54 protein-coding genes (1 of these 54 only partly in view) are annotated in these 57,671 nt (G+C 59.7%); 34 read left to right on the top strand and 20 right to left on the bottom strand.

Going from position 1 to position 57,671, the window contains the following annotated elements:
* From CAF90_RS11335 to CAF90_RS11320, 4 genes are all read right to left on the bottom strand, one after another.
* A protein-coding gene (locus tag CAF90_RS11335; RefSeq protein WP_085606340.1) for a hypothetical protein crosses the window boundary here: on the bottom strand, positions 1–613 show its 5' portion. Its footprint begins 59 nt before the window's first position; only the first 613 of its 672 coding nucleotides appear in the window; the start codon lies at positions 611–613; its stop codon lies off the left edge, out of view.
* Between the two features lie 272 nt (positions 614–885).
* A complete protein-coding gene (locus tag CAF90_RS11330) occupies positions 886–1,443 on the bottom strand; it encodes an L-threonylcarbamoyladenylate synthase (RefSeq protein WP_007954101.1) in 558 nt (185 codons plus the stop codon).
* A gap of 54 nt (positions 1,444–1,497) precedes the next feature.
* The gene (gene dprA, locus CAF90_RS11325) at positions 1,498–2,598 is read right to left on the bottom strand and encodes a DNA-processing protein DprA (protein ID WP_085606338.1); all 1,101 of its coding nucleotides are present in this window, start codon (positions 2,596–2,598) and stop codon (positions 1,498–1,500) included.
* A gap of 79 nt (positions 2,599–2,677) precedes the next feature.
* Entirely contained in the window at positions 2,678–3,703 is a 1,026-nt protein-coding gene (locus CAF90_RS11320; protein WP_007954103.1) for a LysM peptidoglycan-binding domain-containing protein, read from the bottom strand.
* A 169-nt stretch (positions 3,704–3,872) separates the two neighbouring features.
* Here CAF90_RS11320 and def point away from each other — a divergent pair, with 169 nt between their 5' ends.
* The 5 genes from def to CAF90_RS11295 are packed head-to-tail and all read left to right on the top strand — an operon-like array spanning position 3,873 to position 8,436.
* Complete coding sequence (def, locus tag CAF90_RS11315) at positions 3,873–4,379, top strand: peptide deformylase (protein WP_007954104.1); 507 nt, start codon at positions 3,873–3,875, stop codon at positions 4,377–4,379.
* A gap of 56 nt (positions 4,380–4,435) precedes the next feature.
* On the top strand, positions 4,436–5,395 hold the full coding sequence (gene fmt / locus CAF90_RS11310; protein WP_007954106.1) for a methionyl-tRNA formyltransferase: 960 nt from the start codon (positions 4,436–4,438) through the stop codon (positions 5,393–5,395).
* Positions 5,392–6,702, top strand: a complete 1,311-nt coding sequence (rsmB, locus tag CAF90_RS11305) for a 16S rRNA (cytosine(967)-C(5))-methyltransferase RsmB (RefSeq protein ID WP_085606336.1) — start codon at positions 5,392–5,394, stop codon at positions 6,700–6,702. Before fmt ends, rsmB begins: the two co-directional genes overlap by 4 nt.
* A 22-nt stretch (positions 6,703–6,724) precedes the next feature.
* A complete protein-coding gene (gene trkA / locus CAF90_RS11300; RefSeq protein ID WP_085606334.1) occupies positions 6,725–8,101 on the top strand; it encodes a Trk system potassium transporter TrkA in 1,377 nt (458 codons plus the stop codon).
* A 20-nt stretch (positions 8,102–8,121) separates the two neighbouring features.
* Positions 8,122–8,436: a tetratricopeptide repeat protein gene (locus tag CAF90_RS11295; RefSeq protein WP_085606332.1), complete on the top strand. Its 315-nt coding sequence runs from the start codon at positions 8,122–8,124 to the stop codon at positions 8,434–8,436.
* 51 nt (positions 8,437–8,487) lie between these two features.
* On the opposite strand, the gene CAF90_RS11290 is transcribed toward CAF90_RS11295, so the two are convergent.
* Both CAF90_RS11290 and tag read right to left on the bottom strand, forming a co-directional pair.
* Positions 8,488–9,375 (bottom strand): lysophospholipid acyltransferase, encoded by an 888-nt coding sequence (locus CAF90_RS11290; protein ID WP_085606330.1) that lies wholly within the window; start codon positions 9,373–9,375, stop codon positions 8,488–8,490.
* Positions 9,376–9,415: 40 nt separating this feature from the next.
* Positions 9,416–9,973 (bottom strand): DNA-3-methyladenine glycosylase I, encoded by a 558-nt coding sequence (tag, locus tag CAF90_RS11285; protein WP_085606328.1) that lies wholly within the window; start codon positions 9,971–9,973, stop codon positions 9,416–9,418.
* A gap of 81 nt (positions 9,974–10,054) precedes the next feature.
* Between tag and glyQ the strand changes: the two genes are divergently transcribed.
* From glyQ to CAF90_RS11265, 4 genes are all read left to right on the top strand, one after another.
* Complete coding sequence (gene glyQ, locus CAF90_RS11280) at positions 10,055–11,008, top strand: glycine--tRNA ligase subunit alpha (RefSeq protein WP_003187265.1); 954 nt, start codon at positions 10,055–10,057, stop codon at positions 11,006–11,008.
* Positions 11,005–13,059, top strand: coding sequence for a glycine--tRNA ligase subunit beta (glyS, locus tag CAF90_RS11275; protein ID WP_007954113.1), 2,055 nt, complete (start codon positions 11,005–11,007; stop codon positions 13,057–13,059). Before glyQ ends, glyS begins: the two co-directional genes overlap by 4 nt.
* Before the next feature lie 4 nt (positions 13,060–13,063).
* The gene (gene gmhB / locus CAF90_RS11270; RefSeq protein ID WP_170929371.1) at positions 13,064–13,603 is read left to right on the top strand and encodes a D-glycero-beta-D-manno-heptose 1,7-bisphosphate 7-phosphatase; all 540 of its coding nucleotides are present in this window, start codon (positions 13,064–13,066) and stop codon (positions 13,601–13,603) included.
* Positions 13,604–13,684: 81 nt separating this feature from the next.
* Complete coding sequence (locus tag CAF90_RS11265) at positions 13,685–14,464, top strand: 1-acyl-sn-glycerol-3-phosphate acyltransferase (protein ID WP_085606324.1); 780 nt, start codon at positions 13,685–13,687, stop codon at positions 14,462–14,464.
* A gap of 157 nt (positions 14,465–14,621) precedes the next feature.
* Here CAF90_RS11265 and CAF90_RS11260 read toward each other — a convergent pair whose 3' ends face one another.
* On the bottom strand, positions 14,622–16,163 hold the full coding sequence (locus tag CAF90_RS11260; protein WP_085606322.1) for a HAMP domain-containing sensor histidine kinase: 1,542 nt from the start codon (positions 16,161–16,163) through the stop codon (positions 14,622–14,624).
* Between the two features lie 166 nt (positions 16,164–16,329).
* Here CAF90_RS11260 and CAF90_RS11255 point away from each other — a divergent pair, with 166 nt between their 5' ends.
* Positions 16,330–17,049, top strand: coding sequence for a response regulator transcription factor (locus tag CAF90_RS11255; RefSeq protein ID WP_085606320.1), 720 nt, complete (start codon positions 16,330–16,332; stop codon positions 17,047–17,049).
* Between the two features lie 39 nt (positions 17,050–17,088).
* Here the strand turns inward: CAF90_RS11255 and CAF90_RS11250 are convergent, their stop codons facing one another.
* The 5 genes from CAF90_RS11250 to dnaA form a co-directional block, all read right to left on the bottom strand.
* Entirely contained in the window at positions 17,089–17,517 is a 429-nt protein-coding gene (locus CAF90_RS11250) for a hypothetical protein (RefSeq protein WP_256578435.1), read from the bottom strand.
* Positions 17,518–17,672: 155 nt separating this feature from the next.
* Entirely contained in the window at positions 17,673–20,090 is a 2,418-nt protein-coding gene (gene gyrB / locus CAF90_RS11245; protein WP_085606318.1) for a DNA topoisomerase (ATP-hydrolyzing) subunit B, read from the bottom strand.
* A 5-nt stretch (positions 20,091–20,095) separates the two neighbouring features.
* Positions 20,096–21,199, bottom strand: a complete 1,104-nt coding sequence (gene recF, locus CAF90_RS11240) for a DNA replication/repair protein RecF (protein WP_003220208.1) — start codon at positions 21,197–21,199, stop codon at positions 20,096–20,098.
* A 14-nt stretch (positions 21,200–21,213) separates the two neighbouring features.
* Positions 21,214–22,317 carry a DNA polymerase III subunit beta gene (gene dnaN / locus CAF90_RS11235; protein WP_011331733.1) on the bottom strand — a complete coding sequence of 368 codons (1,104 nt, stop codon included), beginning with the start codon at positions 22,315–22,317 and terminating at the stop codon, positions 21,214–21,216.
* A gap of 39 nt (positions 22,318–22,356) precedes the next feature.
* Positions 22,357–23,880 carry a chromosomal replication initiator protein DnaA gene (gene dnaA / locus CAF90_RS11230; RefSeq protein WP_007954132.1) on the bottom strand — a complete coding sequence of 508 codons (1,524 nt, stop codon included), beginning with the start codon at positions 23,878–23,880 and terminating at the stop codon, positions 22,357–22,359.
* Between the two features lie 568 nt (positions 23,881–24,448).
* Here dnaA and rpmH point away from each other — a divergent pair.
* The 24 genes from rpmH to CAF90_RS11105 all read left to right on the top strand — a co-directional run bounded on the left by rpmH (position 24,449) and on the right by CAF90_RS11105 (position 48,463).
* Complete coding sequence (gene rpmH / locus CAF90_RS11225) at positions 24,449–24,583, top strand: 50S ribosomal protein L34 (RefSeq protein WP_003213577.1); 135 nt, start codon at positions 24,449–24,451, stop codon at positions 24,581–24,583.
* A gap of 16 nt (positions 24,584–24,599) precedes the next feature.
* Positions 24,600–25,001, top strand: coding sequence for a ribonuclease P protein component (gene rnpA, locus CAF90_RS11220; RefSeq protein WP_011336726.1), 402 nt, complete (start codon positions 24,600–24,602; stop codon positions 24,999–25,001).
* Positions 24,994–25,239 carry a membrane protein insertion efficiency factor YidD gene (gene yidD / locus CAF90_RS11215; RefSeq protein ID WP_010465488.1) on the top strand — a complete coding sequence of 82 codons (246 nt, stop codon included), beginning with the start codon at positions 24,994–24,996 and terminating at the stop codon, positions 25,237–25,239. Before rnpA ends, yidD begins: the two co-directional genes overlap by 8 nt.
* Before the next feature lie 2 nt (positions 25,240–25,241).
* Positions 25,242–26,924 carry a membrane protein insertase YidC gene (gene yidC / locus CAF90_RS11210; protein ID WP_085606316.1) on the top strand — a complete coding sequence of 561 codons (1,683 nt, stop codon included), beginning with the start codon at positions 25,242–25,244 and terminating at the stop codon, positions 26,922–26,924.
* Positions 26,925–27,005: 81 nt separating this feature from the next.
* A complete protein-coding gene (mnmE, locus tag CAF90_RS11205) occupies positions 27,006–28,376 on the top strand; it encodes a tRNA uridine-5-carboxymethylaminomethyl(34) synthesis GTPase MnmE (RefSeq protein WP_085606314.1) in 1,371 nt (456 codons plus the stop codon).
* Between the two features lie 551 nt (positions 28,377–28,927).
* Positions 28,928–30,826, top strand: coding sequence for a tRNA uridine-5-carboxymethylaminomethyl(34) synthesis enzyme MnmG (gene mnmG, locus CAF90_RS11195; RefSeq protein ID WP_085606312.1), 1,899 nt, complete (start codon positions 28,928–28,930; stop codon positions 30,824–30,826).
* Entirely contained in the window at positions 30,823–31,467 is a 645-nt protein-coding gene (rsmG, locus tag CAF90_RS11190; RefSeq protein WP_007911906.1) for a 16S rRNA (guanine(527)-N(7))-methyltransferase RsmG, read from the top strand. The genes mnmG and rsmG overlap by 4 nt, the downstream gene beginning before the upstream one ends.
* Positions 31,468–31,485: 18 nt before the next feature.
* Positions 31,486–32,283: a ParA family protein gene (locus CAF90_RS11185; RefSeq protein ID WP_007954142.1), complete on the top strand. Its 798-nt coding sequence runs from the start codon at positions 31,486–31,488 to the stop codon at positions 32,281–32,283.
* 9 nt (positions 32,284–32,292) lie between these two features.
* Complete coding sequence (locus CAF90_RS11180; RefSeq protein WP_064600630.1) at positions 32,293–33,165, top strand: ParB/RepB/Spo0J family partition protein; 873 nt, start codon at positions 32,293–32,295, stop codon at positions 33,163–33,165.
* 148 nt (positions 33,166–33,313) lie between these two features.
* A complete protein-coding gene (locus tag CAF90_RS11175; protein WP_003229783.1) occupies positions 33,314–33,721 on the top strand; it encodes a F0F1 ATP synthase subunit I in 408 nt (135 codons plus the stop codon).
* Between the two features lie 16 nt (positions 33,722–33,737).
* Complete coding sequence (atpB, locus tag CAF90_RS11170; protein WP_007954148.1) at positions 33,738–34,607, top strand: F0F1 ATP synthase subunit A; 870 nt, start codon at positions 33,738–33,740, stop codon at positions 34,605–34,607.
* Positions 34,608–34,741: 134 nt separating this feature from the next.
* Complete coding sequence (atpE, locus tag CAF90_RS11165) at positions 34,742–34,999, top strand: F0F1 ATP synthase subunit C (protein ID WP_003097235.1); 258 nt, start codon at positions 34,742–34,744, stop codon at positions 34,997–34,999.
* A 58-nt stretch (positions 35,000–35,057) separates the two neighbouring features.
* Positions 35,058–35,528 (top strand): F0F1 ATP synthase subunit B, encoded by a 471-nt coding sequence (locus tag CAF90_RS11160; protein ID WP_007954149.1) that lies wholly within the window; start codon positions 35,058–35,060, stop codon positions 35,526–35,528.
* Between the two features lie 12 nt (positions 35,529–35,540).
* Positions 35,541–36,077, top strand: coding sequence for a F0F1 ATP synthase subunit delta (locus tag CAF90_RS11155; protein WP_007911956.1), 537 nt, complete (start codon positions 35,541–35,543; stop codon positions 36,075–36,077).
* 21 nt (positions 36,078–36,098) lie between these two features.
* Positions 36,099–37,643: a F0F1 ATP synthase subunit alpha gene (gene atpA, locus CAF90_RS11150; RefSeq protein WP_085606310.1), complete on the top strand. Its 1,545-nt coding sequence runs from the start codon at positions 36,099–36,101 to the stop codon at positions 37,641–37,643.
* A gap of 50 nt (positions 37,644–37,693) precedes the next feature.
* Positions 37,694–38,554 (top strand): F0F1 ATP synthase subunit gamma, encoded by an 861-nt coding sequence (gene atpG / locus CAF90_RS11145; protein ID WP_007954161.1) that lies wholly within the window; start codon positions 37,694–37,696, stop codon positions 38,552–38,554.
* 27 nt (positions 38,555–38,581) lie between these two features.
* Positions 38,582–39,958 (top strand): F0F1 ATP synthase subunit beta, encoded by a 1,377-nt coding sequence (gene atpD / locus CAF90_RS11140; RefSeq protein ID WP_007954162.1) that lies wholly within the window; start codon positions 38,582–38,584, stop codon positions 39,956–39,958.
* A gap of 45 nt (positions 39,959–40,003) precedes the next feature.
* Positions 40,004–40,429 (top strand): F0F1 ATP synthase subunit epsilon, encoded by a 426-nt coding sequence (locus CAF90_RS11135; RefSeq protein WP_007954164.1) that lies wholly within the window; start codon positions 40,004–40,006, stop codon positions 40,427–40,429.
* Positions 40,430–40,547: 118 nt separating this feature from the next.
* Positions 40,548–41,915 (top strand): bifunctional UDP-N-acetylglucosamine diphosphorylase/glucosamine-1-phosphate N-acetyltransferase GlmU, encoded by a 1,368-nt coding sequence (glmU, locus tag CAF90_RS11130; RefSeq protein ID WP_007954165.1) that lies wholly within the window; start codon positions 40,548–40,550, stop codon positions 41,913–41,915.
* Between the two features lie 130 nt (positions 41,916–42,045).
* Positions 42,046–42,822, top strand: a complete 777-nt coding sequence (locus tag CAF90_RS11125; protein ID WP_007954166.1) for a DeoR/GlpR family DNA-binding transcription regulator — start codon at positions 42,046–42,048, stop codon at positions 42,820–42,822.
* 2 nt (positions 42,823–42,824) lie between these two features.
* Complete coding sequence (glmS, locus tag CAF90_RS11120) at positions 42,825–44,657, top strand: glutamine--fructose-6-phosphate transaminase (isomerizing) (protein WP_085606308.1); 1,833 nt, start codon at positions 42,825–42,827, stop codon at positions 44,655–44,657.
* Positions 44,658–44,729: 72 nt separating this feature from the next.
* Positions 44,730–45,656, top strand: a complete 927-nt coding sequence (locus CAF90_RS11115) for a LysR family transcriptional regulator (RefSeq protein WP_085606306.1) — start codon at positions 44,730–44,732, stop codon at positions 45,654–45,656.
* A gap of 104 nt (positions 45,657–45,760) precedes the next feature.
* On the top strand, positions 45,761–46,387 hold the full coding sequence (locus CAF90_RS11110) for a glutathione S-transferase family protein (RefSeq protein ID WP_007954174.1): 627 nt from the start codon (positions 45,761–45,763) through the stop codon (positions 46,385–46,387).
* Between the two features lie 45 nt (positions 46,388–46,432).
* Complete coding sequence (locus CAF90_RS11105; RefSeq protein WP_085606304.1) at positions 46,433–48,463, top strand: pyridoxamine 5'-phosphate oxidase family protein; 2,031 nt, start codon at positions 46,433–46,435, stop codon at positions 48,461–48,463.
* A 4-nt stretch (positions 48,464–48,467) separates the two neighbouring features.
* On the opposite strand, the gene CAF90_RS11100 is transcribed toward CAF90_RS11105, so the two are convergent.
* The 8 genes from CAF90_RS11100 to CAF90_RS11065 are packed head-to-tail and all read right to left on the bottom strand — an operon-like array spanning position 48,468 to position 57,453.
* The gene (locus tag CAF90_RS11100; RefSeq protein WP_007954176.1) at positions 48,468–49,598 is read right to left on the bottom strand and encodes a glycosyltransferase family 4 protein; all 1,131 of its coding nucleotides are present in this window, start codon (positions 49,596–49,598) and stop codon (positions 48,468–48,470) included.
* Positions 49,599–50,729, bottom strand: coding sequence for a glycosyltransferase family 1 protein (locus tag CAF90_RS11095; RefSeq protein ID WP_085606302.1), 1,131 nt, complete (start codon positions 50,727–50,729; stop codon positions 49,599–49,601).
* Complete coding sequence (locus CAF90_RS11090) at positions 50,713–52,080, bottom strand: glycosyltransferase family 1 protein (RefSeq protein WP_085606300.1); 1,368 nt, start codon at positions 52,078–52,080, stop codon at positions 50,713–50,715. Before CAF90_RS11090 ends, CAF90_RS11095 begins: the two co-directional genes overlap by 17 nt.
* Complete coding sequence (locus CAF90_RS11085) at positions 52,077–53,327, bottom strand: ABC transporter ATP-binding protein (RefSeq protein ID WP_085606298.1); 1,251 nt, start codon at positions 53,325–53,327, stop codon at positions 52,077–52,079. Before CAF90_RS11085 ends, CAF90_RS11090 begins: the two co-directional genes overlap by 4 nt.
* Positions 53,327–54,124, bottom strand: a complete 798-nt coding sequence (locus tag CAF90_RS11080) for an ABC transporter permease (RefSeq protein ID WP_085606296.1) — start codon at positions 54,122–54,124, stop codon at positions 53,327–53,329. Before CAF90_RS11080 ends, CAF90_RS11085 begins: the two co-directional genes overlap by 1 nt.
* A complete protein-coding gene (locus CAF90_RS11075) occupies positions 54,125–55,567 on the bottom strand; it encodes a mannose-1-phosphate guanylyltransferase/mannose-6-phosphate isomerase (protein ID WP_085606293.1) in 1,443 nt (480 codons plus the stop codon).
* Positions 55,568–55,570: 3 nt separating this feature from the next.
* Complete coding sequence (gene gmd, locus CAF90_RS11070; protein WP_007954189.1) at positions 55,571–56,542, bottom strand: GDP-mannose 4,6-dehydratase; 972 nt, start codon at positions 56,540–56,542, stop codon at positions 55,571–55,573.
* Entirely contained in the window at positions 56,539–57,453 is a 915-nt protein-coding gene (locus CAF90_RS11065) for a GDP-mannose 4,6-dehydratase (protein ID WP_007954191.1), read from the bottom strand. The genes gmd and CAF90_RS11065 overlap by 4 nt, the downstream gene beginning before the upstream one ends.
* Positions 57,454–57,671 lie beyond the last annotated feature (218 nt).

Raw genomic sequence — 57,671 nt, 5'->3', positions numbered from 1 at the left:
CGGACTGTTGAAGTGCTGTGAGGATTTGCTGCCATTGAGCCGAGAGCAGCCAGTAATCGCCGCGTTGGCGCTGTTCGATGCGAAGGGCGTCGGTGGTGATGGGCGTCAGGCCGAAGCGCTGGAACAGTCGCCGCTGCGGTGATCGGCAGAGCGCGGTAACGCCCTCATAACCCCGCGTGACCGCCCATTCCGTGGCAGCGGCCAGCAGGCCGTTGATCGACATGGGGAACTGAGTTTGCGAGTGACTGATCAAGCGACTGAACTCGACATGGCGCGACAGCGTCGTGGCGGGAGACAGTTGCTGCTGCGCCAGTGAGGCCCATTCGAACGGCGCAGGGGTCACTCTCAATACGGCCGTGGGCCTGTCGTGCTGATACAACAGAAAGTGGGTACTGCGCGAAATAATCGCCAGGCGTGTTTCAAGTGACCTGGCTCTGGGTGTCAACATGTAGTGTTGCAATCGCAGCCGAAAATGGCGGGAAACAAACCGTTCAAACTCTCGTGTATCTGATCCTGCTTCAAGAATAACGATGCGATAGTTTTCATGACGCCTTTTAAAGGTCGTCTGAATTTCCTGCAGATAATCCGTTAATTGCGAATCCCTGATATCCATTTCTTCTCCGCAGCCGTTAACTTTTCGAAGTTTTCTGAGCGCATTGAAATAATGAATGGTTTTAGAAAAATCGCCACTGTGTGGCTTCTGAGAATAACGTCGGAAAAAATTACAACAATTGAATACTTAAAGATTCATCTGACGTAGAAAGGAAAAATTCAAACAAAACGCGGGGCTATAACTTCAGCTAAATGAAGGAAAAATCGCAGGCACGCGTAGTACCCCTCGCCGTGAAAGCCGAGGAGTACTCACGAAATTAACCAAGGGTGGTATCAGGCCGGGCGCACGATATTGCCGGTGGCCAGATCCCGAATCAGGCTCGGGTTCTTGCGACCGCCAAGCGCTCCGCCGAGCACCAGATCGACCTGACCTCGGAAATATTGCTCGACCCGCAAGCGACTCTTCGCCGCCGGCCGCCCCTGCGGATTGGCCGACGTCGAAATCAACGGCCCTACCAGCGAGCACAGATCCCGCACCTGCGGATGATCGCTGACCCGCAGTGCCACGGTGTCATGCACCCCGGTCACCCACTCCGGCAGCAGGTTCTGGTGCGGCACCAGCCAGGTGTTCGGGCCCGGCCAGGTGCTGGCCATGCGGTCGATCCAGTCCTGGGGGAAATCCTCGAACAGAAAATCGAACTGACGAATGTTGTCGGCGACCAGGATCAAGCCCTTGTCCACCGAACGGTTCTTGATCGCCAGCAGGCGATCCACCGCTTCTTCATTCCAAGGATCGCACCCCAGCCCCCAGACGGCTTCGGTTGGATAGGCAATCACCGCCCCGGCGCGAATCTCTCGTGCGGCTTGTTGCACACGCCAACTGTTGACCATGAAAAACTCTCCGCAAACAGGTTTCGCGCAGTTTACCGATCTTCAATGTAAAACCTAGCTCACGCGCGCAAACCAGCGGCCGTTTTCGCACACCGCGCGGCCATCCATCTCCAGTTCGGTCAGCGCCGCCAGCACTTTGGGCAGCGCCCAGCCACTGCTGTCGGCCAGGCCCTCGCTGGTGTGCGGCGCCGCGTGCAGCAAGGTCAACAACGGGTTCTCCGGATTCGCTGCGTCGGTGGATACCGGCAGATGCTGCCAGCCGCGCAGGGCTTCGAGAATGTGCTCGATGGTTTCCACCAGCACGGCGCCGTCACGGATCAGTTGATGACAGCCCCGGGCGCCGGGGTGATGAATCGAACCCGGAATGGCGTAAACCTCGCGACCCTGTTCTGCCGCCAGCCGCGCAGTGATCAACGAACCGCTGGCAACGCTGGCCTCGACCACCAGCACGCCGAGGGACAAACCGCTGATGATCCGGTTGCGTCTCGGGAAGTTGCTCGCCGTCGGCCCGGTGTCCAGAGGGAATTCCGAAAGCACCGCACTGCCGGACGCAATCATCGCGTCCGCCAGCCGTCGGTTGCGCTGTGGATAAAAGTTTTCCAGACCGGTACCGAGCACGCCGACCGTTTGCCCGCCGATGTCGACAGCGGCTTGATGCGCCGCGGCATCGATGCCCAGCGCCAGACCGCTGGTGATGACGAATCCGGCCCCCGCGAGACTGCGGGAAAACGCAGCGGCAGTGTCCATGCCCGGGCGGGAGGCGCGGCGACTGCCGACCATCGCCAGTTGCGGTTTTTCCAGAATTCGTGGGTCGCCAGCGACAAACAGCAGGGGCGGTGGGTCGGGAATCTGCGCCAACAAAGCCGGATAATCCGGGTGATCCCACATCAGCAAATGTTGATCCGGACGCTCTAGCCAGCGCAATGCGTGGCTGGCGCCGTCGCGAACTTCAGGGCAGCGTCGGGCCTCGGCGCTGGCCGCCGGCAAACCCAGCGAGCGCCAGGCACTGGCGGGAGCGCTGATAGCCTTTGAGGCAGAGCCGAAGGCTTCGAGCAGTTTGGTGAAACGCTTGGGACCGATTTCCGGCAAGCGGTGCAGGCGCAGGCGCGCTTCCAGTTCCGCAGGCGAAACCGATGGAGAGACAGGCATCATCATGGATCATCCTTGATCGTTATAAGGCCCGAACCTTTCGGAACAAGCTGTGGATAACTCTGTTGGTAACTTGTGAAGCCAGCTAAGGATTTCGCACCTTGTCCAGCACCGCGAGCGAGCGCGATGCGTTCAGCACGAGGCCGTAACTGAGTTTGTCGTAGGTGCGGAACACCATCAGCAATCCGGCACGTTCATCCGGGATTTTCAGCGGCTGACCGGTGATCCGGTCACGCACGGTTTCGCCGGTTTTCATCACCACCAGCACGTTGCCCTCGGCCAGGCCGTCGCGTTTGCCCTTGTTCAGGGTTACCACGTCCATCGCGCCGATCTGTGTGACGCCGCGCGGCACATCGATGATCAGGCCGTTGATGTCGGTGGTGGGAGCGCTGGGCATGAAGGTCGAGTTGATCGAACGCTCTTCGCCGCTGAACAAGCGGTCGCCGAGGCGCACTTCCTGGGTCGTGCGTTGCAGGGCGAGGGTGGCGACGTCACCTTCAGTGGCGACAATCTCACCGCCGCCGATGTCGTCGGCGTTAATCCCCAGAAACTCCTTGCTCTGCGGATCGGTGTAGACCTTGCCCTGGCGGAAGATGCCGTAGACCGGCTGGTTCGGGTCGAAATGGCCACGGGCGAAGATCCGGTCGCCGGTGCCGCTGAGCACGCGCTCGGCGTCGCCGGCAACGATGTACGGCGCCTTGTCGAAGTCCTCGACCTTGTCGACGATGCGGTTGCTCAGCAGAAAGCTGTTGATCGATTTGAGCGGAATGCTCGGAATCGCCTCGGCCACCGGACTGGTGCGGATGCGCGGCGACAGCTTGATGGTGCCGCGCGACTCGCCGCGATTGACGGTCAGGCGCGGCTGGCCGTTGACGTAACTGAGCGTCAGCGTGTCGCCGGGGTAGATCAGGTTGGGGTTTTCGATCTGCGGATTGGCCCGCCACAGCTGCGGCCATTGCCAGGGTTCGCGCAAATATTTACCGGAGATGTCCCAGAGCGTATCCCCCGAAACCACCGTGTATTGCTGTGGAAAACCTTCCTTGAGTTGCACTTGCCCGTGCGCGGCGCCGGCCGAGGCCAGAAACAGCAGGGCGAGTAGTGATTTCCTCATGCGGTGAATCCCTTTATTATGTGCGTTCGCGTGAAACGCCAGAGCCCCCGTGGCTCGCTCCCTGCTCTATGCTGAAAAGCAAGGAGCCACGTTTCACAACGGTAGCCTGCATCTTCGGACCCGCCAGGCCATCGCCCGACTTTACCTCACACGTGCAGCAATCAAGCTTATGGCCATTTTGAACATCCTCGAATTTCCGGACCCGCGTCTGCGCACTATCGCCAAACCTGTGGCTGTAGTGGACGACGAAGTGCGTCAGCTGGTCGATGACATGTTTGAAACAATGTATGAAGCGCCGGGCATCGGCCTTGCCGCGACCCAGGTCAACGTGCACAAACGTATCGTCGTGATGGACCTTTCCGAAGACCGCACCGAACCGCGGGTGTTCATCAACCCCGAGTTCGAATCGCTGACCGACGAAATGGAGCAATACCAGGAAGGCTGCCTCTCGGTGCCGGGTTTCTACGAAAACGTCGACCGCCCGCAGAAGGTCAAGATCAAGGCTCTGGACCGTGACGGCAAGCCTTACGAACTGATCGCCGAAGGCCTGCTCGCGGTGTGCATCCAGCACGAATGCGACCACCTCAACGGCAAGTTGTTCGTCGATTACCTGTCCACGCTCAAACGCGACCGGATCAAGAAGAAACTGGAAAAGCAGCACCGCCAGAACGCTTGATGCCCCTCTCCAAAGGCTTGCTGCGGCAAGCCTTTTTCTTTTTATGAGACTCCCCCATGACTGAGCCACTGCGCATCGTTTTTGCCGGCACCCCGGAATTCGCCGCCGAACACCTCAAGGCCCTGCTGGACAGCCCTTACGAGATCGTTGCGGTCTACACCCAACCGGATCGCCCGGCCGGTCGTGGGCAAAAACTGATGCCGAGCCCGGTCAAACAGTTAGCGTTGGAAAACAATATTCAGGTGTTGCAGCCGCCGACTCTGCGCAACGCTGACGCTCAGGCTGAGCTCGCTGCGCTGAAACCGGATTTGATGGTGGTGGTGGCCTACGGCCTGATCCTGCCGCAAGCGGTGCTGGATATTCCGCGCCTGGGTTGCATCAACAGCCACGCCTCGCTGCTGCCACGCTGGCGCGGTGCGGCGCCGATCCAGCGCGCCGTGGAAGCGGGCGACGCCGAAAGCGGCGTGACCGTGATGCGCATGGAGGCCGGCCTTGATACCGGGCCGATGCTGCTCAAGGTCGTGACCCCGATCAGCGCCGAAGACACCGGCGGCAGCCTCCATGATCGCCTAGCCGAAATGGGCCCGCCCGCCGTGGTGCAGGCGATTGCCGGTCTGGCCGCCGGCACCCTGGAAGGCGAAGTGCAGAATGATGAACTCGCCACCTACGCGCACAAACTGAACAAGGACGAAGCGCGCATCGACTGGAGCCGCCCGGCCGTTGAGCTGGAACGTCTGGTCCGTGCCTTCAATCCATGGCCGATCACCCACAGCACGCTCAACGGAGAAGCGCTGAAAGTGCTGGCGGCGACACTCGCCGAGGGTAAAGGCGCACCGGGCACGATTCTCGGCGCCAGCAAGGACGGTCTGCTTGTCGCCTGTGGCGAACAGGCGCTGTGCCTGACCCGCCTGCAATTGCCCGGCGGCAAGGCGCTGAACTTCAGCGATCTGTTCAACAGCCGTCGTGAGAAATTCGCCACAGGCATCGTGCTGGGCGCAGCGGTGGACGCGCAATGAACCCGCGTCTGGCCGCCGCCAAGGCACTCGCCGCTGTCCTGAGCGGCAAGGCTTCGCTCAACAGCTCCCTGCCGACGCAACTGGACAAGGTCGAAGATCGCGATCGCGGTTTCACCCAGGACCTGGCGTTCGGCACCGCCCGTTGGCAGCCACGCTTGTCGGCGCTGGCGGAAAAACTGCTGCAGAAGCCGTTCAAGGCTGCCGACGCCGATGTCGAGGCATTGCTGCTGGTCGGCCTCTATCAACTGCTCTACACCCGCGTCCCGCCGCACGCCGCCATTGGCGAAACCGTCGGTTGCGCCGACAAGCTGAAAAAGCCGTGGGCCAAGGGCTTGCTCAACGCCGTACTGCGCAATGCCCAGCGCGAACATGAGGCGATCTTCGCCGAACTGGAACGCGATCCGGTGGTGCGCACCGCCCACCCGCGCTGGCTGCAAAAATCCCTGAAGGCCTTCTGGCCTGAGCAATGGGAAGCCATCTGCGAAGCCAACAACGCGCATCCGCCGATGATTCTGCGGGTCAACCGCCGTCATCACAGCCGTGACGCGTACCTGGGTCTGCTGACTGAAGCCGGGATCGCCGCGCAGCCGTGCACTTTCAGCCGCGACGGCATCGTGCTGGATGCTGCTGCCGATGTGCGCAGCCTGCCGGGTTTCGCCGAAGGCTGGATCAGCGTGCAGGACGAAGCCGCGCAACTGGCCGCCGACCTGCTCGACCTCGCGCCGGGCCAGCGAGTGCTGGACGCCTGCTGCGCGCCTGGCGGCAAGACGTGCCACATCCTCGAAGCCGAACCGGCACTGGCCGGCGTGGTGGCGGTGGATCTGGAAGCCAAGCGTCTGGTGCGGGTGAAAGAAAACCTCGAACGCCTCGGTCTGAATGCTGAACTGATCGCCGCCGACGGTCGCGACACGGCAGCCTGGTGGGACGGCAAGCCGTTCCAGCGCATCCTGCTTGACGCGCCGTGCTCGGCCACCGGGGTGATCCGCCGTCACCCGGACATCAAGCTGACCCGTCAGGCCGACGACATCGCCGCCCTCGCGCAACTGCAAGGCGAACTGCTCGACGCGATGTGGAAAACCCTCGAAGTGGGCGGCATCCTGCTGTACGCCACCTGCTCGACCTTGCCGACCGAGAACACCGAAGTGATCGCCGCGTTCCTTGAGCGTACGCCGGGCGCACGGGAGCTGGATCTGGCCACCGCCGCCGGGATCAAGCAGCCCCATGGTCGCCAATTGCTGGCCCGGCAGGGCGGGCATGACGGGTTCTACTACGCCAAGCTGATCAAGATCGCTGCCGCGCGCGGCTAAACGGATTCAATGGAGTGACTGGATGAAAATCATCATCCTCGGTGCGGGACAGGTCGGCGGTTCGCTGGCTGAACATCTGGCCAGCGAGGCCAACGACATCACGGTGGTCGACACTGACGGCGACCGTCTGCGCGATCTTGGCGATCGCCTCGACATCCGCACCGTGCAGGGCCGTGGCTCGTTGCCGAACATTCTGCGTCAGGCCGGTGCCGACGACGCCGACATGCTGGTCGCGGTGACCAACAGCGACGAAACCAACATGGTCGCCTGCCAGGTCGCCCACACCCTGTTCCACACCCCGACCAAGATTGCCCGGGTGCGCGAAGCGTCGTACCTGACCCGCGAGGAGCAACTGTTCCAGAACGAGGCGATTCCGGTAGACGTGCTGATCAGTCCCGAGCAGGTCGTCACCAACTACATCAAGCGTCTGATCCAGCATCCCGGCGCCTTGCAGGTGATCGACTTCGCCGAAGGCCAGGCGCAACTCGTCGCGGTGCGCGCTTATTACGGCGGACCGCTGGTGGGGCAGCAACTGCGCCAGCTGCGCGAACACATGCCGAACGTGGAAACGCGAGTGGCCGCGATTTTCCGTCGTGACCGACCGATTCTTCCCCAGGGCGATACGGTGATCGAGGCGGACGACGAAGTCTTCTTCATCGCCGCCCGTGCGAACATTCGAGCCGTGATGAGCGAAATGCGCCGGCTCGATGAAAGCTACAAGCGCATCGTCATCGCCGGCGGCGGGCAGATCGGCGAGCGGCTGGCCGAGGCCATCGAAAGCCGTTATCAGGTGAAGATCATCGAGATGAACCCGGCGCGCTGCCGCTACCTCTCCGACACCCTCGACAGCACCGTGGTGCTGCAGGGCAGCGCGTCGGATCGCGACTTGCTGCTGGAAGAGAACATCGCCGACGCAGACATCTTCCTTGCCCTGACCAACGATGACGAAGCCAACATCATGTCGTCGCTGCTGGCCAAGCGTCTGGGCGCGAAGAAGGTGATGACGATCATCAACAACCCGGCCTACGTCGACCTGATCCAGGGCGGCGACATCGACATCGCCATCAGCCCGCAACTGGCGACCATCGGCACCTTGCTGGCCCACGTGCGGCGCGGCGATATCGTCAGCGTGCACTCATTGCGTCGGGGCGCGGCGGAGGCCATCGAAGCAGTTGCTCATGGCGACTCGAAGTCGAGCAAGGTCATCGGCAAGGCCATCGAAAACATCGCGCTGCCGCCGGGGACCACCATCGGCGCGATCATCCGCGATGAAGAAGTGATCATTGCCCACGACGACACGGTGATTGCAGCGGGCGACCATGTGATTCTGTTCCTTGTGGATAAAAAGCATATTCGCGATGTGGAGAAGCTGTTCCACGTGGGCCTGAGTTTCTTCTGACCGACCAAGAGGCGAGACCGATGATCGAATCCCTGGAAAAAATGCTCGCCAAGGGTGTGGATAACTCGCTGCTGCGCTTCGGCCTCGGCAAGGGTTATCTGGATCTGGGGGAGAACGCGAAGGCGGCAGAGCATTTCCAGCGTTGCGTCGGCTTCGATCCGAAATACTCGGCGGCGTGGAAATTGTTGGGAAAGGCGCAGTTGGCGCTTGGGGATCTGCCAGCGGCACGACAGGCATGGGAGCAGGGGCTCGAAGCGGCCCGGGTCCATGGCGACAAGCAGGCCGAGAAGGAAATGACGGTGTTTCTGAAGAAGCTCGAACGGCAGAAGCCGTGACGGCTGTGGATAACCTGTTTGGTCAGGTTATCCACAAACGCCCATCGCCGATCAGTACCAGCGCGCCTCGCCCGGCGGACGCTTCTTGAAGCGTTTCATGCTCCACATGTACTGGCTCGGGTAAGCCGCCACATAACGCTCGACGACTTTACTCATCGCTGCGCAGGAGGTTTCGGTGTCGGTGCTGTACATGGCTTCCGGCGCCGCTTCGAGGATCACCTTGTAACCGGAACCGTCCGGCAGACGCAGGGCATGCAGGAACACCCCGACGGCTTTGCCGCCAGCGAGCATGTTCGGCACGAACTTGCTGGTCAGGGCCTGAGTCGCGAAGAAGGGCACGAAGATCCCGGCGGATTCGGCCGGTTCCGGGTCCGCTGGAATCCCCACCTGACCGCCCTTGCGCACTTCCTTGATGACGCTGAGGATGCCTTCCTTGGTCGACGCGGCGACTTTGTTGCCCAGTTGCACGCGTTGTTTGCGCAGCAATTCATCCACAGCCTTGAGCTTCGGCGGCCGGTAGAAAATGATCGGTTTGCACTGGCTGCAATAGAAGTGGTTAAGCACTTCCCAGTTGCCCAGGTGGCTGGTGATGCCGACCACGCCCTTGCCCGAGGCCAGCGCTTCTTTCAGCACTTCGAGGCCTTCGACTTCGCGCACCAGGTCGATGGAACGCTGGGCCGGCCAGATCCAGGCGCAGGCGCTTTCGGTCAGGGACTTGCCGATGTCTTTCAGGCTCTGGCCGACCAGACGCTCACGTTCGGCCGGGTCCATCTGTGGAAAACATTTTGCCAGGTTGATCCGCACCACATCGCGGGAACGGTTGGGGGTTTTCCACATGATCCAGCCGATCGCCGAACCCACGGCCTGCACGGCCCGCCACGGAAGCATGGCAAACAGCCGCAGAGCGCCAACCAGCATGGCGCCTTTAAACTTTTCCACAGGTCACTCCTGATCTTGTGCTGTGCGCGAGGCGGCCATTCTAACCGGCGTTGACGAGCTGCGCGTAGCGGTCGCAGTCCTGAGTGTGGTCCATGACCATGCCAGAGGCCTGCATCAGCGCGTAGCAGATGGTCGGACCGACGAAGGTGAAACCGGCCTTTTTCAGGCCTTTGCTCATGGCCACGGCTTGCGGGGTGATGGCCGGGACTTCGCTGCGATCCTTGAAATGATTGATTACCGGGCGGTTATCAACAAACGACCAGAGGAAGGTCACCGGATCTTCCAGCGCCAGCCACGCCTGGGCATTGCGCCGGGCGGCGTTGAGCTTGAGACGGTTGCGGATGATCCCCGGATCGAGCATCAATTCGTCGATTTCCGCGTCGCTCATCTGCGCCACGCGCTGTACGTCGAAGCCGAACAACACCTCGCGATATCGCTCGCGCTTGCGCAGCACGGTGATCCACGAAAGCCCGGCCTGGAACCCTTCGAGCAAAAGCAACTCGAACAAACCCTGCGCATCGCGTAGCGGCGTGCCCCACTCCTGATCGTGGTAAGCCATGTACAGCGGATCTTCGTTGCACCAAAAGCAGCGTGGCATAAGGCTCCAGGGGGTGGAGGTGCGACTGAATCGGGTATACTCCCGCTCTTTAAATCGCAGCCCAAGAAACAGGTGAATTTCGTGAGCCAGCCTACGCCAGCCGTGCGTACCTTCCAAGACTTGATCCTCGCGCTCCAGCAATACTGGGCCGAGCAAGGTTGTGTGGTACTTCAGCCCTACGATATGGAAGTAGGCGCCGGCACTTTCCACACCGCGACATTCCTGCGCGCCATCGGCCCGGAAACCTGGAACGCCGCTTACGTGCAGCCAAGCCGCCGTCCGACTGACGGCCGTTACGGCGAAAACCCGAACCGTCTGCAGCACTACTACCAGTTCCAGGTAGTCCTGAAGCCGAACCCGGACAACTTCCAGGAGCTGTACCTGGGCTCCCTCAAGCATGTCGGCCTGGACCCGCTGGTCCACGACATCCGCTTCGTCGAAGACAACTGGGAATCGCCGACCCTCGGCGCCTGGGGTCTGGGCTGGGAAGTCTGGCTGAACGGCATGGAAGTGACCCAGTTCACGTACTTCCAGCAGGCGGGCGGCATCGAGTGCTACCCGGTGACCGGCGAGATCACCTACGGTCTCGAGCGTCTGGCCATGTACCTGCAGGGCGTGGACTCGGTCTACGACCTGGTCTGGGCTGACGGTCCGTTCGGCAAAGTGACCTACGGCGACGTGTTCCACCAGAACGAAGTGGAGCAGTCCACCTACAACTTCGAACACGCCAACGTCGACAAGCTGTTCGAACTGTTCGATTTCTATGAAAGCGAAGCCAAGCGCCTGATCGAACTCGACCAGCCGCTGCCGTTGCCAAGCTACGAAATGGTCCTGAAGGCCTCGCACACCTTCAACCTGCTGGATGCGCGCCGGGCGATCTCGGTAACTGCGCGTCAGCAATACATTCTGCGCGTTCGCACCCTGGCGCGTTCCGTCGCCCAAGCCTACCTGCTGGCCCGCGCCAAGCTGGGCTTCCCGATGGCAACCCCGGACCTGCGTGACGAAGTACTGGCCAAGCTGGAGGCTGCACAATGAGTGCTCAAGATTTTCTGGTTGAACTGGGCACCGAAGAACTGCCACCCAAAGCCCTGAACACCCTGGCCGAAGCGTTCCTGGCCGGTATCGACAAGGGCCTGCAAGCTGCCGGCCTGAACTACGAGACCAAAACCGTCTACGCCGCGCCGCGTCGTCTGGCAGTGCTGATCACCGCGCTGGCTACCCAGCAGCCGGATCGCAGCATCAACCTCGACGGCCCGCCGCGTCAGGCCGCGTTCGATGCTGAAGGCAACCCGACTCAAGCGGCACTGGGTTTTGCCAAGAAGTGCGGCGTCGAGCTGAGCGAAATCGACCAGAGCGGTCCGAAACTGCGCTACAGCCAGAACATCGCCGGCAAGCCGACTGCAAGTCTGCTGCCGACCATCGTCGAAGACTCGCTGAACGACCTGCCGATCCCGAAACGCATGCGTTGGGGTGCGCGCAAGGAAGAGTTCGTGCGTCCGACCCAGTGGCTGGTGATGCTGCTCGGCGACCAGGTCATCGACTGCACGATCCTTGCCCAAAAGGCTGGCCGTGAATCCCGTGGCCACCGTTTCCACCACCCGGAAAGCGTACGCATCGGTTCGCCGTCGAGCTACTTGGCCGACCTGCGTGCCGCTTACGTACTGGCCGACGCCAACGAGCGTCGTGAAATCATCAGCAAGCGCACCGAAGAGCTGGCGACCCGTCAGGAAGGCACCGCGATCGTGCCGCCGGCGCTGCTCGACGAAGTGACCGCGCTGGTCGAGTGGCCGGTGCCGCTGGTGTGCTCGTTCGAGGAACGTTTCCTCGACGTACCACAGGAAGCGCTGATCACCACCATGCAGGACAACCAGAAGTACTTCTGCCTGCTGGATGCCGACGGCAAGTTGCTGCCACGTTTCATCACTGTGGCCAACATCGAATCCAAAGACCCGCAGCAGATCATCGCCGGTAACGAGAAGGTGGTTCGCCCACGTCTGACCGACGCCGAGTTCTTCTTCAAGCAGGACAAGAAGCAGAAGCTCGAAGCATTCAACGATCGCCTGCAGAACGTGGTGTTCCAGGAAAAACTCGGCAGCGTCTACGACAAGGCCGAACGCGTGTCGAAACTGGCGGCGTACATCGCCGCACGCATCGGCGGCAACGCTTCGTGGGCTGCCCGTGCAGGCCTGCTGTCCAAGTGCGACCTGGCCACCGAAATGGTCGGCGAGTTCCCGGAGATGCAAGGTGTCGCCGGCTACTACTACGCCCTCAATGACGGCGAGCCGGAAGACGTCGCCCTGGCGCTGAACGAGCAGTACATGCCGCGCGGTGCCGGCGCTGAACTGCCAGCCACCCTGACCGGTGCGGCCGTGGCCATCGCCGACAAGCTCGACACCCTGGTCGGCATCTTCGGCATCGGCATGCTGCCGACCGGCAGCAAAGACCCGTATGCCCTGCGCCGTGCGGCACTGGGCGTGCTGCGGATCCTGATCGAGAAACAACTGGATCTGGACCTGAACGACGCCGTGGCTTTCGCCGTGAATGCGTTCGGTGCCAAGGTCAAGGCTGCCGGCCTGAACGACGCGGTACTGGAGTTCATCTTCGACCGTCTGCGTGCACGATACGAAGACGAAGGCGTGGATGTCGCCACCTACCTGTCGGTACGTGCCCTGAAGCCGGGTTCGGCGCTGGACTTCGACCAGCGTGTGCAAGCGGTTCAGGCCTTCCGCAAACTGCCGGAAGCGGCAGCGCTGGCGGCGGTGAACAAGCGTGTGTCGAACCTGCTGAGCAAGGTGGAAGGCTCGGTGCCGACCGAAGTCCAGGCCAAGTACTTCGACAACGCCAACGAGTTCTCGCTGTACTCGGCGATCCAGCAAGCGGACCAGGCTGTACAGCCAATGGCCGCGGCGCGTCAGTACAACGAATCGCTGGCACGCCTGGCTGCACTGCGCGAGCCGGTGGACGCGTTCTTCGACGCGGTGATGGTCAATGCCGAAGACGCCAATGTGCGGGCCAACCGTTACGCGCTGCTGGCGCGTCTGCGTGGCCTGTTCCTGGGCGTTGCCGACATTTCGCTGCTGGGTTGAGGGATTGCTGTTGAAACTGCTGATTCTCGATCGGGACGGAGTGATCAATTACGACTCCGACGCTTACATCAAGTCGGTGGATGAGTGGATTCCACTACCCGGCTCGATCGAAGCGATTGCGCAGTTGAGCAAGGCCGGCTGGACGGTGGCGGTCGCCACCAACCAGTCGGGCATTGCTCGCGGCTACTACGACCTCGCCACCCTCGATGCCATGCATGCGCGCCTGCGCGAACTGGTGGCGGAGCAGGGCGGTGAAGTCGGGCTGATCGTGTATTGCCCGCATGGGCCGGACGAAGGTTGCGACTGCCGCAAGCCGAAACCGGGGATGTTGAAAACCATCGCGCAACATTACAACGTCGCGCTGACGAATGTCTGGTTCGTCGGTGACACCCTTGGTGACCTGGAGGCCGCCAAAGCCGTCGATTCACAGCCCGTTTTGGTAAAGACCGGGAAAGGCGAAAAGACTCAGGCCAAGACCTTGCCGGTGGGCACCCTGATTTTTGACGATCTCGCGGCGATTGCCGCAGAACTTATCCACAACTAGAGTGCTTCTGAAGTCCTGACCAGGGATTGATCGGGAGTGCGCTTGAACAGTCGGGCATTGCCCGTAACGGTAAACGTCGCCATGTCGATACTGCAGGCCATCAGAATCTTCCTCTTTTACCTGCTGCTGGGCACCACCGCTCTGCTGTGGTGCAGCCTGAGCTTTTTTATCGCGCCCTTTCTGCCGTTCAAGGCGCGCTATCGCTTCATCAATGTGTACTGGTGCCGTTGCGCCTTGTGGTTGACCAAGGTGTTCCTCGGTATCCGTTACGAAGTCAAAGGCGCGGAAAACGTGCCTGACCGGCCCTGCGTGATTCAGTCGAACCACCAGAGCACCTGGGAGACGTTCTTTCTCTCCGCTTATTTCTCGCCCTTGAGCCAGGTGCTCAAGCGCGAATTGCTGTATGTGCCGTTCTTCGGCTGGGCGATGGCCATGCTGCGGCCGATCGCGATTGACCGCGACAACCCGAAAGCCGCCCTCAAGCAAGTGGCTGCGAAGGGTGACGAGCTGCTCAAGGACAATGTCTGGGTGCTGATCTTCCCTGAAGGCACTCGCGTTCCCCACGGCACCATCGGCAAGTTCTCCCGCAGTGGCAGCGCGTTGGCGGTGAATGCGGCGCTTCCGGTGCTGCCGATTGCGCACAATGCCGGCAAGTTCTGGCCGAAAATCGGTTGGGGTAAAAAGCCCGGCGTAATCACTGTGGTGATCGGGGAGCCGATGTATGCCGAGGGCAGTGGCCCCCGCGCCATCGCCGATCTGAATGATCGGGTGCAGGCGTGGAACGAGAAGACCCAACGGGAAATGGGCTCGCTGCCCCCGGCCCCTGAGGCGCCGGCTGCAAACGATCAGATCGCTGTCTGAGATTTGTGGATAACCTGTGTACGGTTTGTTCGCAAAGTCCCGAATTATCAAATTAAGTGACTGATTTACTTATATATTTCCGAAACTGATAAAACGCCGTAAAAGGTGCATAAGTTTTTTTCGGAAGTAAGGAAACCGGCTGATATAGCCGGTTTTTTTATGCCTGCTCTTCGGCGATCAGCGGCAGCTCCAGACGGAGCGTCGTGCCTTGATCGACCACGCTCAGGCATTCGATCCGGCCGCCATGGTGATCCACCACGGCTTTGACCATCGACAATCCCAGGCCCACACCGTCGATGCCCTGTGCAGAAGAAAAGCGCCGGTACTGGCTGAACAGATCGGGCAGTTCCTCTGCAGCGATGCCTTTGCCTTGATCGGTCAGTTCACAACTCAGCCAGTCATCGTGGCAGCTGACACGCATGTCGACCCTGGATCCGGCAGGGCTGTACTTGATTGCATTTTCCAGCAGGTTGAACAGTGCACGGGTCAGCAAGCCCTGATCGGCCAGGATCAAGCGCTCCTGGGATTGTTCGTCCATGTCACTCGAGAGCTCGATGCGTTTTTGCTGGGCGATGGGCAATGCCTGATCCAGCACGTCCATGACCAGCATCCCGAACAGGCTCGGTTGAAACTGATACGCCTCGGATTCGGCCCGGGCCAGCAGAACGAAGCCGTCGGTGAGTTCCAGCGCCCGGCGTACCTGGCGCTCAATCTGTTCGAACAGCGGCGAATCCGTTCCCGTTTGATGCCGGTGTACCTCGAGCAGGGCAAGAATCGCCGAATGAGGGGCACGCAGGTCGTGGGACAGAAAGCGCAACAGCACACCGCGCTGTTCCTCGGCGGCGCGTTCGGCGCTCAAGTCAGTGAGACTCAAGAGCCAGCCGATCGGCAGGTCGCCATCGACTGGCAACAGCGCGGCGCGCTCCAGGCGCAGGCTACGTTCCTTGTGGTCCCGAAACTCCAGCAGAGGCAGCTCGGATAGCGGCGGGCGCGGCTCTGTGGACAACTCCGGATAGCCCAGGTTCGCCAGTTGATCAAGCACATCCTCGCCCACCAGATTGTGATCGAATAGGCTCCGGGCCTTGCGGTTGCCCAACAAGACTTGCCCCCGTGGATCGCTGATCAAGGTCGCGACCGGCAGATACTCCAGCCCGTCGGCAATGAACCGGCGGGTATCGCGGGTGCGGCTCATGGCTTGCTCAAGCGCCATGATCTGCCCCTGCAAGCGGTCGGCGCTGGGAAACTGCGCCCGACGTCGTTCGGGAAAGACTTTCGGCTCACTGTCCAGCCGCGCCAGCTCCCAGCCGAAGTAAGTGAGCACCACACTCAGGCGCCGCCAGTTCCAGATCAGATAGCCGAACAGCATGCCGAGCGCCGCAGGCGTCGGCGACCACCAACGCCGCATTTCAGCCAGGCCTGCACTGGTCAACAGCACGCAGGCAATTCCGCCCAATGTCAGCCAGAGCGCCAGACGCGGACGCCACAGCAGCAATCCAAGTACACACGCGACCATGGCTACCGAGAGTCCCGCGCCCATCAACGGCGCCGGATCATGCAAATTGATCTGCGCGCGCCAGGAAAGCAGTGCAGTCAGCGGCAACAGCACTAGACTTATCCACACCCACTCGCGCACCAGTTGCCGGAACAAACGCTGAACCTGGCTGGGTACGCGGCTTTCGTGTCGGCGCTGGTTATTCATGGGAAACAGGGCAGGGCGGGTTGAATGGTTTCATAGGCGGCCGGTCTGAGGACGTAGACCCGAAGAATCATAGCGGCTCACCCCACGGCGTGCCGCTTACTTTCACTGCATGGAGTCAGCCGATCCGGTCGGCACCCATTGCCCGAGCGACAAGGAACCACCGCGTATGCGCGTTGCGATACTGGACGATGAACCCGCCGAACTGCGCCGGGTCGAGCAGACCCTGCAACAAATGGCCGAGGCCGGAGGACAGCCCTGGTCACTGCACAGCTTCGAAAGCGGTGAAGACCTGCTGCGACAGTTACGCCGGGAAACCTTCGACCTGCTGATCCTCGACTGGCAATTGCCCGACCTCACCGGCCTGGCGCTGCTGCGCTGGACCCGCGAACACATGGAAGCCCCGCCAGCCGCCATCATGCTGACCAGCCGCGACGGTGAAAGCGATATCGTTCAAGCCCTGAATGCCGGGGCCGACGATTACGTCAGCAAGCCGTTTCGGCCCAATGAACTGAAGGCGCGCGTGGCGGCGGTATTGCGCCGGCACAGCCTGCAACGTAGCGCCCCGGCCGAAGTCCTGCGTTTCAACGACCTGGTGTTCGACGACGCCGAACTCACCGTCACCCGCGACGGGAAACCGATCGTCATGACCGAGCGCGAATATCGTCTCGCCCATTGCCTGTTCAGCAACCTTGGGCGGCCACTGTCACGGGATTACCTGTACGAACGATTCTGGCCCCATGAAGAGATGTCGACATCGCGACCGCTGGACACCCATATCTATCGCCTGCGCAACAAGCTCGGGCTGACGGCGGATCGGGGTTGGCAGTTGCTGACGATTTATGGGTATGGGTATCGGTTGGAGAGTGTGGCGGCAGTCTCCGAATAAGTAGGGAGGCGCCGGGACGCTTACCTTCTCATTTTTAAATCATTCATCCAAAGATGGATCTCTAAGCCTCTTCGCTGCTGATTCAATTTGTTTGATGCTGCTTTCTGGGACTGGGAGGTCCTCAGGCATGGTGCCCCCCAGCTCAACGATGGTTTCCCTGACTTTCCTGCCAACCTCAAAGTGAACTTGGTTGGCATTTCCTTTTCCCTGAACGTTGTCACGAACCAATTTATCTTCAGCTTGTGTTGCTCGGAATAGATTGGCGGCGAGCTCCGTAGATCCCATGTGATCAAGAATTTTCTGTGTTTTCTTCAAACCTTTGCGCTGGTGGATCGCTTTCTGATCGAGTCCACCATAAAGGCCTTTATAACCGTGGTTCTGGAAGATGGCGAAATCCAGACCCGACTCGACACCTGCTTGCTGCGCTACCTCTACGAGCTCTTCAAATGACTCGTGTCGCTCATTCATCTCAAAATCTCCCAACTGGCCGCTAAGTATTGAGTGCAACTCCAATAGTTACTGTTTTGCTTTTGCACAGCCAGTAGGGACTTATCTGCTAACAAAAAGCCCCTGTTGACGCTCTGTCAGCAGGGGCTTCAGTTCCATCCGAAATCTGAAAGGGATCAGAAATCCAGGTTGGACACCGCCAGAGCATTGCTCTCGATGAAGTCACGGCGAGGTTCGACCGCATCACCCATCAGGGTGTTGAAGATCTGGTCTGCGCCGATGGCGTCTTCGATGGTGACTTTCAGCATGCGGCGCACGCTTGGGTCCATGGTGGTTTCCCACAGTTGATCCGGGTTCATTTCGCCCAGACCTTTGTATCGCTGGATGGTGTGGCGCTTGGTGCTTTCGGCCATCAGCCAGTCCAGGGCTTCCTTGAACTCGGTGACCGCTTTCTTGCGCTCGCCACGCTGGATGTACGCGCCGTCGTCGAGCAGGGTGCTCAGTTGAGCGCCGAGGGTGACGACGGTCTTGTAGTCGTTGCTGCCGAAGAAGTCGCGGTTGAATGTGACGTAGTTCGACAGGCCGTGGGAGATCAGTTCGACCTCTGGCAGCCACACGCCACGTTCACGGTCTTCACGCAGGCTGGCCTTGTAGACCAGGCCCGACTTCTCGACGGTGCGCAGACGGACTTCGTACTGGGCCAGCCAATCCTGCATCTTCGCGTGGTCGCCGAGCATTTCCAGGCTGACGGCCGGCAGATAGATGAAGTGCTCGGTCAGCTCCTGCGGGTACAGGCGCGACAGACGCTTGAGGGTCTTCATCACCATGCGGAAATCGTTCACCAGACGTTCCAGCGATTCACCGGAAATGCCCGGGGCGTCTTCGTTCAGGTGCAGGCTCGCATCTTCCAGGGCCGACTGCGTCATGTACTCTTCCATGGCGTCGTCGTCTTTGATGTATTGCTCTTGCTTGCCTTTCTTGACCTTGTACAGCGGCGGCTGGGCGATGTAGATGTAGCCACGCTCGATCAGCTCAGGCAACTGACGGAAGAAGAAGGTCAGCAGCAGGGTACGGATGTGCGAACCGTCGACGTCAGCATCGGTCATGATGATGATGTTGTGATAGCGCAACTTGTCGATGTTGTACTCTTCGCGACCGATACCGCAGCCCAGCGCGGTGATCAGGGTGCCCACTTCCTGGGACGAGATCATCTTGTCGAAACGGGCTTTCTCGACGTTGAGGATCTTGCCCTTCAGCGGCAGGATGGCCTGGGTCTTGCGATTACGTCCCTGCTTGGCAGAGCCGCCCGCGGAGTCACCTTCCACGAGGTACAGTTCGGACAGCGCCGGGTCTTTTTCCTGGCAGTCAGCGAGTTTGCCCGGCAGGCCGGCGATGTCCAGCGCGCCTTTGCGGCGGGTCATCTCACGGGCCTTGCGCGCCGCTTCACGGGCACGGGCGGCGTCGATCATCTTGCCGACGACCAGTTTGGCTTCGTTCGGGTTTTCCAGCAGGAAGTCCGAGAAGTACTTGCCCATTTCCTGTTCGACCGCGGTCTTCACTTCGGAAGACACCAGCTTGTCTTTGGTCTGGGAGCTGAACTTCGGATCCGGCACCTTCACCGAGATGATCGCGGTCAGGCCTTCACGGGCATCGTCACCGGTGGTGGCGACTTTGTGCTTCTTCGCCAGACCTTCCTGCTCGATGTAGTTGTTCAGGTTACGCGTCAGTGCGGAACGGAAGCCCACCAGGTGGGTGCCGCCGTCGCGCTGCGGAATGTTGTTGGTGAAGCACAACAGGTTCTCGTTGAAGCTGTCGTTCCACTGCAGGGCGATTTCCACGCCGATGCCGTCTTCACGCTGGATGTTGAAGTGGAACACCTGGTTGACCGCGGTCTTGTTGGTGTTCAGGTATTCAACGAACGCACGCAGGCCGCCTTCGTACTTGAACAACTCTTCCTTGCCGCTGCGCTCATCCTTGAGGACGATGCCGACACCGGAGTTGAGGAAGGACAGTTCACGAATGCGCTTGGCCAGGATGTCCCAGCTGAAGTGAATGTTCTTGAAGGTTTCGCTGGAAGCCTTGAAGTGAATCTGGGTACCGGTGGTTTCGCTGTCACCAACGATCGCCATCGGTGCCTGAGGTACGCCGTGGACGTAGGTCTGTTCCCAGATCTTGCCGCTGCGACGAACAGTCAGGACCAGCTCTTCGGACAACGCGTTCACAACCGAAACACCTACACCGTGCAGACCGCCGGATACCTTGTAGGAGTTGTCGTCGAACTTACCGCCGGCGTGGAGAACGGTCATGATGACCTCGGCGGCGGAAACGCCTTCCTCCTTGTGCACGTCTACCGGGATGCCACGGCCGTTGTCTTTAACGGTGATGGACTCATCCGGGTGGATGATGATGCTGATGTCGTCGCAGTGGCCGGCGAGGGCTTCGTCGATCGAGTTGTCGACCACCTCGAACACCATGTGGTGCAGACCGCTGCCATCGTCGGTGTCACCAATGTACATACCGGGACGTTTGCGCACGGCATCCAGGCCTTTCAGCACTTTAATGCTCGATGAGTCGTACGTATTTTCTTCGCTCAATGCCTTCACTCCCGATGGTCGTGGGTCTGGGTGATACGGCCCTGTTCCACGTGGAACAGAGCGACTGGCGTTTCCGTCTGCCAGCCTTCCCTCAATAATTCGTGATCTACACAGGTGATAAAGACCTGGCAGCGTAAGTCTTCCAGCAAGCGGCACAGCGCGCGACGGTGGCTCTCGTCCAGCTCGGACGGCAAGTCATCCACCAGATAAATACACTGGCCGCGTCGGGCCTGGCTCACCAGATGCCCCTGGGCAATCCGCAACGCACAGACCACCAACTTCTGCTGACCCCGGGACAAGATGTCCGCGGCGTTGTGTGCGCCCAATCTAAGACGCAAGTCAGCCCGTTGTGGCCCGGCCTGGGTATGACCCATTTGCTGGTCCCGTTGCACGGATCCGGCGAGTACAGCACTCAATTCCCGGTCCTTGTCCCAGCCTCGGTAATAGCTGAGCGTCAAACCTTCGAGCTCAACCAGTTCGCTCAAGGTTTGTTCAAAGACTGGTTTCAAGGCTTTGATGTAAGCGCGGCGGTATTCATCGATTTCAGCGCTGGCCTGGCACAGTTCCCTGTCCCAAACCGCTTGCGAAACGGCGTCAAGTGTACCATGCCGCAGCCAGGAGTTTCTCTGGCGCAAGGCCTTCTGCAAACGCTGCCAGGTGGCCATGAACCGCGGCTCGACGTGGAACACCCCCCAATCGAGGAACTGCCGGCGAATCTTCGGCGCGCCTTCCAGCAGGCGAAAGCTGTCGGGGTTGATCAACTGCAGCGGCAGGATTTCCGCCAGTTGCGCAGCGCTACGAGCGTTCTGACCGTCGATGCGTATCTGGAACTCGCCCTGACGGTCGCGAGATATACCCAATGCGCTGTGGCCACCCTCGGCGAGTTCAACCTGGCCGAAAACGGTGCAAGCAAGCTGCTCATACTGGATGACCGGCAACAGCCGCGTGCTACGAAACGAACGGGCAAGCCCCAGCAGGTGAATGGCTTCCAGAACACTGGTTTTGCCGCTGCCGTTGGCGCCGTAAAGAATGTTGATTCGGGGGGAGGGGGAGAAGGTCACCGGGTGCAGATTGCGCACCGCGGTGACCGAGACGCGACTTAGCGACATCCAGAGTCAGCTGATTACAGACGCATCGGCATAACAACGTAAGCCGAATCGTCGTTGTCGGACTCCTGCACCAGCGCACTGCTGTTGGAGTCGGACAGAATCAGACGAACCTGCTCGGTGGTCATCACGCCCAGCACGTCGAGCAGATAGCTGACGTTGAAGCCGATTTCCAGGGAGCCGCCGTTGTATTCCACGCCTACTTCTTCTTCCGCTTCTTCCTGCTCCGGGTTGTTGGCCTGGATCTTCAACTGACCGCTGGCCAGTTGCAGACGGATACCGCGGTACTTCTCGTTGGACAGAATCGCGGTACGGCTGAACGCTTCACGCAGCGCCTGACGATCGCCCAGTACCAACTTGTCGCCGCCTTTTGGCAGAACACGCTCGTAGTCCGGGAACTTGCCGTCGACCAGCTTCGAGGTGAAGGTGAATTCGCCGGTGGTCGCGCGGATGTGGTGCTGGCCCAGCACGATGCTGACATTACCATCCGGCTCGGTGAGCAGACGTGCCAGTTCGAGAATACCTTTACGCGGCACAATCACCTGATGGCGATCCTGCTGGCCGATGTCGGCCTGCATCGAGCACATGGCCAGACGGTGACCGTCGGTGGCCACGGCACGGATCACACCGGTCGACACTTCCAGCAACATGCCGTTGAGGTAATAACGCACGTCCTGCTGGGCCATGGCGAAACTGGTGCGTTCGATCAGGCGACGCAGCTTGCTTTGTTCCAGGCTGGTGGTCAGCGAACCCGGGCCTTCTTCCACAGTCGGGAAGTCGTTGGCCGGCAGGGTCGACAGGGTGAAACGGCTACGGCCGGCTTTCACTACCAGCTTCTGCTCGTCGACCTTGATGTCGATCAGCGCATCGTTCGGCAGGCTCTTGCAGATGTCCATCAGCTTGCGCGCAGGCACGGTGATGGAACCCGTTTCAGCCGGCTCCTCGAGTTGCACGCGACCGACCAGCTCGACTTCCAGGTCGGTACCGGTCAGCGACAGTTGCTGGCCATCGACAACCAGCAGCACGTTGGACAGTACCGGCAAGGTCTGTCGGCGCTCGACGACGCCTGCGACCAGTTGCAGGGGTTTCAACAGGGCTTCGCGTTGAATGGTGAAATGCATGGTCTAGTCCCTTGCCTTAATAAGCTGCGCTGGTGTTCATCAAGTGGTCAGTGTACGCAGCAGGTTCTTGTAGTCCTCGCGGATGTCCGCGTCGGATTCCTTAAGTTCATTGATCTTGCGGCAGGCGTGCAACACGGTCGTGTGGTCGCGACCGCCAAACACATCGCCGATTTCCGGCAGGCTGTGGTTGGTCAGTTCCTTGGACAATGCCATGGCCACCTGACGCGGACGAGCGACCGAACGCGAGCGGCGTTTGGACAGCAAGTCGGAGATCTTGATCTTGTAGTACTCGGCGACGGTGCGCTGAATGTTATCCACAGAGACCAGTTTGTCCTGCAGCGCCAACAGGTCTTTCAGGGATTCGCGAATCAACTCGATGGTGATGTCGCGGCCCATGAAGTGCGAGTGGGCGATCACGCGTTTCAGCGCGCCTTCCAGCTCACGGACGTTGGAGCGAATGCGCTGGGCAATGAAGAACGCCGCATCGTGTGGCAACTCGACTTTGGCCTGGTCGGCCTTCTTCATCAAGATGGCGACGCGGGTTTCCAGCTCCGGCGGCTCGACGGCAACCGTCAGGCCCCAGCCGAAGCGGGATTTAAGGCGCTCTTCAAGGCCTTCGATTTCTTTCGGGTAGCGGTCACTGGTGAGAATGACCTGCTGGCCACCTTCAAGCAGGGCGTTGAAGGTGTGGAAAAACTCTTCCTGGGAACGTTCCTTGCGGGCGAAGAACTGAATGTCGTCGATCAGCAGGGCGTCCACCGAACGGTAGAAACGCTTGAACTCGTTGATCGCGTTCAGTTGCAGCGCCTTGACCATGTCGGCCACGAAACGCTCGGAATGCAGGTACACGACCTTGGCATTCGGGTTCTTCTTTAATAGATGGTTACCCACCGCGTGCATCAAGTGCGTCTTACCCAGGCCCACGCCACCATAAAGGAAGAGCGGGTTGTAGCCGTGCTTCGGGTTGTCTGCCACCTGCCAGGCCGCCGCACGGGCGAGCTGGTTGGATTTACCTTCGACGAAGTTCTCGAAGGTAAAGGTGCGGTTGAGGTAGCTGGTGTGCTTGAGCGCGCCTTCGACCTGCACGGTGCGCTGTTCAGCGCGCACCGGGGCCTGTTGCGAAGCGGCACCGGCCATCGGATCAAAGCTGTCGCGTGAGGGCTCTTCACTGATTTCTTCGGTTTTCTGCGTCGAGCGCTTGGTCGGAGCTGGCGTCGGAGCTGGTGCTGGCGCACTGGCCGGCGCGGTATTGGCCTGAGCCTGGGACACTTGCGCAGCAGCCAACGGCGCATTCGGTGCCGCACGCGGCGCCGAACTGCGTTTGCTGCCTATTAATAAGGAGAGCGACGGTGCCAGACCGTTGCCATGCTCATCCAGCAGTTCAAGGACGCGCCCCAGGTACTTTTCGTTGACCCAGTCCAGAACAAAACGGTTCGGTGCGTAGACGCGCAACTCGTCGCCTTCGGCTTCGACCTGTAGTGGACGGATCCAGGTGTTGAATTGTTGGGCAGGCAGCTCTTCGCGCAAAAGCTCCACGCACTGCTGCCAAAGTTCCACTGACACGGATATCCCCTAAGTTGAAAGCCGGTGAGGCAAAAACAAGCGGCCATTGTAGCGGCCAGTCGTCCACTTATCCACATGCAGGTTGCCCGGTGGACATGATTTATCAATGCGTTAAACGCGAAAAAGGCGACCGACGGTATGTGCATAAGCTCTGTGGATAACCCTATCTGAGCACACTGGACAACTGGGGGCGAAAGTCGGTGGATAACCAGCTTGTGGATAACCACCTATTCCACACACAGGTTATCCGACAGCGCAGCACAGGCTGAACACGGTTTTCCACTGTAGTTGTCATTCTCTGTACATCGCTTGAAACAAGGCCTTGAGCCAGTTATCCACAGCGAACCGTGCACCTAGCTTTTACAAGCTTTACAAAAAAGCTTTAAATAATTCCCTTCTTTATTTTTATCTTTGGCAAACCGGGTAATCAGGTCCTGTCAGCTCCGAAGATCTATTTATAAGGAAACGTTGGTTGGAAATTGACCTATTGGCTTGCTTTCTCTAGAATCCCCGGTCTCTTAAAACGGGGGCCATTCCGGCCCGTTGTGGACGAACCAGGTAACACGACATGAAACGTACTTTCCAACCAAGCACTATCAAACGCGCTCGTACCCACGGTTTCCGTGCTCGCATGGCTACCAAGAACGGTCGTGCCGTACTGTCGCGTCGTCGCGCCAAAGGCCGCGCACGTCTGGCAGTTTGATAATCCGGCACTGGAGGTGAGTCAGGACTTCAGTCGGGAAAAGCGTCTGCTTACTCCCCGGCATTTCAAGGCAGTCTTTGACTCCCCTACCGGCAAGGTTCCGGGGAAAAATCTCCTGCTCCTTGCGCGCAACAACGATCTCGATCACCCCCGTCTCGGGCTGGTTATCGGGAAAAAGAGCGTCAAGCTCTCCGTCGAGCGCAATCGCCTCAAACGTCTTATGCGCGAATCGTTTCGCCTGCACCAGGATTCACTGGTCGGCTGGGACATCGTTATCGTCGCGCGCAAAGGTTTGGGTGACGTAGAAAACCCCGAATTGATTCAGCATTTCGGCAAACTCTGGAAACGTCTGGCACGCAACAAGCCGGTACCAGCAGTCAAAACCGAAACTGTAGGGGTAGACAGTCCAGATGCGTAAACTGGCACTCGTTCCGATCCAGTTTTATCGCTACGCCATTAGTCCCCTGATGGCCAGTCACTGTCGTTTCTACCCCAGTTGTTCTTGCTACGCGTATGAAGCCATCGAAAATCATGGCCTTCTGCGCGGTGGCTGGCTGACCTTTCGTCGTTTAGGTCGCTGTCATCCGTGGAATCCCGGTGGTTATGACCCGGTTCCACCTATCCCTACCTCCCGTTCTTCTTCGATGGCCGAGTAATCATGGATATCAAACGCACGATCCTGATCGTCGCCCTGGCAATCGTGTCCTACGTCATGGTCCTTAAATGGAACCAGGACTATGGCCAGGCTGCCCTGCCGACTCAGAATGTTGCTTCCAGTACGACTACATCCGGTTTGCCGGACACCGCCACTGGCAATAATGCTGCTGCCAGTGACGATATTCCGCGCGCCGCAAGCGATACCAGCGCACCTGCCGAAACGCCGGTCGCTGTCAGCAAGGATCTGATCCAGATCAAGACCGACGTGCTCGATCTCGCGATCGATCCACAAGGTGGCGATGTTGCCCAGCTGACCTTGCCGCTGTATCCACGTCGTCAGGATCGTCCGGACGTTCCGTTCCAGCTGTTCGACAACGGTGGTGAACGTACTTATCTGGCACAGAGCGGTCTGATTGGCACCAACGGTCCGGATGCAAACCCGGCCGGTCGTCCGATCTACTCCTCGGAGAAGAAGACTTATCAACTGGCTGACGGTCAGGACCAACTGGTCGTCGACCTGAAATTCAGCAAGGACGGCGTCAATTACATCAAACGTTTCACTCTGAAACGTGGCCTGTATGACGTGACCGTGACCTATCTGATCGACAACCAGAGCGCTCAGCCTTGGTCCGGTTCGATGTTTGCCCAGCTGAAGCGCGATGCAAGCGCCGATCCTTCGTCCACAACTGCTACCGGTACCGCGACTTACCTGGGCGCCGCCCTGTGGACAAGTTCCGAGCCGTACAAGAAAGTGTCCATGAAGGACATGGACAAAGCTCAGCTCAAGGAGACCGTCACTGGTGGCTGGGTAGCCTGGCTGCAACACTACTTCGTGACTGCATGGGTTGCTCCGAAGGGCGAAAACAACATCGTCCAGACCCGTAAAGACAGCAAAGGCAACTACATCATCGGTTACACCGGTTCTTCGTTGACCGCTGCACCGGGTGCGAAAGTCGAGACCAGCGCTGTTCTTTACGCCGGTCCGAAAAGCCAGGCTGTGCTGAAAGAGTTGTCCCCAGGTCTGGAACTGACTGTCGACTACGGCATTCTGTGGTTCATTGCCCAGCCAATCTTCTGGCTGCTGCAACATATCCACAGCATCGTCGGCAACTGGGGCTGGTCGATCATCTTCCTGACCATGCTGATCAAAGGGATCTTCTTCCCTCTGTCGGCCGCCAGCTACAAGTCGATGGCCCGTATGCGCGCCGTGGCTCCGAAACTGGCTGCACTGAAAGAGCAACATGGCGATGACCGGCAGAAAATGTCGCAAGCCATGATGGAGCTGTACAAGAAAGAGAAGATCAATCCGCTGGGTGGCTGCTTGCCGATCCTGGTGCAGATGCCGGTTTTCCTTTCCCTGTACTGGGTTCTGCTGGAAAGCGTGGAAATGCGCCAGGCGCCGTTCATGCTGTGGATTACCGACCTGTCGATCAAGGATCCGTTCTTCATCCTGCCGATCATCATGGGCGCGACCATGTTCATCCAGCAGCGTCTGAACCCTACACCTCCGGATCCGATGCAGGCCAAGGTGATGAAAATGATGCCAATCATCTTCACCTTCTTCTTCCTGTGGTTCCCGGCAGGTCTGGTGCTGTACTGGGTTGTGAACAACTGCCTGTCGATTGCCCAACAGTGGTACATCACGCGTAAGATCGAAGCGGCGACGAAAAAAGCCGAGGCGTAACTTACTCTGTGGATAACACCACTCAAAACGCCCCCTAGTGGGGCGTTTTGCTATCTGCCATTTTTGTCTGGATACCGGTTTATGAGCGCACCTCGTGAAACCATCGCAGCTGTCGCTACCGCCCAGGGCCGTGGCGGCGTGGGCATCGTTCGAATTTCCGGGCCGCTGGCCAGCGTTGCGGCCAAAGCCATCAGCGGCCGTGAACTGAAACCAAGGTTTGCCCACTACGGCCCGTTCTTCAGTGACGATCAACAGGTGCTGGATGAAGGTCTGGCTCTGTATTTCCCCGGACCGAACTCGTTCACCGGCGAAGATGTACTGGAACTGCAGGGCCACGGTGGCCCGATCGTCCTCGACATGTTGCTCAAGCGTTGTCTGGAACTGGGTTGCCGTCTGGCCCGTCCCGGTGAGTTCAGCGAAAGAGCGTTCCTCAATGACAAACTCGATCTGGCGCAGGCCGAGGCCATCGCCGACCTGATCGAAGCCAGTTCCGCACAGGCCGCGCGCAATGCCCTGCGTTCATTGCAGGGTGCATTTTCCCAACGCGTGCACAACCTTACCGAACAGTTGATCGGCCTGCGGATCTATGTAGAAGCGGCTATCGACTTCCCGGAAGAAGAAATCGACTTCCTCGCTGATGGCCATGTCCTGAGCATGCTCGACAAGGTTCGTAACGAGTTATCCACCGTATTGCGCGAAGCCGGGCAGGGTGCGTTGCTGCGTGACGGCATGACCGTGGTGATTGCCGGTCGTCCGAATGCCGGCAAATCCAGCCTGCTCAACGCACTGGCCGGTCGTGAAGCCGCGATCGTGACCGAAATAGCCGGCACCACTCGGGACATCCTGCGCGAACATATCCACATCGACGGCATGCCGCTGCACGTTGTGGACACCGCCGGTCTGCGTGATACCGATGACCATGTGGAAAAGATCGGCGTTGAACGAGCGTTGAAAGCCATCGGCGAGGCTGACCGAGTGCTGCTGGTCGTCGATGCCACTGCGCCAGAGGCCGCCGATCCATTCGCCCTGTGGCCGGAATTCCTTGAAACCCGGCCAGATCCGGCGAAGGTCACCCTGATTCGTAACAAGGCTGATCTCACCGGTGAACCTATTGCCCTGGAAGTCAGTGACGATGGCCACGTGACGATCAGCCTGAGCGCCAAGTCTGCCGGTGAAGGTCTGGACCTGCTACGTGATCACCTCAAAGCCTGCATGGGCTACGAACAAACATCGGAAAGCAGCTTCAGCGCACGCCGCCGGCACCTCGAAGCCCTGCGTCATGCCAGTGATGCCCTGGAACATGGACGTGCCCAACTGACCTTGGCGGGTGCTGGTGAGCTGTTGGCCGAAGACCTGCGTCAGGCCCAGCAGTCTCTCGGGGAAATCACCGGCGCCTTCAGTTCAGATGATTTGCTGGGACGAATCTTTTCCAGCTTCTGCATCGGTAAATAACCCTTCCGTTGTCCACAGACAGGTCCGTTCGCGACCTGTCTGTCCCCCCTTCTAGTATTTCCTTCCTCCAGTGCCGGACAGATTCCTGTTCCTGAGCGGATTTTCCGTGTCCGCGATTCCTTCATTCACCTGATTTCTGTGGATTAAGCCCTGTGAATAACTGCCGCTGAGGGCAGTTGATAACAGGGCCTGAAAACTGAACATAACTGCCGCTGTGGATAACCACCTCATTCATCCACAGGCTTACACCGGTTATCCAAGGGCCTCATGGCGACATGGCCACAGGGTTTTGAATCTCTGTACACATTGAAAATAAAGGCCTGCAGAAATCTATCCACAGAAACCATGGGCAGTAAGAATAAGCTTTAAAACAAAGGTTTTATAAATTTCTCTCTTTTTTATTCTTTTAACCGCGAGTTCTCCACAGCTGGTTAAATTTTGTGCAAAGGGTTCTTTAGGAAGGGCGAAGTCCCTATACTTGCCGACCAGGTCCAGAAACCTGATCTCAAACTATTCCTGAATTACCTACTTAAGCAGGCACGAGGTGCGTGGTGGATTTCCCTTCCCGTTTTGAAGTGATCGTCATCGGCGGCGGTCATGCCGGTACCGAGGCAGCACTGGCCTCAGCACGCATGGGTGTAAAAACCCTTCTGCTGACGCACAACGTGGAAACCCTCGGTGCCATGAGTTGCAACCCGGCTATCGGTGGCATCGGCAAAAGCCATCTGGTCAAGGAAATCGACGCCCTCGGCGGCGCGATGGCCATGGCCACCGATCTGGGCGGTATCCAGTTTCGCGTGTTGAACAGCCGCAAAGGCCCGGCCGTACGGGCGACCCGTGCGCAAGCCGACCGGATTTTGTACAAAGCCGCTGTCCGCGAAATTCTGGAAAACCAGCCGAACCTGTGGATATTTCAACAAGCTGCTGACGACCTGATCGTCGAGCAGGAACAAGTACGTGGTGTCGTCACACAAATGGGTCTGCGTTTCTTCGCGGATTCCGTGGTGTTGACCACCGGTACGTTCCTCGGCGGACTTATCCACATCGGGTTGCAGAATTTTTCCGGCGGTCGTGCCGGTGACCCACCGTCGATCGCCCTGGCGCATCGTCTGCGTGAACTGCCGTTGCGTGTCGGTCGCCTGAAAACCGGTACGCCACCGCGTATCGACGGCAAGTCTGTGGATTTCTCGGTGATGACCGAGCAGCCAGGCGATACGCCGATCCCGGTGATGTCGTTCATGGGCAACAAGGAACAACATCCACGGCAAGTCAGTTGCTGGATTACTCATACCAACGCCCGCACCCACGAAATCATTGCCGCGAACCTCGACCGTTCGCCGATGTATTCCGCTGCTGGTGAAATCGAAGGCATCGGCCCGCGTTATTGCCCGTCGATCGAAGACAAGATCCACCGCTTTGCCGACAAGGAAAGCCATCAGGTGTTCATCGAGCCGGAAGGCCTGACCACCCATGAGCTGTATCCGAACGGGATATCCACAAGCCTGCCGTTCGATGTGCAGTTGCAGATCGTGCAATCGATCCGCGGCATGGAAAACGCGCACATCGTGCGTCCGGGTTATGCGATCGAGTACGACTACTTCGATCCGCGCGACCTGAAGTACAGCCTGGAAACCAAAGTCATCGGCGGTCTGTTCTTCGCTGGTCAGATTAACGGCACCACCGGTTACGAAGAAGCCGGCGCCCAGGGTTTGCTGGCTGGCGCGAACGCTGCACTGCGTGCGAAAGGCAAAGAAGCCTGGTGCCCGCGTCGCGATGAAGCGTACATCGGGGTATTGGTCGACGATCTGATCACCCTCGGTACTCAAGAGCCGTACCGCATGTTCACTTCCCGTGCCGAGTACCGCCTGATCCTGCGTGAGGACAACGCCGACCTGCGTCTGACCGAAAAAGGTCGCGAGCTGGGTCTGGTCGATGACGCGCGCTGGGCGGCGTTCTGCAAGAAACGCGAAAGCATCGAACTCGAAGAGCAGCGCCTGAAAAGCACCTGGGTTCGCCCGGGCACTCCGCAGGGCGATGCGATTGCCGAGAAATTCGGCACGCCGCTGACTCACGAATACAACCTGCTCAATCTCTTGAGCCGTCCGGAAATCGACTACGCTGGTCTGGTCGAAGTGACCGGGCAGGGCGCCGAAGATCCACAGGTCGCCGAACAGGTCGAGATCAAGACCAAATACGCCGGTTACATCGACCGTCAACAGGACGAAATCGCCCGTCTGCGTGCAAGCGAAGACACGAAACTGCCTGTGGATATCGATTACACCAACATTTCCGGTCTCTCCAAGGAGATCCAGAGCAAGCTTGGCGCGACTCGTCCCGAGACGCTGGGCCAGGCTTCGCGGATCCCGGGTGTGACCCCGGCAGCGATTTCGCTGTTGATGATTCATTTGAAAAAACGCGGCGCGGGCCGTCAGTTGGAGCAAAGCGCTTGAGTTCTAAGGTCACTTCGCAACACGCCGAAGAGTTATCCACAGGAGCCCGCGAGCTCGGTGTCAATCTCACTGAAACCCAGCACGAATTGCTGCTGGGTTATCTGGCCCTGTTGATCAAATGGAACCAGGCCTACAACCTGACCGCCGTTCGCGATCCGGACGAAATGGTTTCCCGTCACTTGCTCGATAGCCTCAGCGTGATGTCGTTCATCGAAAACGGCCGCTGGCTGGATGTCGGCAGCGGCGGCGGCATGCCGGGGATCCCTCTGGCGATCCTGTATCCGGACTCGCAAGTGACCTGTCTGGACAGCAACGGCAAGAAAACCCGCTTCCTGACCCAGGTCAAACTCGAACTCAAACTGGATAACCTGCAAGTTATCCACAGTCGCGTCGAAGCATTCCAGCCTGCACAGCCGTTCAACGGGATCATTTCCCGGGCGTTCAGCAGCATGGAGAACTTCACCAACTGGACTCGCCACCTCGGCGACGCCGATACGCGCTGGCTGGCAATGAAGGGCGTCCATCCGGCCGATGAGCTGGTAGCATTGCCGGCAGACTTCAAACTCGATAGCGAACACGCCCTGGCCGTACCCGGTTGCCAAGGCCAACGCCATCTGCTGATACTGCGCCGCACGGCATGATTGGGAACACAAGCAAGAATGGCTAAGGTATTCGCGATAGCGAACCAGAAGGGTGGTGTGGGCAAGACCACCACCTGCATCAACCTCGCAGCATCCCTGGTCGCGACCAAGCGCCGGGTGCTGTTGATCGATCTCGATCCACAGGGCAACGCCACCATGGGTAGCGGTGTGGATAAACATGGCCTGGAAAACTCGGTCTACGACCTGCTGATCGGCGAATGCGATCTGGCTCAGGCCATGCACTACTCTGAACACGGCGGTTATCAACTGTTGCCGGCCAACCGCGACCTGACGGCGGCCGAAGTGGTACTGCTGGAAATGCAGATGAAGGAAAGCCGTCTGCGCAGTGCGCTGGCGCCGATCCGTGAAAACTACGATTACATTCTGATCGACTGCCCGCCGTCGCTGTCGATGCTCACATTGAACGCACTGGTCGCCGCTGACGGGGTCATTATCCCCATGCAGTGCGAGTACTTTGCGCTCGAAGGTCTGAGCGACCTTGTGGATAACATCAAGCGCATCGCCGAGCTGTTGAACCCGAACCTGAAAGTTGAAGGTCTGCTGCGGACCATGTACGACCCGCGCCTGAGTCTGATGAACGACGTTTCGGCCCAGCTCAAGGAACACTTCGGCGATCAGCTGTACGACACGGTGATCCCGCGCAATATCCGTCTGGCTGAAGCCCCGAGCTACGGCATGCCGGCGCTCGCCTACGACAAGCAATCGCGTGGCGCGCTGGCTTATCTGGCCCTGGCCGGCGAGATGGTTCGCCGTCAGCGCAAAAATTCACGCATCGCCGCTGCCCAGCCAACTTAAGGAATCCCCATGGCCGTCAAGAAACGAGGTCTCGGACGAGGACTGGATGCGCTGCTGAGCGGTCCGACTGTCAGTTCGCTGGAAGAACAGGCAGCGCAGGCTGACAGCCGTGAGTTGCAGCACCTGCCGCTGGACCTCCTGCAGCGTGGCAAGTACCAGCCGCGCCGGGACATGGATCCGCAGGCGCTGGAAGAGCTGGCGCAGTCGATCAAGGCCCAGGGCGTGATGCAGCCGATCGTGGTTCGCCCGATTGGTGGTGGCCGTTTTGAAATCATCGCCGGCGAGCGCCGCTGGCGCGCCAGTCAGCAGGCCGGCCAGGAAACCATTCCTGCGATGGTCCGCGACGTGCCGGATGAAACCGCGATCGCCATTGCGCTGATCGAGAACATCCAGCGCGAAGATCTGAACCCGATCGAAGAAGCGGTGGCCCTGCAGCGCTTGCAGCAGGAATTCCAGCTCACCCAGCAACAGGTCGCCGAGGCTGTGGGTAAGTCCCGCGTCACCGTGGCCAACCTTTTGCGCCTGATTGCGCTGCCGGAAGTCATCAAGACCATGTTGTCCCACGGCGACCTGGAAATGGGTCATGCCCGTGCATTGCTCGGTCTGCCTGACAATCAGCAGGTGGAAGGGGCGCGACATGTTGTCGCACGCGGCCTCACCGTGCGCCAAACCGAGGCACTGGTTCGTCAGTGGTTGAGTGGCAAACCGGAGCCGGTCGAACCGTCCAAACCCGACCCGGATATCGCTCGTCTCGAGCAGCGTCTGGCCGAGCGCCTAGGCTCTGCGGTGCAGATCCGCCACGGCAAGAAGGGAAAGGGTCAGTTGGTGATCGGTTACAACTCCCTCGACGAGCTTCAAGGTGTGCTCGCACACATCCGCTGAAACAATTGCTCTTGTAGCGCGCAGTCGGAAATCACTACCTGACAGTTGAATAGGGGCAGAACCGCCCCTATACTCTGCGCGCATTTTGTCGGCACAAATTATGCCAAGTTATTGAATTTCGGCAGCCGACCATTGGAGAGCAATAGTGATGGAAACCCGCAAGCCAAACCGCCTGCCGTTCCATCGCCTGGCGGTTTTTCCGGTGTTAATGGCTCAATTTGTCATTTTGCTCATTGCCGCTTTGGCGCTCTGGCAATGGCACGGAGTCGTTGCCGGATACTCGGGACTTTGCGGAGGCCTGATAGCCTTGCTGCCCAATGTTTATTTCGCTCACAAGGCATTTCGGTTTTCCGGCGCCCGAGCAGCCCAGTCCATCGTCCGGTCTTTCTATGCCGGCGAGGCAGGCAAACTGATTTTGACGGCAGTGCTGTTTGCACTGGTGTTCGCAGGTGTGAAGCCACTGGCGCCGATCGCTGTATTCGGCGCCTTCGTGCTGACTCAGTCGGTCAGCTGGTTCGCTCCCCTGCTGATGAGAACAAGACTTTCGAGACCTTAGGGCGTTTGAGGCAACCATGGCAGAAACAACCGCTTCGGGCTATATCCAGCACCACTTGCAGAACCTGACCTTCGGTCAGCTACCCAACGGCGGCTGGGGCTTTGCCCACACCGCAGCAGAAGCCAAGGAAATGGGCTTCTGGGCTTTCCACGTCGATACTCTCGGCTGGTCGGTCGCGCTGGGTCTGATCTTCGTTCTTCTTTTCCGCATGGCGGCCAAGAAGGCGACTTCCGGTCAGCCGGGTGCACTGCAGAACTTCGTTGAAGTCCTGGTCGAATTCGTCGATGGCAGCGTGAAAGACAGCTTCCATGGCCGTAGCCCGGTGATTGCACCGCTGGCACTGACCATCTTCGTCTGGGTGTTCCTGATGAACGCCGTCGACCTGGTACCGGTCGACTGGATTCCTCAGCTGGCCATCCTGATCTCCGGCGACCACCACATCCCGTTCCGCGCCGTGTCGACTACCGACCCGAACGCGACCCTGGGCATGGCGTTCTCGGTTTTCGCACTGATCATTTTCTATAGCATCAAGGTCAAGGGCCTCGGCGGTTTCATCGGCGAGCTGACCCTGCACCCGTTCGGCAGCAAGAACATCTTCGTTCAGGCCCTGCTGATCCCGGTGAACTTCCTGCTGGAATTCGTGACCCTGATCGCCAAACCGATCTCTCTGGCTCTGCGTCTGTTCGGCAACATGTATGCCGGCGAGCTGGTGTTCATCCTGATCGCTGTGATGTTCGGCAGCGGCCTGCTCTGGCTCAGCGGCCTGGGTGTTGTCCTGCAGTGGGCGTGGGCTGTGTTCCACATCCTGATCATCACCCTGCAGGCGTTCATCTTCATGATGCTGACCATCGTCTACCTGTCGATGGCGCACGAAGAAAACCATTAAGACCAGTCTCGACTAGTCTGATGTCCTTCCCGGTCAAACGGGAAGGGGCTCCTCACGGGGCACCATGAAACGATTTGTTTTACCGCTTTAATCTAAAAAACCTAAACCATACGACGTAAAAGTCGGGAGGAAAGATGGAAACTGTAGTTGGTCTAACCGCTATCGCTGTTGCACTGTTGATCGGCCTGGGCGCACTGGGTACCGCAATTGGTTTCGGCCTGCTGGGCGGCAAGTTCCTGGAAGGCGCAGCGCGTCAGCCAGAAATGGTTCCAATGCTGCAAGTTAAAATGTTCATCGTTGCCGGTCTGCTCGACGCCGTAACCATGATCGGTGTTGGTATCGCTCTGTTCTTCACCTTTGCGAACCCGTTCGTTGGTCAAATCGCTGGCTAATCATTCGGATTTTCCGAGTGATTTGGTGTGATGGACAACGTAACTGCGAGGTGTTGGCGTGAACATTAATGCGACCCTGATTGGCCAGTCCGTTGCGTTCCTGATTTTTGTACTGTTCTGCATGAAGTTCGTATGGCCTCCGGTCATCGCAGCTCTGCACGAACGTCAAAAGAAGATCGCTGATGGTCTGGACGCTGCCAGCCGTGCAGCTCGCGACCTGGAGTTGGCCCAAGAGAAAGCGGGTCAGCAACTGCGCGAAGCGAAAGCTCAGGCAGCTGAAATCATCGAGCAAGCCAAGAAACGCGGTAACCAGATTGTCGAAGAGGCCGTTGAAAAGGCCCGTGTCGACGCTGACCGTGTGAAGGTTCAGGCTCAAGCCGAGATCGAACAGGAACTGAACAGTGTCAAAGACAAGCTGCGCGCCCAAGTGGGCTTGCTGGCTGTCGGCGGCGCCGAGAAGATCCTGGGTGCCACAATCGATCAAAACGCGCACGCAGAGCTGGTTAACCAACTGGCTGCTGAAATCTAAGCGAGGGCGATCATGGCAGAACTGACCACGTTGGCCCGACCTTACGCTAAGGCGGCCTTCGAGCACGCTCAGGCCCACCAGCAACTGGCCAATTGGTCAGCCATGCTCGGCCTGGCTGCAGCGGTGTCACAAGATGACACCATGCAGCGCGTGCTCAAGGCCCCGCGACTGACGAGCGCAGAAAAGGCCGCCACGTTCATTGACGTGTGCGGCGACAAGTTTGATGCCAAGGCACAGAACTTCATCAATGTCGTTGCCGAAAACGACCGTCTCCCGCTTCTGCCGGAGATCGCCGCTCTTTTCGACCTGTACAAGGCCGAACAAGAGAAATCGGTAGACGTTGAAGTGACCAGTGCTTTTGCATTGAACCAAGAACAGCAAGACAAACTCGCCAAGGTTCTCAGTGCACGACTCAACCGGGAAGTGCGCCTGCAAGTTGCGGAGGATGCTGCCCTTATAGGTGGTGTCGTTATCCGCGCCGGCGACCTGGTTATCGATGGCTCGATTCGCGGCAAAATCGCGAAACTTGCCGAAGCATTGAAATCTTGAGTTTGAAGGGGCAGCAGAGCAATGCAGCAACTCAATCCTTCCGAAATAAGTGAAATTATCAAGGGCCGCATCGAAAAGCTCGATGTGACCTCCCAAGCCCGTAACGAAGGCACTGTCGTCAGCGTATCTGACGGTATCGTGCGGATTCACGGTCTGGCCGACGTCATGTACGGCGAGATGATCGAGTTTCCGGGCGGCGTCTACGGTATGGCCCTCAACCTGGAGCAAGACTCCGTAGGTGCCGTTGTACTGGGCGCATACACGACTCTGGCTGAAGGCATGAGCGCCAAGTGCACCGGCCGCATCCTCGAAGTTCCGGTTGGTAAGGAACTGCTGGGTCGCGTTGTCGACGCACTGGGTAACCCTGTTGACGGCAAAGGTCCACTGGGCAACACCGAGACCGACGCGGTCGAGAAAGTTGCTCCGGGCGTGATCTGGCGTAAGTCGGTAGACCAGCCTGTACAGACTGGCTACAAGGCTGTCGATGCCATGATCCCTGTCGGCCGTGGCCAGCGTGAGCTGATCATCGGTGACCGTCAGATCGGTAAAACCGCTCTGGCGATCGACGCGATCATCAACCAGAAAGACAGCGGCATTTTCTGCGTCTACGTGGCAATCGGTCAGAAGCAATCGACCATCGCCAACGTGGTTCGCAAGCTGGAAGAAAACGGTGCACTGGCTAACACCATCATCGTTGCAGCGAGCGCTTCGGAATCTGCAGCTCTGCAATTCCTGGCTCCGTACTCCGGTTGCACCATGGGTGAATTCTTCCGCGACCGCGGTGAAGACGCGCTGATCGTTTATGACGATCTGTCCAAGCAAGCAGTGGCTTACCGCCAGATTTCCCTGCTGCTGCGCCGTCCACCAGGCCGTGAAGCTTACCCAGGCGACGTGTTCTATCTCCACTCCCGTCTGCTGGAGCGCGCATCCCGCGTTTCGGAAGAGTACGTAGAGAAGTTCACCAACGGCGCAGTGACCGGCAAAACCGGTTCCCTGACCGCACTGCCGATCATCGAAACCCAGGCTGGCGACGTTTCCGCGTTCGTTCCGACCAACGTGATTTCCATCACCGACGGTCAGATCTTCCTGGAATCGGCCATGTTCAACTCGGGCATCCGCCCTGCAGTGAACGCCGGTGTTTCGGTATCCCGTGTGGGTGGTGCCGCTCAGACCAAGATCATCAAGAAGCTGTCCGGTGGTATCCGTACCGCTCTGGCTCAGTACCGTGAACTGGCGGCATTCGCCCAGTTCGCTTCTGACCTGGACGAAGCGACCCGCAAGCAACTTGAGCATGGTCAGCGCGTTACCGAGCTGATGAAGCAGAAGCAATACGCACCGATGTCGATCGCTGACATGGCGCTGTCGCTGTATGCCGCTGAGCGTGGGTTCCTGACTGACATTGAAATCGCCAAGATCGGCAGCTTCGAACAAGCGCTGATTGCTTTCTTCAACCGCGATCACGCCGACTTGATGGCGAAGATCAACGTTAAAGGTGACTTCAATGACGAAATCGACGCTGGCCTGAAGGCTGGTATCGAGAAGTTCAAGGCCACCCAAACCTGGTAAGCCGCAGCGGGAGCCGCAAGGCTCCCGCTTGCTAACCTGATAGGTGTTACATGGCAGGCGCAAAAGAGATTCGCAGTAAGATTGCGAGCATCAAAAGCACGCAAAAAATTACCAGCGCCATGGAAAAAGTGGCGGTCAGCAAAATGCGCAAGGCACAAATGCGCATGGCTGCTAGCCGTCCTTATGCGGAGCGTATCCGCCAGGTAATTGGGCATCTGGCCAACGCCAACCCGGAATACCGCCACCCGTTCATGATCGATCGCGAAGTAAAGCGCGTCGGTTATGTCGTGGTGAGCAGTGACCGTGGTCTGTGCGGCGGCTTGAACACCAACCTGTTCAAGGCCCTGGTCAAGGACATGGCGGTAAACCGCGAAAACGGCGTCGAGATCGATCTGTGTGTCGTTGGTAGCAAGGGTGCGGCCTTTTTCCGCAACTTCGGCGGTAACGTCGTTGCAGCTATCAGCCACCTGGGTGAAGAGCCGTCGATCAATGATCTGATCGGCAGCGTCAAGGTGATGCTGGATGCCTACCTGGACGGCCGTATTGACCGCCTGTCCGTGGTATCCAACAAGTTCATCAACACCATGACGCAACAGCCTACCGTGGAGCAGTTGATTCCATTGGTGGCGACCCCGGATCAAGAACTCAAGCACCACTGGGACTACCTCTACGAACCAGACGCCAAAGAGCTGCTTGACGGCTTGATGGTGCGTTACGTGGAGTCGCAGGTGTACCAGGCGGTGGTCGAGAACAACGCGGCTGAGCAGGCTGCGCGGATGATCGCGATGAAGAACGCTACCGACAACGCCGGTGATTTGATCAGCGATTTGCAGCTGATCTACAACAAGGCGCGTCAGGCTGCGATCACCCAAGAGATCTCGGAAATCGTCGGCGGCGCTGCCGCGGTTTAACGGTTCAAATATTCAGAGGATCCAGCTATGAGTAGCGGACGTATCGTTCAAATCATCGGCGCCGTTATCGACGTGGAATTTCCACGCGACAGCGTACCGAGCATCTACGACGCCTTGAAGGTTCAAGGCGCCGAAACCACTCTGGAAGTTCAGCAGCAGCTGGGCGACGGCGTGGTTCGTACCATTGCGATGGGCTCCACCGAAGGCTTGAAGCGCGGTCTGGACGTCAACAACACTGGCGCAGCCATCTCCGTACCGGTCGGTAAAGCGACTCTGGGCCGGATCATGGACGTACTGGGCAACCCGATCGACGAAGCTGGCCCGATCGGCGAAGAAGAGCGCTGGGGTATCCACCGCGCCGCTCCTTCCTTCGCTGAACAAGCCGGTGGCAACGAGCTGCTGGAAACAGGCATCAAGGTTATCGACCTGGTTTGCCCGTTCGCCAAGGGCGGTAAAGTCGGTCTGTTCGGTGGTGCCGGTGTAGGCAAGACCGTAAACATGATGGAACTGATCCGTAACATCGCCATCGAGCACAGCGGTTATTCCGTGTTCGCCGGTGTGGGTGAGCGTACTCGTGAGGGTAACGACTTCTACCACGAGATGAAGGACTCCAACGTTCTCGACAAGGTAGCCCTGGTCTACGGTCAGATGAACGAGCCACCGGGAAACCGTCTGCGCGTAGCGCTGACCGGTCTGACCATGGCCGAGAAGTTCCGTGACGAAGGTAACGACGTTCTGCTGTTCGTCGACAACATCTATCGTTACACCCTGGCCGGTACCGAAGTATCCGCACTGCTGGGCCGTATGCCTTCGGCAGTAGGTTACCAGCCGACCCTGGCTGAAGAGATGGGCGTGCTGCAAGAGCGCATCACTTCGACCAAGCAAGGTTCGATTACTTCGATCCAGGCCGTATACGTACCAGCGGACGACTTGACTGACCCGTCGCCAGCGACCACGTTTGCTCACCTGGACGCCACCGTCGTTCTGTCCCGTGACATCGCTTCCCTGGGTATCTACCCGGCGGTAGACCCACTGGACTCGACTTCGCGTCAGCTGGACCCGAACGTGATCGGCAACGATCACTACGAGACCGCTCGTGGTGTTCAGTACGTGCTGCAGCGTTACAAAGAGCTGAAGGACATCATCGCGATCCTGGGTATGGACGAGCTGTCGGAAGCCGACAAGCAGTTGGTAAACCGTGCTCGTAAGATCCAGCGCTTCTTGTCGCAGCCGTTCTTCGTGGCTGAAGTCTTCACCGGTGCTTCGGGTAAATACGTTTCCCTGAAAGACACCATTGCTGGCTTCAAAGGCATCCTCAACGGTGACTACGACCACCTGCCAGAACAAGCGTTCTACATGGTCGGCGGCATCGAAGAAGCGATCGAGAAAGCCAAGAAACTGTAATCCAGGCGCCCGGCAACGGGCGCTAATTTAGGTTGAGGCAATCAGATGGCTATGACAGTCCATTGCGACATCGTCAGCGCGGAAGGAGAAATCTTTTCCGGCCTGGTCGAGATGGTGATTGCGCACGGTGCTCTGGGTGATCTTGGTATCGCTCTGGGCCACGCGCCGCTGATCACTAATCTGAAGCCAGGTCCGATCCGCCTGATCAAGCAAGGCGGGGAAGCCGAGGTGTTCTACATCTCCGGTGGTTTCCTCGAGGTTCAGCCGAACATGGTCAAGGTGCTTGCCGATACCGTGCAACGTGCCGCCGACCTGGATGAAGCTCAGGCTCAAGCAGCTCTCAAGGCTGCCGAAGCTGCTCTGCACGAGAAGAGCGCAGATTTCGACTACGGAGCTGCGTCCGCACGTCTGGCCGAGGCTGCAGCTCAGCTGCGCACCGTCCAGCAGATCCGCAAGAAGTTTGGCGGTTAATCCGTCAGCCACTTGTTGTGCGATTGATAAAAAAGGGTAGCCTCGGCTACCCTTTTTTCTTTTCAGAATTCCCGAAACCCGGTCGCAGTTGCTGACCACCCAGGATTGGTAGCCAGTCATGTCTCTTGAAATCGTTATCCTCGCGGCCGGTCAAGGCACCCGCATGCGTTCCGCGCTGCCAAAAGTGCTGCACCCGATTGCCGGCGACTCCATGCTCGGCCATGTTATCCACAGTGCCCGCCAACTTGATCCCCAGCGCATTCACGTCGTCATCGGCCATGGTGCCGATGTCGTGCGCGAACGTCTGGCCGCCGATGATCTCAATTTCGTATTGCAAGACAAGCAGTTGGGCACCGGTCATGCGACTGCCCAGGCTGTGCCGTTCATCACGGCCGATACCGTTCTGATTCTCTACGGTGACGTGCCGCTGATCGAAGTCGAGACCCTGCAGCGTCTGCTCAAGCACGTCGTGCCCGGCCAAATGGGATTGCTCACCGTCGAACTGGACGACCCGACCGGCTACGGCCGCATCGTGCGTGACGCCAGCGGCAAGGTCGCCGCAATCGTCGAGCACAAGGACGCCAGCGAAGCGCAACGTGCGATCACCGAGGGCAATACCGGCATTCTCGCCGTGCCTGCCAGCCATCTGGCTGACTGGATGAGTCGTCTGTCGAACAATAACGCCCAGGGTGAGTATTACCTGACCGACGTGATTGAAATGGCGGTCGGTGATGGCCTGGTAGTTGCGACCGAACAACCCCATGATCCGATGGAAGTGCAGGGCGCCAACGATCGCAAGCAACTGTCCGAACTGGAGCGCCACTATCAGTTGCGCGCTGGCCGTCGCTTGATGGCTCAGGGTGTGACTCTGCGCGATCCGGCCCGGTTTGATGTACGTGGCGAAGTGACCGTGGGTCGCGACGTGCTGATCGACATCAACGTAATTCTCGAAGGCAAAGTCGTCATCGAAGACGATGTAGTGATCGGCCCGAACTGCGTGATCAAGGACAGCACCCTGCGCAAAGGCGTGGTGGTCAAGGCCAACAGCCACATCGAAGGTGCGGTGTTGGGTGAAGGCAGCGATGCCGGCCCGTTTGCCCGTCTGCGTCCGGGCACTGTGCTGGAGGCCCGCGCCCATGTGGGTAACTTTGTCGAACTGAAAAACGCGCGCATGGGCGAGGGCGCCAAGGCTGGACACCTGACTTACCTGGGCGACGCCGAGATCGGTGCCCGCACCAACATCGGCGCCGGCACCATCACCTGCAACTACGACGGCGCCAACAAGTGGAAAACCGTGTTGGGTGAGGACGTGTTCATCGGCTCCAACAACTCGCTGGTGGCGCCTGTGGATATCTCCGCCGGTGCAACCACTGCAGCCGGGTCGACCATTACCCAGAATGTGGATAACGCCCAGTTGGCCGTTGGCCGGGCGCGGCAGAAGAACATCGATGGCTGGAAGCGGCCGGAGAAGATCAAGAAGAGCTGAGTTATCCACAGTGCTCGAAGTATGAAAGAGACCGCCGCCGGCGGTCTTTTTTATTGGGCACAGCTTGACGATTTGCAGCTGATAGGTTTTGATTGCTTCCGTTATCTTTCGAATCGAAACTTAATCAGCCATGTCGAAACGCAACACACCTCAGCGCCGTCACAATATTCTGGCTTTGCTCAATGAGCAGGGCGAAGTGAGTGTGGATGAACTGGCCAAGCGCTTCGAAACTTCGGAAGTTACGATTCGCAAGGATCTCGCTGCTCTGGAAAGTCATGGCTTGCTGCTGCGTCGCTACGGCGGAGCCATCACCATGCCGCATGAGCTGGTGGCAGACACCAGCCTCAACGTTTCCAAATACAAACAGGCGATCGCCCGCGCTGCCGTCTCACGCATCCGCGAGCATGCCCGCATCATCATCGACAGCGGCAGCACCACCGCCGCCATGATCCCCGAGCTTGGCCAGCAGCCGGGACTGGTGGTGATGACCAACTCCCTGCACGTGGCCAACGCCCTGAGCGAACTCGAACACGAGCCTGTGCTGCTGATGACTGGCGGCACCTGGGATCCGCATTCGGAATCCTTTCAGGGCCAGGTCGCCGAGCAGGTACTACGCTCTTACGACTTCGACCAGTTGTTTATCGGTGCCGATGGCATCGACCTGGTGCGTGGTACCACCACATTCAATGAATTGCTCGGCCTGAGCCGGGTGATGGCGGAAGTGGCGCGGGAAGTGATCGTCATGGTCGAGGCCGACAAGATCGGCCGCAAGATTCCCAACCTGGAGCTGCCATGGAGCAGCGTCCATACCCTAATTACCGATGATCGCCTGCCCCTTGAGGCACGCGCTCAGATTCAGGCTCGCGGTATCAACTTGATTTGCGCGACTGTCAGTCAGGAGAAATAAGCATGTGTGGAATTGTCGGCGCGGTAGCTGAACGTAACATCACCGCCATTCTGGTCGAAGGCCTCAAGCGCCTGGAATACCGGGGTTATGACAGTGCCGGTGTGGCGGTGTACACCAATGACGGCACGCTGGAACGCACCCGTCGTGTCGGCAAGGTCAGCGAACTCGACGCGGCGCTCGCCGAACATCCGCTGGTCGGCCGTCTCGGCATTGCCCACACCCGCTGGGCCACGCACGGTGCGCCGAGTGAACGCAATGCCCACCCGCATTTCTCCGGTGACGTTGCCGTCGTGCACAACGGCATCATCGAAAACCATGAGGCGCTGCGTGAACAACTCAAGGCGCTGGGCTACGTGTTCAGTTCCGATACCGACACTGAAGTCATCGCCCACCTGTTGACTGAAAAACTCAAGGCGTTGCCTGACCTGACCGACGCTCTGAAGGCAGCGGTCAAGGAACTGCATGGCGCCTACGGTCTGGCGGTTATCCACGCGCAGCAGCCGGATCGCCTGGTTGCTGCTCGCAGCGGCAGCCCGCTGGTGATCGGTCTGGGCCTGGGCGAAAACTTCCTCGCTTCCGACCAACTGGCCCTGCGTCAGGTCACCGACCGTTTCATGTACCTGGAAGAGGGCGATATCGCCGAAATCCAGCGTGACAAGGTGCAGATCTGGGACGTGAGCGGCAAAGCCGTCGAGCGCCAGACCGTCCAGTACACCGATGGCGCCGAAGCTGCCGACAAAGGCGAGTTCCGTCACTACATGCTCAAGGAAATCCACGAGCAGCCGTCCGTGGTGCAGCGCACCCTGGAAGGTCGATTGAGTTCGGATCAGGTGCTGGTGCAGGCGTTTGGCCCGCAAGCGGCCGAACTGTTCGCCAAAGTGCGCAACGTGCAGATCGTGGCGTGTGGCACCAGCTACCATGCCGGCATGGTTGCCCGTTACTGGCTCGAAGAGCTGGCCGGCATTCCTTGCCAGGTCGAAGTCGCCAGCGAGTTCCGCTACCGCAAGGTGGTGGTGCAGCCGGACACCCTGTTCGTGACCATCTCCCAGTCCGGTGAAACCGCCGACACCCTGGCCGCCCTGCGCAACGCCAAGGAGTTGGGTTTCCTGGGAAGCCTGGCGATCTGCAACGTCGGCATCAGTTCGCTGGTACGCGAATCCGACCTGACTCTGCTGACCCAGGCCGGTCGTGAAATCGGCGTGGCTTCGACCAAAGCTTTCACTACGCAACTGGTCGGTCTGCTGCTACTGACTCTGTCCCTGGGCCAGGTACGCGGCACTCTGGCCGATGGCGTCGAAGCCACGCTGGTCGAAGAACTGCGTCGTCTGCCAACCCGTCTGGGCGAAGCGCTGGCCATGGACAGCACAGTCGAAAAAATCGCAGAGCTGTTCGCCGAGAAGAACCACACGCTGTTCCTGGGCCGTGGCGCGCAATTCCCGGTGGCGATGGAAGGGGCGTTGAAGCTCAAGGAAATCTCGTACATCCACGCCGAAGCCTACCCGGCTGGCGAACTGAAACACGGCCCGCTTGCGCTTGTGGATAACGACATGCCGGTCGTGACCGTGGCTCCGAACAACGAACTGCTGGAGAAGCTCAAGTCCAACCTGCAGGAAGTCCGTGCACGTGGCGGCGAGTTGATCGTATTCGCTGACGAGAAGGCCGGTATGACCAACGGCGAAGGTACCCACGTGGTGCAGATGCCGCACATCCACGACATCCTGTCGCCGATCCTCTACACCATTCCGCTGCAACTGCTGTCGTACTACGTTGCTGTGCTCAAGGGCACTGACGTGGATCAGCCGCGCAACCTGGCGAAGTCGGTGACGGTGGAATAAGTTATCCACTGTTGATCACCCCCATAAAATCGCAGCTTCAGCTGCGATTTTTTTATCCGGATCGAGGGCACCATGGATCGCTTCCAGGAAATGCAGGTTTTCGCCATCGTTGCCCAAGAGCAGGGCTTCTCCGCTGCCGCGCGGCGCCTGGGTTTGTCGGCGGCCAGTGTGACCCGGGCGGTGGCGGCGCTGGAGCAGCGGATCGGTACGCAGTTGTTGATCCGTACCACCCGCAGCGTGCATTTGAGCGAAGCGGGTCTGCGTTATCTGGAAGACTGTCGGAGAATTCTCGCCGAGGTGCAGGAAGCGGAGGATTCCGCTGCCGGCAGTCATACCCAGCCCCGTGGGCAGTTGACGGTGACGGCGCCGGTTTTATTCGGAGAACAGTTTGTCACGCCGGTGATGGCGCGTTATCTGACGCAATACCCGGACGTTTCCATCAATGCCCTGTTGCTCGACCGGGTGGTGAACATGGTCGAGGAGGGCGTCGATGTCGCGGTGCGTATCGGCGAGTTGCCGGACAGCAATCAGCGTGCGATCCGGGTCGGTGAGGTGCGGCGGGTGATTTGCGGCTCGCCGGAATTCTTTGCGGTCCATGGCCGGCCGACTCATCCACAGGCCCTGGCCGGGGCGCCGGTGGTGGCGACATCGGCGATCGGCCAGCAGCGCAGCTGGCCATTCATGGAACACGGTGAACTGATTGGCGTAAAACCGGAGCCGCGTCTGGTGGTCACGGCCAATCAGGCTGCGATCACGGCGGCGTCATTGGGTCTGGGGCTGACCCGGGTGCTGTCTTATCAGGTGGCCAGCAAGGTCGCTTGCGGCGAACTGGAAATCGTCCTCGCCGAGTTCGAACTGCCTGCACTGCCGATCCACGTGGTGTATCAGGGCGGGCGCAAGGCGCCGGCGCGGGTCCGCAGTTTTGTCGACTTCATGGTGAACGCATTGCGTGAACATCCATCGCTGAAAAATGCGGCTTTATTTCATCCAAAGAAATAATGGATTGCGTTTGCTGGTGATTCTGTTGTTTTCGCGATAGGGGGAAGATGGCTGCCACGGCCGCCGTCCATCCAGAACGGCGCATTCGTTCAGCGGAGTCGACCATGCAAGCGATCAAACTCTACAACTTCCCGCGTTCCGGCCACGCCCATCGCGTCGAACTGATGCTGTCCCTGCTGCAATTGCCGACCGAGCTGGTGTTTGTCGATCTCGCCAAAGGCGAGCACAAACAGCCCGGTTACCTGGCCATCAACAGCTTCGGGCAAGTGCCGGCCATCGATGACAACGGCGTGGTGCTGGCCGACTCCAATGCAATTCTCGTCTACCTGGCTCAGAAATACGGCAACGGTCGCTGGTTGCCGACCGATCCGGTTGGCGCAGCGCACGTGCAGCGCTGGTTGTCGGCGGCTGCCGGGCCGATTGCTTTCGGGCCCGCCGCCGCACGCTTGATCACGGTGTTCGGGGCGAAGTTCAACGCCGAAGAAGTCATCACCCGTGCGCACAACTTTCTCAAGGTGATGGATGCGGAACTGGGCAAAACCCCGTACCTGACCGGCACTGAGCCTACCATCGCCGATGTCTCGGCCTACAGTTACATCGCCCATGCGCCGGAAGGCAATGTGTCGCTGGACGACTACGCCAACGTTCGCGCCTGGCTGGCGCGTATCGAAGCGTTGCCCGGTTTTGTCGGCATGCCGCGCACCGTCGCCGGCCTGCAAACCACTGCCTGACTTTGATCATCCACACTGCGCCGACGGTGCAGGGGAGAGGCCGAGATGGAACGTTCACCGTGGCACGCTGGCGAGCAACAGTTGCAGGCCCATGTCGGCGTTGCCGAACGAATGGCGGAATTCGGGCGTAAGGTGATTCGCACCTGGATGCCGGATCAGCACCGTCAGTTCTATCAGCAATTGCCGTTCATGCTGTACGGCGCGGTGGATGCCGAGGGCCGTCCCTGGGCCAGCCTGCTGGAGGGCGAACCGGGTTTCGCCCACTCTCCCGAGCCGACGCAACTGCAGTTCGCCAGTCTTCCGGCTGCCGATGATCCGGCGCAGTTGCAGGCCGGTGCCGCGATCGGATTGCTTGGCATCGAGCTGCATACTCGCCGGCGCAATCGGCTCAATGGCCATATTGTCAGCCTTGGTGCGGACGGTTTTGCGCTGACGGTGGATCAGTCGTTCGGCAACTGCCCGCAATACATTCAGTTGCGCCAGTTCCAGCGGGTACCACTGACGGATCCGCAGACCCGAAAGGCCGAACACCGTGACAGCCTCGATGACGCCGCCATTGCGATGATCGAAAGCGCCGACACCTTCTTCGTCGCCAGTTATGTTGATGTCGACGGTGAGCGCTCAGTCGATGTTTCCCACCGCGGCGGTCAGCCCGGTTTTGTGCGGATCGAAGGCAATCGCCTGACGATCCCGGATTTTGCCGGCAACCTGCACTTCAATACCCTCGGCAATCTGTTACTCAACCCCTTGGCCGGGTTGCTGTTCATCGACTTTTCCACAGGCGACGTGTTGCAGCTCAGCGGCCGTACCGAGGTGATTCTCGAGGGGCCGCAAATCGAAGCCTTCCAGGGCGCCGAACGGTTGTGGACATTTGAAGTGGAGAAACTGGTTCGACGTCCGGCGGCACTGGCTCTGCGCTGGCGCTTCGACGGTATGTCGCCCACCAGCCTGCTGACCGGCACCTGGGCCCAGGCCGATGCACGGTTACAGGCGCAGGCGCTGGGCGATGCCTGGCGTCCGATGCGCGTGACACGGATTGAAAAAGAAAGCCGCCACATCCGCTCGATTTATCTGGAGCCGGACGATGGCGCGGGTCTTCCGGTGTTTCTGGCCGGGCAGCATCTGCCGCTGCGGTTCAACCTCGATGGCGAGATGCACATCCGCACTTACAGCTTGTCGGGCGCGCCGTCGGATGATTTCTTCCGGATCAGCGTGAAACGCGAAGGGCGGGTATCGACGCACCTTCATGAGGAGATTAGCGTCGGTGATGTGCTGGAGGCGCGATCGCCCCAGGGGCATTTCACCGTGGCCGCGCTGGAGCGCAAGCCATTGGTGCTGCTCGCCGCCGGCGTCGGCATCACGCCGTTGCTGTCGATGCTGCGTGAGGTGGTGTATCAGGGCCTGCGGACACGGCGGATTCGTCCGACATTGTTTGTTCAGAGTTCCCGCAGCCTCGCCGATCAGCCGTTTCGCGCGGAGCTGGACCGGTTGCTGGAAGATGCCGGTGACGCCGTGAAGGTGCTGCGAGTGCTCAGCCAGCCGGAGGACGATCTGGTGCAAGGCGAGGATTACGATATTCGTGGTCGCATTGATGGCGACCTGTTGCGAAACCTGCTGACGCTGGAAGATTTTGATCAGGTCGACTTCGTGCTCTGTGGCCCCGGCGGTTTTACCCAGGGTCTCTACGACACGTTGCGTGAACTGGATGTGCGGGATGGACAGATCCATGCGGAAACCTTTGGCCCTTCGACCCTCAAGCGCCAGCCCGATCCGGATGCGATCGTGATCGAGCAATTGCCCGCCGCGACCACGTCGGTGCCGGTGCTGTTCGAGCGTTCGGCCAAGGAAGCGCGTTGGCAGCCCGACGGCGGCAGTTTGCTGGAATTGGCGGAAAGCCGCGGCCTGCGCCCGGAATTCAGTTGCCGCGGTGGTTCGTGCGGCACCTGCAAGACGCGGCTGATCAGCGGCGCGGTGAATTATCCACAGCCTCCGGCGGAAGTGCCGGAGGAGGGGCAGGTACTGATTTGCTGCGCGGTGCCGGCGCAGAGTGCCCAGCCGCTGGTGCTGGATCTGTAACGGATCAGGCGTAGGACAACGCCTTTTCCTCCAGCAGCTCCTGATACAACTCGGTCCACTTGCGGCCCATTTCGTCGGCTGTGAATAAATGCCGATAGCGGGCCTCAGCCTTGAGGCCCATTTCGGCGGCGCGGGCCGGGTTTTCCCACAGGGTGCGCATCGCTTCGCGAAACGCCTGTGGATGACTCGGTGGCACCACCAGTCCCGTCTCGTTGTGGATATTGATGTAGCTGGTGCCGGTGCCGATCTCGCTGGAGATCATCGGTTTGCCGTACATCGCGCCTTCCAGCAGCGAAATGCCGAACGCTTCCGAGCGCAGGTGCGACGGGAAGACGATCGCGTAGCTCAGTTGCAGCAGGGCGACCTTGTCTTCATCGCTCAAACGGCCGAGGAAGTGAATGTTGCGCAGGCCCAGCGCGGCGGCCTGGGCGTGCAGTTCCTGTTCCAATGGGCCGGCACCGACGATCACCACCGGGTAGTCCACATCCTTCAATGCATCGAGCAGGATGTGCAGGCCTTTGTAATAGCGCATCACCCCGACAAACAGGAAAAACTTATCCCCAAGCTGCTGGCGCCAGCGGTTCATGCGCTCGACGTCGGGCTGTGGATAACCGGCCTTGTTCAAGCCATACGGGATGACGCGGGTCTTGTCCTGGAATTGCTGCAATACATCGCTGGTGTGCAGGTAGTTCGGCGAAGCCGCGACAATCCGGTCGGCACTGGCGAGGAAGCGGTTCATCAGCGGGCGATAGAGTTTGAGCAGGTGCTTCTGGCGAATGATGTCCGAGTGGTACGTCACCACCGTCGGTTTGTTCACGCCGCTGGCGAAGTGCACCAGATCCATGAATGGCCACGGGAAGTGATAGTTGATCACGTCGGCTTCGGCGGCCAGTTCGCGAAACTGCTTGAACACGCTCCAGGAAAAACCCGTGGAGGCGAACTGGATATCCAGTCTGGCCCGATGCACTTCGTGCTGGCCGAGGCGTACCACGGCTGGTTCGGGATTGGCGCTGAGAGTCAGCACCTGGCCGTCGATGCCGTGCTGGGCGCCACTCTCGCAGAGTTGAAAGATGACTTGCTCGATACCGCCGACCGAGTCAGGCAGGTACGTTTTGAAAAAATGCAGAACTCGCATTCAACCTCCCATGGCCTGGTGGTAGGCGCCGGCCGTGGCCTGCGCGCAACGCTTCCAGGAAAAAAGCCGTGCCTGCTGCAATCCGGCTTCCCGGCATGCCTGCCAGTGCGCTCGATCATCGATCAGTCGGCTCATCGCATCACGCAAGCCGTCTGCATCGTCAGCTTCAATATAGTTGCCGGCGTCCCCCGCCACTTCCGGCATGGCCGAAGAGCGGGTGAGTACCACCGGTGTGCCGCTGGCCATCGCTTCCAGCACCGGCAGGCCGAAACCTTCATACAGCGACGGAAAAATCAGCGCCCTGGCGCCGGCCAGCAATTGCGCGACTTGCTCATCGGGCAAGTAGCCGAGCAGGCACACGTGCCCGCAAGCCAGCGCTTGCTGCAATTCTTCACTGAACTGGTGGCGCTGCCAGCCGGCCATGCCGACGATCAACAACGGGAAACGCTGGCGCACCAGGTCTGGCAACAGCGCGTGGGCGCGCAGGGCCAGGTTCAGGTTCTTGCGCGGCTCCAGGGTGCCGACGCAGAGGAAATACTCCCGGAACTCGACCGCATGGGCCTTGAGCACCGCATCGATGTCTTGGGGCTCTCTGGGATGGAAACGCTCGGCGACCCCCAGCGGCGCGACCACGAATCGCTCGGCGGGCAATCCGAAATAGTCCCGGGCCTCGTCAGCGATGGCTTGCGAGTCAGTCAAAATGATCCGCGCCTGGCGTACGCCGTCGGCGAGCCGCCGTTCGATTTCCCGCAGCCGCGCCGGCGGCTGAGTCTCGGGGAAATGCAGGTGCGTGAGATCGTGCAGGGTAATCACGGTCGGGCCGTTGAAGGCCAGCGGCCACAGACTCGGTTCGTGATACAGATCGACCGGTTGCGCAGGGCCCTGATCGAAGCGTTTCTGCTCCAGCCAGCGGCGCGCCTGATAGGCGCCGGGGATCTGCCGCAGCAATGGCGTCAGGCGCGAATAACCGGGCATCGCCGCTTCCGGCAGTTGCGAGCTCCAGCCCCAGCCATGGAACAGCGCCATCTCGATATCGGTTTCAGCGTGCAAGGCATTCACCAGTTCGGCCACGTAATGGCCAATGCCGGTGCGCGGCGCCTGGAGGATTCGGGCGTTAAGGGCTATGCGCATGTTGCCTCGCTGGCACCTGAGGCGCCTCCAGCACATGGCGCGCGGTACGCTCGGCCAGTTGCGCGCTGGCTTCACGCCAGCCGATCCATTGCCAGTCGCTGACATCGCGGGCGGCGGGGAATCGACCGTTGCGCTCAAAGGTCTGCACCAGCTCGGCGAGACTTTGCGGCGATTGCAGATCGAAATACGCCATGAATTCACCGCCAATCTCGCGGAACACCGGGATGTCGCTGCCCATCGCCGGCAACCCGCGCTGCATGGCTTCCACTAGTGGCAGGCCGAAACCTTCGACGAACGACGGAAACACCAGCGCGCTGGCATGGGCGTAGGCGTGTTCGAGGCTGGTGTCGCTCAAGTCGTTGAACATGAACAGGCGCCGGTTCAGCTCGGGATGATGGCGGATCCGGGCGAGCAGCGCGTCGCACTTCCAGCCAACGCGCCCGGCAATGCACAACCGGGCTTTCGAGCCGTTCGCCCAGGCATGGTCGAAGGCATCCAGAAGATAGTCGTGGTTCTTGCGCGGCTCGATGGTGCTGACCATCAGGAACACCGGCTCCGGCGTGGCGAACAGCTGTTGCAGGCGCGGTTCGACGGCGGCTTCGACGCTTTGCAGATCCAGCTCCGAACCGAGATGAAAGTAGTCGAACCAGCGTTTGCCGACTTGTGCCGAACCAAGGCGACGTTGCAGTTCTGCATGCACCTGATCGCGCACCGTGGCGGAAATCGCCATGAAGCCGTCGGCATTGCGGGCGATCCAGTCGAACCACTCGCTGTACACCTCGACCAGCCGCGTGTCGTAGAACTGCGGGTGGGACAGGGGAATCAGGTCGTAGATCACCGCAACGATGCCCAGACCTTCGTGCTTGAGGCGCTCGGCATGAAGGAAAAAGTCAGAATGCCAGGACGAATCCAGCAGCACCAGTTGATCGCCCGGCTGGTGTTGCAGCGGTTCGCAGCGTTGAGGCAATTGATAGCGATTGACCTGCCCGACCAGCCGCAACGGTACTCCGAATGCACCGAACGAGGTCAGGCGATAGCCGACGTACAACAGGCGTCTTGCCAGTTTTGTGCGGCAACGCGTGTCCAGCCGCTGATGCAGTTGCCAGAAGCGATGGGCCAGCCGTTCCAGGCGTTCGCCAAACGTGACGATGGCATTGAACAGCGGCGAATCCAGCGGCGCCAGACGCTTCACACGGTATAGCTGGCCCTTGAGCAGAACCACCGGTACGCATTCGACGCCTTCGGCGCTCGGCGGCAACTGTTTGATGACGTTGCGTACCACCCGCTGAATCCCCGAATTGACCTTCGGGTGTTTGAACACGTGGGTGCATTCGACCAACAGGCGGGTCATGGCGCACGCTCCGCGAGGCTGTCCGCATGACGGGTGATCGAGGTGCTGGCGCCCAGCCAGGAACAGCCGACGAAATCTTCCCGACGGTTGTTGATCACGTGGAACACCAGGCCGTAGTCACGCCATTCGAAGTTGCGGTCCAGGTGCGAATCCAGCCGCGACAGGCTCAGGGCGATTGAATAGTTGCCCTTGCCCAGGCCCATGACGAAAGCGAAACGATAGGTGATGCGCTCGCCTGCGCGCAGGTCATCCAGCGCCTGATTCTGGCGATGGGTGTTGATGCCGTACATGGCCTGGCCCAGGCGATCCTTGATCATGAAGCCGAGCACCAGCCGTTCGATGTCCTGGCGAATCTCCACTTCAACTTCGAGTGTGACCGGCTGACCGACTTCGGCGGCTTCGATCGAACGTTCGCGTTCGTCGAGCAGGCGCACGCTGAGGATCCCGGCCTCGCCGGTGCCGGACACGGTACGCACCTGGCCGCCGTCGAGCAGTTCCTGGCGCACGGTCTGGCCTTCGCGTTCGGCGAGCAGGGCGTTGTAGTAATCCATGACCGCTTCGGGCTTGTCGTGCATGACCATGTGGCCGCCTTCGAGCAGGATCGCCGAGTCGCAGATCGACTGGATCGCCGAGCGGTCATGGGAAACGATCAGCAGCGTAGTGCCGGCTTTGCGGAAGCTGCGGATGCGGTCGAAGCTCTTGTGCTGAAAGTAGGCGTCGCCCACCGACAGCGCCTCGTCGACGATCAGAATGTCGGGGCGGCGCGCGGTGGCGACGCTGAAGGCCAGGCGCATCTGCATGCCGCTGGAATAGGTGCGCACCGGGTGATCGATGGCCTCGCCGATTTCCGCAAAGCGTTCGATGTCGGGCATCAGTGCTTCGATGTCTTCGACCTGCATGCCCAGCAGTTGCCCGGCCATCACCGCATTCTGTCGACCGGTGAAGTCCGGGTGAAACCCCATGCCCAGTTCCAGCAGCGCCGCGACCCGGCCCTCGAGCTGGATCTGGCCGCAGGTGGGTTGAGTGGTGCCGGTGATCATTTTCAACAGGGTGCTTTTGCCGGCGCCGTTGACCCCGACAATGCCCACCGCTTCACCGGGGGCGATTTCGAAATTCACGTCCTGCAGCACCCAGTGCTGGCGATGACGCATGGGCGAAAACGGAATCAGCCATTCGGCCAGACGGCTCCAGCGAGTGGGGTACTGCTTGTAGGCCTTGCCCAGGCCGGAGACGCGTATGTGCCCCATCAGAGTTCATCCACCATTTCGCCGACCCGGCGGCGGAACAGGCGCAGGCCGACCGCGCACAACAGCAGGCCGATCACGAAGATCGGCACCAGCGAACTCCACACCGGCCACTGACCGTAGAGAAACAGGTTCTGGTAACTGCCGATCAGGTTGGTCAGCGGATTGAGCTGCAGCAGGCGCTGCACCCACTCGGGCAGGATGCTCAGCGGGTACACGATCGGCGTCAGCCAGAACCAGAATTGCAGGCAGATGGCGAACAATTGCCCGACATCGCGAAAGAACACGTTAAGCACGCCGAGGATCATCCCCAGCCCGGCGCAGAACAGCACTTGCAGCGCCAGCAGCGGTGCGAGTGCCAACAGGGCCATGCCCGGCCAGCGTCCGGTGATCAACAGAAAACCGAGGAACAGGCCGATGATGATCGCGAAGTTGATGCCGGCATTGAGCAGCACGATCACCGGCAGACACAGGCGCGGGAAGCTGATTTTCTTCAGCAGGTTGGCGTTTTCCAGAAACATGTTCTGGCTGCGCAGGGTGATTTCCGAGAACAGGCCCCAGGTCAGCAGCCCGGCACACAGGTAGACGCTGTAGGCCATGCCGTCGTCCACGCCGGGCAGACGGGCGCGCATGATGTGGGAAAAGATCACCGTATACACGATGATCATCGACAGCGGGTTGAGTACCGTCCACAGCGCGCCGAACAGCGAATTGCGATACCGCGCTTGAAACTCCCGCTTGACGCTACCGAGGATGAAACCCCGGTAGTCGTGCAGCGAGCGGTACAGGGAAAGCAGCATTCACACCGTCCTGCCATATTGGTCTTCGAAGCGGACGATGTCGTCCTCTCCCAGGTATTCGCCACTTTGCACTTCGATGATCACCAGGTCGATCACGCCGGGGTTCTCCAGACGATGCTTGTGACCGGCGGCGATGAACGTTGATTCGTTTTTCGCCACCAGGGTCGTGCCGCTGCCGTTGTTGGTGACCTTGGCCATGCCTTCGACCACCACCCAGTGCTCATTGCGGTGATGGTGCATCTGCAACGACAGCTTGCCGCCGGGTTTGACCACGATGCGTTTGATCTTGAAGCGCGGGCCTTCCTCGAGCACGGTGTAGGTGCCCCACGGACGGCTGACCGTACGATGCAGGCGATAGGCCTCGTGGGATTTGTCCTTGAGCTGCTTGGCCACCCGCCGCACATCCTGCGCACGGTCGGCATGGGCCACCAGCACAGCGTCGGCGGTGTCGATGACGATCAGGTCTTCCACACCCACAGCGGCCACCAGCCGGCCTTCGCTTTGAACGAAGTTATTGCGGCTGTCGATGAAGATCGCTTCGCCGCTCGCACGGTTGTTATCCGCGTCGGCCGGCACCAGCGCGGCGACCGCGCCCCACGAACCGATGTCGCTCCAGTCGAAACCGGCGGGCACCACCACGACTTTCTCCGAACGCTCCATCAAGGCGTAGTCGATGGAAATGTCGGTGATCTCGGCGAATAGCTGCGGCGACAGTTCCTGTTGCAGATAACCCGTGGTTTCCAGCGGTTCGCTGGCGGCCATGCAGGCGCGGGTCTGCTCCAGCAGCTCGGAGGCGTGCAGCTCCAGCTCGGCGATCAGGGTCGCGGTGGTGAAGCAGAACATCCCCGAGTTCCACAGGAAGTTGCCGCTTTCCAGGTAATGGGTGGCGGTTTGGAGATCGGGTTTTTCCACAAAACGCTGCACTTTGGCCGCGCCTCTGGCATCCAGCGGCGCTCCTGTTTCTATGTAGCCGAAGCCGGTTTCCGGGGTAGTCGGCACTACGCCGAAGGTCACCAGATAACCGTCCTTCGCCAGGTTGACCGCGTGCTCGACTGCACTCTTGAGCGCGTCTTCATTGACGATCAAATGGTCGGCGGGCATCACCACCATGATTGCCGCATCACCGTGCAGGGCTTGCAGCGACAGTGCTGCCGCCGCGATGGCCGGCGCGGTGTTGCGTCCGGTGGGCTCGAGCAGGAAGTGCCCGCGATGCCGGGACAGGCGCGCGGCCTGATAGTGATCCTTGCTCTGGAAGTAGTACTCGCGATTGGTCACCGTGACGATGTCGCCCCAGCCGTCCAGCAGCGCGGCGGCGCGGCGGTAGGTCTTGCCCAGCAGCGACTGGCCGTCGGGCAGGGTCATGAACGGCTTGGGATGGCCCTCGCGGGACACCGGCCACAAACGGGTGCCGGCACCGCCGGACAGAATCACGGGGATCAGCATGGCCTACTCCTTGGCGACGCGTTTCATGTCCGCATCCATCATCATGCGGATCAGGGTGTCGAGGTCGGTCTTGGGTTTCCAGCCGAGCACGCGCTGGGCCTTGGCCGGGTTGCCGAGCAGCACTTCGACTTCAGCCGGGCGGAAGAACGCCGGATCGATCTTCACGTAGTCGCGGTAGTTGAGACCGACATGATCGAAGGCGATGCGGCACATCTCGCGCACGGTGGTGGTGACGCCGGTGGCGACCACGAAATCGTCAGGCTTGTCCTGTTGCAGCATCAGCCACATGGCCTCGACGTAATCGCCAGCGAAGCCCCAGTCGCGCTTGGCGTCGATGTTGCCCAGGGCCAGCTCCTGCTGTTTGCCCTGCTTGATCCGGGCTGCCGCATCGGTGACCTTGCGGGTCACGAATTCGATGCCGCGCAGTGGCGATTCATGGTTGAACAGAATGCCGCTGCTGGCGTGCAGGTTGAAGCTTTCGCGGTAGTTGACGGTGATCCAGTGACCATAGAGCTTGGCCACGCCGTAAGGGCTGCGCGGGTAGAACGGGGTGTTCTCGTCCTGCTGCTCGGCCTGGATCAGGCCGAACATTTCGCTGGTGGAAGCCTGATAGAAACGCGTGTGCGGGCTGAACTGACGGATCGCTTCGAGCAGGTGAGTCACGCCCAGGCCATCGACGATGCCGGTGGTCACCGGTTGGTCCCAGGAAGCCGCGACGAAGCTTTGGGCCGCCAGGTTATACACCTCGTCCGGTGCCGACTTGATCACCGCGCGCTGCACCGAGCAGGCGTCGGCCATGTCGCCGTCCAGGTAAACGATGTCGGCTTCAACGCCCATCTCGCGCAGACGCCATCGCGAGTCGCTGCTGCGTCGTGCCACCAGGCCGTGAACCTTGTAACCCTTGTCGAGCAACAGTCTGGCCAGATAGGCGCCGTCCTGGCCGGTAATCCCTGTGATCAATGCACTTTTTGTCATTCTTGTCGTACTCGCGTCTCCCAGTCGGACAGGATCGCCCGCAGGGATTGTTGTGTAGTGATTTTCGGCGTCCATCCTGTGGTTCGGGCCAGCCGTTGATGGCTGCCACAAACGCGACGCTGATCTGCGCGGCGCATGCGCGCCGGGTCCTGAACCAGTTGCAGCTCGACCTCGGCCAGGTCGCCCATCTGTTCGATGAGGCTGCGGATGCTTTGCTCACGACCTGAGCAAATGTTGTAGACCTGTCCTGGCGTGCCTTTTTCCAGCAACGCGAAGTAGGCCGAAACCACGTCGCCGACATCTAGGAAATCGCGGGTGACATCGATGTCACCGACTTCCAGTTGCGGCGCTTGCAGGCCTTGTTTGATGCGGTTGATCTGTCGCGCGGCGCTGGCGATGACGAAGCTTTCTTTCTGCCCGGTGCCGATGTGGTTGAACGGGCGCGCCACCAGCACCGGCCAGCCTTCGCTCAACCCCCATTGCAGGCTGAGAAATTCGGCCGACAGTTTGCTCACTGCATAAGGATTGCGCGGGCAGGGTGGTTGTTGTTCGGTGATCGGCAGTGCGGGTTCTTCAACCTGGCCGTAGACGTCGCCCGAGCTGACATACAGGAACGTACCCTTGAAGCCCCGGGCCTTGAGTGCCTGCAACAGGTTCAAGGTGCCATGCAGATTGATATCGAAGGTGCGTGCCGGATCGCGAAAGGCTTCGGGAACGAAGGTCTGGCCAGCCAGGTGAATGACCGCATCGGGCAGCTGAGGCCACAGGTCGATGAGGCTGGCCGGTTTTGTCAGGTCGTAGGGTGAGGCGGCAGGCAGCAGCTCCCACGACGCGTCTTCCCCTTGCAGACGTGACTGGATGTGTTGTCCCACGAATCCACTGAGACCCGTGATGAACAGACTTTTTTTCAAACAGCGACCCCTTGGTCTTTAACTTTCACCACTTCCCACAGGCTTTAAGGGAATGTCTGTCAGACCGAGAGAAAAATCCGGCAGAACGACGGGTGAAGCCGTTGTTGTAGTTGTTTGGTTGCCAATCTGTGCCAATTGCGCAGCAATTTCAACCGGCCAAACCGTGACTGGTCAGTTCTCGTCAGAGTAGTCGGGTTTTTCTCGCCGGGCGGTTCCCG

The sequence above is a fragment of the Pseudomonas sp. B37(2017) genome, from assembly GCF_002112885.1.
Taxonomy (GTDB): Bacteria; Pseudomonadota; Gammaproteobacteria; order Pseudomonadales; family Pseudomonadaceae; genus Aquipseudomonas; species Aquipseudomonas paraglycinae.
The sequence above is the reverse complement of the archived record's forward strand: the minus strand, read 5'-3'. Positions and strand labels throughout refer to the sequence as shown.

Bases quoted from the DNA above. Each gene is read 5' to 3' on its own strand.
- CAF90_RS11185 (WP_007954142.1), top strand. From the start codon at position 31,486: ATGGCTAAGGTATTCGCGATAGCGAACCAGAAGGGTGGTGTGGGCAAG.
- CAF90_RS11155 (WP_007911956.1), top strand. From the start codon at position 35,541: ATGGCAGAACTGACCACGTTGGCCCGACCTTACGCTAAGGCGGCCTTC.
- atpE (WP_003097235.1), top strand. From the start codon at position 34,742: ATGGAAACTGTAGTTGGTCTAACCGCTATCGCTGTTGCACTGTTGATC.
- CAF90_RS11075 (WP_085606293.1), bottom strand. From the start codon at position 55,567: ATGCTGATCCCCGTGATTCTGTCCGGCGGTGCCGGCACCCGTTTGTGG.
- CAF90_RS11085 (WP_085606298.1), bottom strand. From the start codon at position 53,327: ATGGGGCACATACGCGTCTCCGGCCTGGGCAAGGCCTACAAGCAGTAC.
- gmd (WP_007954189.1), bottom strand. From the start codon at position 56,542: ATGACAAAAAGTGCATTGATCACAGGGATTACCGGCCAGGACGGCGCC.
- CAF90_RS11115 (WP_085606306.1), top strand. From the start codon at position 44,730: ATGGATCGCTTCCAGGAAATGCAGGTTTTCGCCATCGTTGCCCAAGAG.
- CAF90_RS11255 (WP_085606320.1), top strand. From the start codon at position 16,330: ATGCGCGTTGCGATACTGGACGATGAACCCGCCGAACTGCGCCGGGTC.
- CAF90_RS11260 (WP_085606322.1), bottom strand. From the start codon at position 16,163: ATGAATAACCAGCGCCGACACGAAAGCCGCGTACCCAGCCAGGTTCAG.
- mnmE (WP_085606314.1), top strand. From the start codon at position 27,006: ATGAGCGCACCTCGTGAAACCATCGCAGCTGTCGCTACCGCCCAGGGC.
- dnaN (WP_011331733.1), bottom strand. From the start codon at position 22,317: ATGCATTTCACCATTCAACGCGAAGCCCTGTTGAAACCCCTGCAACTG.
- glyS (WP_007954113.1), top strand. From the start codon at position 11,005: ATGAGTGCTCAAGATTTTCTGGTTGAACTGGGCACCGAAGAACTGCCA.
- def (WP_007954104.1), top strand. From the start codon at position 3,873: ATGGCCATTTTGAACATCCTCGAATTTCCGGACCCGCGTCTGCGCACT.
- CAF90_RS11090 (WP_085606300.1), bottom strand. From the start codon at position 52,080: ATGACCCGCCTGTTGGTCGAATGCACCCACGTGTTCAAACACCCGAAG.
- CAF90_RS11180 (WP_064600630.1), top strand. From the start codon at position 32,293: ATGGCCGTCAAGAAACGAGGTCTCGGACGAGGACTGGATGCGCTGCTG.
- glmS (WP_085606308.1), top strand. From the start codon at position 42,825: ATGTGTGGAATTGTCGGCGCGGTAGCTGAACGTAACATCACCGCCATT.
- CAF90_RS11295 (WP_085606332.1), top strand. From the start codon at position 8,122: ATGATCGAATCCCTGGAAAAAATGCTCGCCAAGGGTGTGGATAACTCG.
- atpA (WP_085606310.1), top strand. From the start codon at position 36,099: ATGCAGCAACTCAATCCTTCCGAAATAAGTGAAATTATCAAGGGCCGC.
- CAF90_RS11080 (WP_085606296.1), bottom strand. From the start codon at position 54,124: ATGCTGCTTTCCCTGTACCGCTCGCTGCACGACTACCGGGGTTTCATC.
- CAF90_RS11175 (WP_003229783.1), top strand. From the start codon at position 33,314: ATGGAAACCCGCAAGCCAAACCGCCTGCCGTTCCATCGCCTGGCGGTT.
- CAF90_RS11125 (WP_007954166.1), top strand. From the start codon at position 42,046: ATGTCGAAACGCAACACACCTCAGCGCCGTCACAATATTCTGGCTTTG.
- yidD (WP_010465488.1), top strand. From the start codon at position 24,994: ATGCGTAAACTGGCACTCGTTCCGATCCAGTTTTATCGCTACGCCATT.
- atpG (WP_007954161.1), top strand. From the start codon at position 37,694: ATGGCAGGCGCAAAAGAGATTCGCAGTAAGATTGCGAGCATCAAAAGC.
- fmt (WP_007954106.1), top strand. From the start codon at position 4,436: ATGACTGAGCCACTGCGCATCGTTTTTGCCGGCACCCCGGAATTCGCC.
- CAF90_RS11320 (WP_007954103.1), bottom strand. From the start codon at position 3,703: ATGAGGAAATCACTACTCGCCCTGCTGTTTCTGGCCTCGGCCGGCGCC.
- rsmB (WP_085606336.1), top strand. From the start codon at position 5,392: ATGAACCCGCGTCTGGCCGCCGCCAAGGCACTCGCCGCTGTCCTGAGC.
- trkA (WP_085606334.1), top strand. From the start codon at position 6,725: ATGAAAATCATCATCCTCGGTGCGGGACAGGTCGGCGGTTCGCTGGCT.
- yidC (WP_085606316.1), top strand. From the start codon at position 25,242: ATGGATATCAAACGCACGATCCTGATCGTCGCCCTGGCAATCGTGTCC.
- glmU (WP_007954165.1), top strand. From the start codon at position 40,548: ATGTCTCTTGAAATCGTTATCCTCGCGGCCGGTCAAGGCACCCGCATG.
- atpB (WP_007954148.1), top strand. From the start codon at position 33,738: ATGGCAGAAACAACCGCTTCGGGCTATATCCAGCACCACTTGCAGAAC.
- CAF90_RS11095 (WP_085606302.1), bottom strand. From the start codon at position 50,729: ATGCGCATAGCCCTTAACGCCCGAATCCTCCAGGCGCCGCGCACCGGC.
- recF (WP_003220208.1), bottom strand. From the start codon at position 21,199: ATGTCGCTAAGTCGCGTCTCGGTCACCGCGGTGCGCAATCTGCACCCG.
- rpmH (WP_003213577.1), top strand. From the start codon at position 24,449: ATGAAACGTACTTTCCAACCAAGCACTATCAAACGCGCTCGTACCCAC.
- CAF90_RS11105 (WP_085606304.1), top strand. From the start codon at position 46,433: ATGGAACGTTCACCGTGGCACGCTGGCGAGCAACAGTTGCAGGCCCAT.
- CAF90_RS11250 (WP_256578435.1), bottom strand. From the start codon at position 17,517: ATGAATGAGCGACACGAGTCATTTGAAGAGCTCGTAGAGGTAGCGCAG.
- dprA (WP_085606338.1), bottom strand. From the start codon at position 2,598: ATGATGATGCCTGTCTCTCCATCGGTTTCGCCTGCGGAACTGGAAGCG.
- CAF90_RS11330 (WP_007954101.1), bottom strand. From the start codon at position 1,443: ATGGTCAACAGTTGGCGTGTGCAACAAGCCGCACGAGAGATTCGCGCC.
- CAF90_RS11265 (WP_085606324.1), top strand. From the start codon at position 13,685: ATGTCGATACTGCAGGCCATCAGAATCTTCCTCTTTTACCTGCTGCTG.
- CAF90_RS11100 (WP_007954176.1), bottom strand. From the start codon at position 49,598: ATGCGAGTTCTGCATTTTTTCAAAACGTACCTGCCTGACTCGGTCGGC.
- atpD (WP_007954162.1), top strand. From the start codon at position 38,582: ATGAGTAGCGGACGTATCGTTCAAATCATCGGCGCCGTTATCGACGTG.
- CAF90_RS11110 (WP_007954174.1), top strand. From the start codon at position 45,761: ATGCAAGCGATCAAACTCTACAACTTCCCGCGTTCCGGCCACGCCCAT.
- CAF90_RS11135 (WP_007954164.1), top strand. From the start codon at position 40,004: ATGGCTATGACAGTCCATTGCGACATCGTCAGCGCGGAAGGAGAAATC.
- tag (WP_085606328.1), bottom strand. From the start codon at position 9,973: ATGCCACGCTGCTTTTGGTGCAACGAAGATCCGCTGTACATGGCTTAC.